This window comes from Sphingobium cloacae, from assembly GCF_002355855.1.
GTDB lineage: Bacteria > Pseudomonadota > Alphaproteobacteria > Sphingomonadales > Sphingomonadaceae > Sphingobium > Sphingobium cloacae.
On sequence record NZ_AP017658.1, the window covers coordinates 57,527 to 108,910 of the forward strand.

The window sequence follows — 51,384 nt, forward strand, 5'->3', positions numbered from 1 at the left end:
GCGATGGTGCGGGACTGGATGCCCGATCCACCCTCAAGGTTCTCAGCCGCGATGCCCGACAAGGCCGCGCCGCGCACTTGATAGCCCTGCCGCTCCCACTGGTCGCGGGCGATGCCCAGCATGGCCGATTTGCCGGTGCCGGCATAACCCACGACAATGGAGAGGTCGCGGCCGCTTGCTACATGCTCCAGTGCGGCCTGCTGCTCGCCCCCGAGCACAAGCCGTTCACTCCCGGCGGCGTCTCTCCCCCCATTGAACGACGCTGCCGGGAGACCATGCCCCTGTCGGCTCCCCAGCTCGTCACCGGCACGCTCAAGCTGCGCCTCGGTCGCGATCATCTCGCGGGAGGTGAACCGCTCCTGGTCGCGTCCGTCCTTGCCCAGCGCCACCAGCTCGGGACTGGCGCGCACCGCTGCCATCACCTGGTCGAACTGCTCCTTGCCGTCCGAATGCCGGTGAACGAACATCGCCAGGTCGCGGGTGGTGAAGGTCGATTGCTGCCGCGTGATGCCGTCCAACGCGATGCGCGGATCACCGATGATCCTGGTGCCGTTCTCGCGCGCGATGCGCCGGTGATCCTCGGCGCGCTCGGCATCCTCGCCGCGATCGAGGCGGCGCATTCCCGCCGGGCCGATCTTGTGCTGGGGCTCAAGCTCAATGCCCTGGTCGGCATAGGAGCGATGGTCGATCCGCCCCTCCAACCCCAGCTCGGCCATGCGCTCGTTCACATGGGCCGCCCAGGCTTCACGCCAGCCCTTCAGATGCTCGGCGCTGTTCCAGTCGCGGTTCTTCTTCCCGAAACCCTCCGGCCCCACCTCGCGCATCGACAACATGACATGTGCGTGCGGCTTGGGGCTGCCGTCCTTCGCATGGTCCCAATGCACGTTGAGGTCGGCGACCATTCCGCGCCGGACGAACTCCTTTTCCGCGAAATCGCGAGCGAGGCTTACGCCCTGCTTCTCGCTCATCTCGCGCGGGATCGAGAACTCCACCTCTCGCGCCAGTTGCGCGTCCTTGCGCTTCTCCCCTGCCTCCACCTCGTTCCAGAGCGCGGTGCGGTCGTTTAAACGCTCCGGCGCGCCCTGCGGCAACAGTACCTCGGAGTGAATGACGCCGGCCTTGTTGGAGAAGTCGTGCTTCCGCCCAAGTCGCTCGTCGTGAAGCTCGGATGCGGAACGATAGGCGGCGGACGCGACGGCGCTGGAGCCGTTCGCGCGGCTGATGACCTTGGCGCTGAAATGATAGATCGCCATCGCACTCAGCAATCTGCCTTGTTTAGCGCACGTCGGCAACGACGTATAAGCGCGCACTCATCATCTGCTTCGCTTCTGCTGATTGACTGCCGTGCGTTCCCGTTATGGGTTGCCTGCTCGTTACTGTTTGCTAGGCTGCGGTGAACCTGACGCGGAAGGAGAGAGCACCATGCGTAAGGTGCGTGACTATGACGCGGAGCTGAAGGCGCTGGAGAGCCGCGCCAAGGCGATCAAGGCGCGTCGCATCGAACAGCTCGGCCAGCTCGTCACCGCCACCGGCGCCGACGCGCTCGACATGGAAACGCTCGCCGGCGTGCTGCTCGATGCCGTTGCGTCGAAGGATGCGGAAGCGAAGGAGGCGTGGCGCGCGAAGGGCGCCGCCTTCTTTCAGCGGCGCGGGCGCAAAGGTAGCCGGACTGCTGGCGGCAACAGCGACGGCGGGAATGCGCAACCGGGCGCTGATCCAGCGTCTGGAAGCGGCGCAGCGTCGTAGCGATACGCGGGGCTGGGTCGTGCAACGCCGCGAACGCACCCGCCACCTGATCGAGCTGGGCGGCCTCGTCCAGAAAGCCGGCCTGATCGAACTCGCCGACGACGATCGCGCGACGATCTACGGCGCGCTGCTGGAGCTGGTCGGCCGCGCTCGCGGCGACGATGCCGGCGACACGCTCGCGCTCTGGAGGCGGCGCGGTAAACGTGCGTTCGACGCGGAAAGCGAAGCGATGGAGAAAGGCGATGGCGGCCCTGGATATTGAGGCGATCCGCTCGGAAATTCGCGCGTTGGATTTCGAGCGCGGCACACCCGCTGATGTGGCGGAATGGCGCGAAGCCGATGCCGAATCCCGCGCCAACCTCGCGATCGAGGGCATGGCGCTGAGTGCGGATGACGAGGCGCTGTTCGACATGCTGCGCGACGAAGCGGTGCCCCCTCCCCTCGCCACGCAAATCCTGCTCAGGCTCCTCGACCATCCCGACGCCGATCCGGCGCTGGCCATCACCCCACTGGAACAGGCCTGCTGATGGCAGGGCCGCTCATCGGCGGGCGTCGGCCGATCAGCTGGCGGCTCGCGATCGTCGTTGCGTTCGTCGCGGCCTATGCGACCGCGCGATGGCTGGAAGGCATCTTCGGCGTCGGGCAGATTTCCGGCACCGTGTCGTTCCTGGTCCTGGTCGGCCTGATCGGCGCGACCTGGTGGATCAACAGCCGCGCCGCCAACCGCCGGAACGACCTGCTGGGCTCGGCCCGCTTCGGCGACCGCGCCGACGTGCGCAAGCTGGAAGCGAACGGGGATCTCCTGATCGGCCGCGCCAAGGAATCCAGCAAGCTGCTCCGCTATGACGGCGCAGCGCACCTGCTGACGATCGCGCCCACCCGCTCGGGCAAGGGCGTGGGTACGATAATCCCCAACCTGCTCCTGCTTGACCGCTCGGTGGTCTGCATCGACCCCAAGGGCGAGAATGCCCGCGTCACGGCCCGTGCGAGGGCCAGCAAGGACCTTGTGTGGTGTCTGGACCCCTTCGGCGTCTCCGGGCGTCCTGCGGCCCGCTACAACCCGCTGGCGCAGCTCGATCCCGCAAGCCCGGACCTCGCGGAAGATGCGCAGACGATCGCCGACGCGCTGGTCCACGATGCGCCGGGGCAATCGGGCGAGGCGCACTGGAACGAGGAAGCCAAGGCGCTGATCGCCGGCGTGATCCTGGCCCCTGTGCATTGTAGGGACACAGATTCACGGTAGCGGTTTGATGAGCAGGGGCATGAGGCCGCTGGCGTCGAGACCGAGGTGATCGGACCAGACGTAATCGCCGGCGAGATTGATGCGATCCCATCCCAATGGTGAGAGTCGGGACAGCATAGCCGGGTCGATCTGGCTTCCTCGCTGGCGCATTTCGTCGACGGCGCGCCCCAGATAGCGGCAGTTGAAGAGGATGATCGCTGCGGTGACGAGGTTGAGCGCAGCCGCGCGGGTTTGCTGGTTCTCCAGGCCACGGTCGCGGAAGCGACCGAGCCGATGGAAGGCGACCGCCCGCGCCAGGCTGTTGCGCGCCTCGCCTTTGTTCAATTCGGCGGTGACAGTGCGGCGTAGCGCTGGATCGTCGAACCAACGCACCGTGAACAGCGTGCGCTCGATCCGCCCGACCTCGCGCAACGCCGCGGCGAGGCTGTTCTGCTGGCGGTAGGCGGACAGCTTCTTGAGGATCAGCGAGGGCGTAACGGTGCGGTTACGCATCGCGCCAATGACACGTTCAATATCGGGCCAGTGGCTGGCGATCAGGTCCCGGTTGAGCCTGTGACCGAACAGTGGCGCAAGCCTGCCATAACGCTTCGAGGGCTCGAAAGCGTAGAGGCGCCGGTCGGACAGGCGGGGAATGCGCGGCTCGAAATCGAGTCCGAGGAGATGCATCGTCGCGAACACGATGTCGGAAACGCCGCCTCCATCGACGTGCAGCGCGGTCAGATCGGCGTTGCTGTCATGGCCGAGGATGCCGTCGAGCGCATGGATGGCTTCTCCTGCCGTGCCGGCGATCACGGTTTGGTGCAGGGGCGCGTAGCGATCGGTGATGGTGGTGTAGATCTTGACCACCGGGTCGCGACCATAGTGAGCATTGACCGCTCCGCCGGCTTCGCCCGGCCCGCCCAGGTAGAAGGCCTGGCCATCTGCGGACGCCCGGTGCCCTGACCCAAACCAGGCGGCGATCGGCTCGGCGTGGATGGCGTCGGTCAGACAGGCGAGCGCCGCCCGAAAGGTTTCCTCGCGCATGTGCCATGTCTGCATGCGCAGCAGCGCGCGGCGTGACCCTGCGCCGCATACCTCGGCCATGCGCGACAACCCAAGATTGGTCGCTTCGGCAATCAGGGTAGCGAGGAAAGCCCGCTCGTCTCCAGGCGGCAGCCCGGTCGAGACGTGCCCGAAGTGCCGGGTGAAGCCGGTCCATCGTTCGACCTGCGACAGCAGGTCGGTGATACGCGTGGCAGGCAGCATACCGTAGCAGGCAAGCGTCAGATGCCGTCCTTCGTCGTCCTTGGCATCATCGTCCTTCGGTTCCTTGGGAAAGCGCAATCGCTCGCCAGCGAACAGGGCAGCATCGCGTCCGGCCAGATTGTGGGCGACGTTGCGCAAGGCGCTGTCGAGCTGCGCGGCGCGCTGATCGAGCCATGCGTCTGGATCACCGAGCGAGAACGCCGGCTGCAGCGCCGCGCCGCTTGATGGCGCGAGCAGCACGTCCAGCGACCTGTGCAGCCGTGACCGCGGCACCCAGATATCACCCGATGCCAGTGCATTGGCGAGCGCCCCGTAGGTCGCCATCTCCCAGTGCGTCCGGTCGATCTTGCCGGCAACCACGACATGGCGGTGCCAGCGCCGCTCGATATGGCCGAGCGGCACGTCGGCAGGGAGCGGCTTGCGCCAGTCGCCATCAAGATCCGACAAGACCATCATGGCGTTGCGCAATGCCGCAGTGCCGGCCCTGCCGTGGAAATCGAGCGTTTGCAGAAATTGAGGCCCTGTTCGCTTGAAGGTTCGGTACTCGGCTGCGATCTCGCTCAGCACATCGTCCCTGTGAGGTGCCGCGGTACGACGAATGATCGCGGCATCGGCATCGAGCATGTCGAGAGGCATGATATCCCTGAGGGCTGCGGCGATATCTTCGCCGGCGCGTGCTGCCCGGCTCACTGTTTCCAGTACAGCGGCGATGCGCATCAGACGGTCGCGGCCTTCGCGTCCTGAAATTGCGACCCTTTGCTCCAGGCGTTTGCGGGCACGAAGATGAGCGCGTCCCATCAAGGCGGCGAACATGGCGATCGCCGCGTCGGTAAGCGTGGCCTCCAGATCGCGCAGCGTAGCAAGCAGGATGACCCGCCTGCGGGAGGTGCGCATCTGTTGGAAAGCCTGGGCGGTATAGCGCACACCTTCGCGGGCGAACTGCGTCAGGCGTGGCTCGTGCACGGGATCGACCGTGATACGAGAGATACCAGTCCTATGAATCAACGCGACCTTCTCTAGAATTTCGGCGAGCGAGGCTGACGCGACGCGGGGCTCCGGTTCGCGCAGCCAGGACAAGCGGCTCTGTCGATCATGCACCTTCTCATCGACCAGCGCATCGAGACGCTGACGCATGTCTGCATCGAGATTATTGTCGACGGCGGCGATCAGATCGGCTTCCGCCCGAAGCATCGCCTCGGCCGTCATCCGCTCGACTACGCTGACGCCAGGAATGACGATGCGCCGCGTGCGCAGCTCGTCGAGCAGTCGATCGAGCAGAATGCGCCCGTCCACGATGGCCATGGCTTCGGTTTCCAACCAGTTCATCATGATGCCGCGCGCTGGCCGGCTCAGATCGGTGAATCCGAAGCGCGCCTTGATGGCGGCAAGCTGATCGTAGCGGGTCGGCGCTCGCCGCGCGAAGTCGGCGACGGCGCCTGCATCCACCCCGACCTGCTCGGCGATGTGGTCGAGCATGATCGCAGGCAACAGCTCGCCTGCACGTAGATGCCGCCCCGGGTAGCGCAGGCAGCAGAGTTGCAGGGCGTAGCTTAACTGGGTTGCCGGAGTGCGTGCGGTGCCGATCGCAGCAAGGTCCTCGGCATCGAGGCCATGGTGCCGCACTACCGCCGCTTCGCTGTCGGGCAAAGCAAGCAATGCAGCGCGCTGCCGCTCGGTCATCGGGATGCGGGCAGGCATGTTTCATCCTCCAAAAACCTCTTGCCTTTTGGCACCTTAATGAAAGAGGATTATGAAAGGCGGAAGGCTGCGGAAATGCGTGCATGCTGTTCCCGCCTCAGGATACGACCGTTTGTGAAAGATACTGGATGACACGCGAACCCTATCTGATCGGCTATGCCCGCGTGTCGAAGGGCGACGACCAGTCGAACGCCGCGCAGCGGCGCGCGCTCGATGCAGCCGGCTGCAAGCGCGTGTACGAGGAGACCGCCAGCGGCGGGCGGTGGGACCGGCCCAAGCTCCTGGAGATGATCGGCCAGTTGCGCGACGGCGATGTCGTCGTCGTCTGGAAGCTTGACCGACTGTCGCGCAGCCTGAAGGACATGCTGCACATCATGGAGCGGATCGAGCTGGCAGGCGCAGGCTTCCGCTCGCTAACCGAGGCGATCGACACCACCACTGCGGCAGGGCGGATGATGATGCAGATGGTCGGAAGCTTCGCCGAGTTCGAGCGCGCGATGATCCGTGAGCGCACCAGCGCCGGCTTGGCTCAGGCGCGAGCAGAAGGACGGATCGGCGGGCGTCGGCGCAAGCTCGGCGACAAGCAGCGTCGCGAAATCGCCGAGTCCGTCACTTCCGGCCGCAAGTCCGGTGCCGAGATGGCACGGCTCTACGGCGTCAGCGAACCCACAGTCTCGCGCATCGTCGCCGCGCACCGCCAGCAATTGGGGCAACAGCAGAGGGAACAGGCATGAAGCGTGGTCACGATCTGTCCGGCGTTATGAAATTCGCCACCTCGCCGGCCTGGGCCGATCATCTTCGCGATGCGCTCGGCGATCATTTCGGGCTGGCGATGGAGGAGTTCGACTTCGAAGCGGATGAGCTGGCGGACATCGTCGGCGATCATTGGGCGGGCGTGTTGTGGGGATGCGCGTTCGAGGATCTGCTGACGCGCACCATCCAACCCGGGGACCGGAACATCGTTGATGACTATATCCGGCGCCGGGGCTGGAACGAGAGCGGCCCGACCAAAATCTACCTGCGTGCCCTTCGATCGTCGGTGATGAGCCTCCACGAGGTGAGCGAGGTCGAGCCCGGCAGTGGCTTCCTCGTGCGTGACCTGATCCGGGGCGGCGAACCCCTTAGAGTATCGGAGCGCAGCGCCTCGCAGACGCTGAAGCAATGGGACAGGATCGGTGCCCGCGTCGTGCAGGTCGGAGGCAAGCACCTCCTGTCGGGCGGCGTGTTGTCATTCACGATGGAGGCGGCCGAGGCGCTCGTCGCCGATCTGCGGCGTTCGAAAGGCAAGCGTAGCCCAAACACCGCATTGAAGCTGAACCCCGACGATTTGGCCGCACTTCCGGCACTCATCAGCACCGCATGGCTGTTCGATGTCGTTCCCAAGACCATGGGACCGGCGTCCATCCCCACGCTGCTCAACAGTGATGGCGAGGAGGTGGTGTTCCACCGCGTGCGCTTTCCCTTTGCACGCGGCGTGACCCAGGCGCTGGTCGGCGAGCGGCTCGACACTGTCCCTACGCTTCAGCGGGAAACCACGCACTTCTGGAACTGGCTGGGCGAAAAACCGGACGGAAAGGCGAGAAGCACTGGCCGTATGGCGTGGGGTGTGACGATGGCGAACGGCACCCCGGTGCTCGGCAATGTCGAATTGAAAGGCCGGGCTCTGGTTCTCGCCGTCACCTCGGCCGAGCGGGCGAAACGCGGTACCGCGCTCATCACCGATGCGCTCGCCGGGTTGGTCGGCTCGCCGCTGACCACGATCGAGACGATCGAACAGGCCATGGCCGCGCGGGCCGAGGGACTGACAACATCCGAACCGGCACCGGCCATTGCGCCAGAGGTGGCAACCCCGCTCGTTCATGCCATGCTCGACCGCCAGTACCGCGCGACGCTCGATGAACCCGTTGGAATGCTTGGGGACATCAGCCCACGTGCGGCCGTTCGAACGGCCGCAGGCCGTTATCGAGTAGCTGGGTGGCTCAAGCATCTCGAAAACCGTAGCAGCGCTCACCCCGAACCGAACGACCCGATGGCAACCTACGATTTCACCTGGATGTGGCGCGAACTCGGCATCGAAGACCTGCGGAAATAGTCCCCTTCCACTGACGCTGACGCCTACCGTGAATCTGTGTCCGATTAATGCATAAGGGCCGGCATGGAGCTCCTCGAATATGCTTGATCTTCCTATCCTCGAGCCAGTCGGCGAGATCGCTGGCGATGTAGCTCGGGCCATTGTCGAAAGAGCAGCCGCGGCCGGTGCTGGACGCGCGCCTGATCGCAGCCCGAGGCTTTGAGCGCTGCCTCGAGCGTCTCGGTGACATCGCCAGCCGTCATGGTGGTGCAGAGCTTCCAGGCGATGATGTAGCGTATCCGTCATCCCAGACCCACGTGGCGGAAACGTGCCGGTCAAGCGTCTTAAGAGGGGGCGTTGCGCCCGGCGATCTTGGGGAAGTGCCAGGGCATGAGGGAATCGAGGTCCTTGTTGCTATGACCGTTGGCAAGCTTGGTGAGGGTGGCGGTGAGCCAGGCGAGCGGATCGACGTCCGAGAGTTTGCACGTTTCGAGAAGGCTGGCGAGCACCGCCCAATTGTCTGCCCCGGCATCGCTGCCGGCGAACAACGAGTTGCGGCGCGACAGGGCAATCGGGCGGATGCTTCTTTCGACCGTGTTGGTATCGAGCTCGACGCGGCCGTCGAGCAGGCAATAGGTGAGCTGCTGCCAGTGGTTGAGCATATAGTTGATCGCTTCGGCCATCTTGCCCTTGGCGCTGAACCGGCCGAGGTTCTTCGAGAGATAGTCGCGCAGGTTATCGAACAGCGGCTTCAGTATCAGCTGCCGCCCTTCGAACCGCGCCTCGGGCGAGGTGTCCCTGAGCGTCGCCTCGATCTTGTAGATCGCCGAGAAGCGACGGAGCACCTCGTCGGCAACGGGCTCCTTTTCGCGGAAATCGTAGAACTTGCGCCGCGCGTGAAGCAGGCAGAATGCGAGGGTGACGCCATTGCGGCGCTTGATCTCATTGTAGCCGGCATAGCCGTCCACCTGGAGCACCCCGGCGAAGTCGCCGAGATGGTCGATCGGATGCATGCCGCCGCGGCCGGCGGCGTACATGTAGACGACGGCGGGCGGCGCGAGTCCGCCCCATGGCCGATCGTCGCGGGCATAGGCCCACAGCTGGCCGCTCTTGGTCTTGCCGGTCCCGGGCGCCAGCACGGGCATGCGCGTCTCGTCGGCGAACAGCTTCACCGAACTTCGCAGCTCGGCGAGCAGATGCTGCCTGAGCGGAGTCAGCCACCATCCGACGCGCCCGACCCAGTCGGCGAGCGTTGCCCGGTCGAGATCGATCCCCTGGCGGGCGTAGATCTGGGCTTGCCGGTAAAGCGGAAGGTGATCGGCGTAGCGCGCGACGATGACCTGGGCGACGAGCGCGTCGGTGGGCAGGCCCTGATCGACGATGAAGCTTGGCGCCGGCGCCTGGGTGACGCCGCCCTCGTCGCAGCCGCGGCAGCCATAGCGCGGACGGCGGGTGACCAGCACGCGGAAGATGGTGGGCACGACGTCGAGGCGCTCGGTGACGTCCTCGCCGATGACATGAAGATCGTTGCCGCAGCAGGCACACTGCTTGTCTTCGATGTCGACGACCTGCTCGATACGCTCGAGATGGGCGGGCAGCGCTCCACGGTTGTTGCGGCGGCGGCGCTTTGTCTCGCCGGTCGCGTCAGCCTGGTCGATCAGCGCTTCGAGCCCGGCCTCGGCGCGCGACAAGGCAGCTTCGAGCTCTTCGAGCACGAGCTGGTACTGGTCGGGATCGAGCCGCTCGGCGCTCTGGCCGAAACGGTGGCGCTTGAACTGGTCGAGAATGTCGTTGAGGCGCTTGACCTCATCGCGGGCGGCCGCGAGCGCGTCCTCCATCTCGGCGGCCTTCGCCTCGGCGATGACGGCGGCGTGTTCGGCCGCTTTCGCGGTGGCGAGCGCGATGATCTCGCGCGCCTCAGCTTGGGCCGCAGCGCGGGCGAGCGCCTCGTTCTCGGCGTTGATGCGAACGATCTGCTGGTCGCGTTCGGCCGCCTCGGCGGTCAGCTTCGCGATGGTCGCGAGCAGCGCAACTGGGTCTTTGCAGGAGGCCGTCAGCGGGTCCATGGCAGGCATCGAATCACATGCGTAACGACGCGTCCAGCGCAGTTGACTCGGCCTGTCGCGACTATCTCACGCATCAGCGAAACCCTCGATTTTAGGCGGATTTACGCGCCTTGGCGCGCGGTGCCGACGCCAGTCCATGCCCGAGGTGAGTGCTGCCATCTGCGCCGCCGTGATCGAAAAACTGCCATCGACCGCCGGCGGCCAGGCGAATCCTTCGGCGGCCTCGGCGCGCTTGGTCATCAGCCAGATGCCGGTGCCGTCGAACCACAGAATCTTCAGCCTGTCCTTCCTCTTGGAACGAAAAATATAGGCGACTCCGCGCCACGGATCCTGGCTCAACTCGTGCTGGACCTTGGCCACCAGCGTGTCGATGCCGCAGCGGAAATCGATCGGCTTGGTGTAGATCAGCACCTTGGCGTCGCTGCCCGGCCCGATCATCGCGCCCTCAGCAGCGCTGCGATTACCGAGGCGACCAGCGTCGAACTTGCGCCGTGGGCGACCATCACTGGCACGCCGCGCACTTCCATTGCGACCTGCACCACCGCGTCCGGCAGCAGCCGCGCGTTCGCGGCCTCCGGTTCGAGCAGCACCGCCGGCACCGATGTCGGCTCGATGACCGCCGGCAGGAACATCGCCCTGTCCTCGCGCGCCGCGTCCTCCGCCATCTCGCGCAACTCGCGGCGCCAGGCATATATCTGGGCCGGAAGGACATCGAAACACGCGGCCACCTCCGCCATGCTGCACGCCGGATCGAGCGACAGCTCCACCACCGCGCGCTTCTCTTCCAGCGTCCAGCGCCGTCGGCGCCCGTTCTCCACGCCGCCACTGCCGTCGATCTCTTGCTCCACAGTCACCCCGCCGAATCAAATTACGCGATATGCACGCGGGACACTCAAAGCTCATGGCCATCTACGCCACGTGGGTCTGGGATGACGGATACGATGTAGCGGGAAAAGTCGTCGAGCACGGTCGACAGGTACATCCAGCCCCAGCCGATCACCTTCAGATAGGTGAAGTCCGTCTGCCAGAGCTGATTGGGCGCAGTTGTCTTGGTGTGGAACGTGTCCGCGGCCTTGACGACGATGAAGGCAGGGCTGGTGATTAGGTCATGTGCTTTGAGCAAGCGGTAGACTGACGCTTCGGAGACGAAATAGCCCTGCTCGTCGGTGAAGCGGACGGCCAGCTCGCGCGGGGAGAGCTCGGGCGCGTCGATGCGCATGCGAATATCGTCCGGAATGCGGTTCCACACCCGCCCCGGACGCGAGGGGCGGTCCTCCAGCGCCCCCGGCCCATCGCTCGCATGGAGCTCGCACCACTGGTAGAAGGTCGCCCGTGGGATGCCGATCTGCGCCAATCCGAGCAAACTCTCGCGGAGAGGCATCATGACCGGACGATCGATAGAATGTACCATGCACCCTGTTCAAGTCGGGTCATGGCGGGCGGCTACCGATCACGATCGGCCACAGCAAGCCGTCCCCGCGCTAAGTTGACAGTGCCTGCCTGGCGGCTGCCCACACCCGCCTGTGCTTGGTCCGCAGGCAACGTGTGCCCGCCGAACTCGCAAAGTAATGAAAATGACCCGATACAGCGCAAATGCCGCCCTGCTCGGCAGCATGCGTGTCACCAGAGACGCAAATGACTCCACCCGCGCACTGGTTTCATAAGACGCTGTTACACTTATCCGAACGCGGTGTGCAAGTTGGTCCTGACTTCCACGACGTACAATCAATTCACCCGGATCATTATGGCTAGCGCGCCTACTTCCTGAGCTCAGAGAGTAAAGACCGACAGAGCGCTCGACCGTCGCGACCTGCGTCGTAAATCAGGCTCTGTTGCAAAAATCGTGAAGCTTGAGCATGCTTGGCGGAGATTGGACGGACGGAACGATGACGGATTTCAAGTGGCGCCATTTCCAGGGTGATGTGATCCTGTGGGCGGTGCGCTGGTATTGTCGCTATCCGATCAGCTATCGCGACCTTGAGGAAATGCTGGCGGAACGCGGCATTTCGGTCGACCATACGACGATCTATCGCTGGGTCCAGTGCTACGCCCCGGAGATGGAGAAGCGGCTGCGCTGGTTCTGGCGGCGTGGCTTTGATCCGAGCTGGCGCCTGGATGAAACCTACGTCAAGGTGCGGGGCAAGTGGACCTACCTGTACCGGGCAGTCGACAAGCGGGGCGACACGATCGATTTCTACCTGTCGCCGACCCGCAGCGCCAAGGCAGCGAAGCGGTTCCTGGGCAAGGCCCTGCGAGGCCTGAAGCACTGGGAAAAGCCTGCCACGCTCAATACCGACAAAGCGCCGAGCTATGGTGCAGCGATCACCGAATTGAAGCGCGAAGGAAAGCTGGACCGGGAGACGGCCCACCGGCAGGTGAAGTATCTCAATAACGTGATCGAGGCCGATCACGGAAAGCTCAAGATACTGATCAAGCCGGTGCGCGGTTTCAAATCGATCCCCACGGCCTATGCCACGATCAAGGGATTCGAAGTCATGCGAGCCCTGCGCAAAGGACAGGCTCGCCCCTGGTGCCTGCAGCCCGGCATCAGGGGCGAGGTGCGCCTTGTGGAGAGAGCTTTTGGCATTGGGCCCTCGGCGCTGACGGAGGCCATGGGCATGCTCAACCACCATTTCGCAGCAGCCGCCTGATCGGCGCAGAGCGACAGCCTACCTCTGACTGCCGCCAATCTTTGCAACAGAGCCAGACTGAGGACGAGTTGCATGATCGCTTCCCTGGCGTGCACCGCTACCTGTTCGATCATGTGAAGCCAGAGCGCGATGAAAACGACAGGGAGCAGTACCGCCTCAATTGGTGGCGCTTCGCAGAACCTCGACCGAGGCTTCGTGCAGCCATCAGCGGTCTCCGGCGCTACATCGTCACCAGCGAAACAGCTACGGAGAGGTTCTTCAAGTTTATTCCCAGTGCGGGCCGTCTCGTGGATGGCTCAGTTATAGCGATTGCGTCCGACGACCCCTATGTTCTCGGCGTGGTCTCGAGCACAGCGCACACCGTGTGGGCGCTTCGTGCGGGCGGGCGGATGGGGTCGGGCGACGATCCGCGTTATCAAAATGAAACCTGTTTTGATCCGTTTCCCTTTCCGCCGAGCGTGCCGGAACTGGAGCAGAGGATTCGGATTGCAGCGCGCAAATTGGACAGGTTGCGCCGGAAGGTTCTAGCGCGCCATTCGGATCTGACCCTGACAGCACTTTATACCACGCTCGCCCGTATGCGAGATGCCAAGGGTGGAGTTCTTGATCCCAAATACCGGTCCATCGCCGAACGCGGCGAAGTCTCGCTCATCCGCCATTATCACCAACAGATAGATGAGGCTGTCGCTGAAGCATACGGTTGGCCGCGCGACTTGGAACATGAGGAAATGCTGGTCAGGCTTGTTGCTTTGAATGACGAGCGAGCCGAGGAGGAGCGTGCGGGGCAGATCCGGTGGGTTCGGCCCTCTTTCCAGGCGAAATCCCTCCGAAAGAAGCCGGCCCAAGTCGTCCTGCAACTTCGCAGAGGCACCAAGGCAAAGAAGGTGGAGCGGGATTGGCCAAGCGCCCTTCCAGAACAAGTGGTTGCCGTCGCAAGCGTCGTGGCGCGGTCCGCCAAACCATTGGCGCCCAAAGATGTTGCCCGTGCATTCAAAGGGAAACGCGCCTCTACAGTCGCGCCAGTGCTTGATGCGCTTGCAGGAATGGGGATGGTACGAAAGCTTGAGGACGGCCGCTATGCGGCCTGAGAAGCTGCGCTTCGGCAAATGGCCAACGTCTCCATTTGCCGCTCTTATCTTCATAAACGGTAGGCACTGACTGCCAGGGGGGAACATCACCGTGTCGAGTTTCCGCTTCCTGCATGCTGCGGACATCCATTTGGACAGTCCATTGCATGGCCTATCGCGGTACGATGGACTTCCCGTCGAGGAGATCCGGTCGGCCACGCGATCCGCGTTTGACAACCTCATCCAATGCGCGATCGACGAGGCGGTGGACTTTGTCGTCATCGCCGGCGATCTATTCGATGGCGACTGGCGCGATATGGGGACGGGACTCTACTTTGCCCGGGCCATGGGCCGTCTCGATCAGGCCGGCATTCCAGCGTTCATTATTGCCGGCAACCACGACGCCGCCTCGGCGATCTCGCGGACGTTGACTTGGCCGCCAAACGTTCGCCAATTCGGACCGAGGCGTCCCGAAACCCACAGGCTGCCGAACCTCGCTGTGGCGCTGCACGGCCAGAGCTTTTCCACGCCGGCCGTCACCGACAACCTCGTCCTCTCCTATCCGGCCGCAGAAGCGAACTCGTTCAACATCGGCGTACTCCACACCGCCTTGGCGGGGCGGCCGGGGCACGCCAAATACGCGCCCTGTGGCGTCGAAGATTTACGCGGGAAGGGCTACGACTACTGGGCACTCGGCCATGTGCACGAGTTCGAAATCGTCAACGACAACCCCTATGTCGTCTTTCCAGGCAACGTGCAGGGCCGCACTATACGCGAGGCGGGCGCAAAGGGTGCAGTCATCGTGACGGTGGTGGATGGCGAGGTTTCGTCCATTGATCGCATCGATCTGGACGTTGTGCGCTGGATCCGCCTCGACATCGATTGCGCCGGCTCATCGCCGGGCGGCCTCCCGGACCTGATCCGCGCCGAACTGACGCGCATCCACGGCGCCGATGGCTCCGGTCGGCCAATGATCGTCCGCGTGAGCCTGAGGGGCGAGCTCGCAGGCGCAGGCGCGCTCATCGACAAGGCTGGGGCCATTCGGGACGACGTGCGCGCCATCGCCACGTCGATCTCGCCAGACCTTCATGTCGAGAAGGTGAAGGTACTGGTGTCGGAGCCGACCACGGAACAACACGCCGTGCTCGGCGAGGATCTCGATGAATTGATCGGCGAGGGCTCCTCGGACCTCGGACTAGCGGCGGCGATTGAGGCGGATCTGGAGCGCTTCATGGTTCTGGCGAAGAGCGCGCTCGGTGAGTCGGAGGACGGTGAATTGCGTCTGTTAGCGGCACAGGGCGACTGGGCAGGAATCCTCGGCACCGCGTCAACGGCGTTGCGGTCGCGCCTGACGCCGGAAGCCTGACAATGCGTTTCTCCCGCCTTTCCCTCGAACGTTACGGCCGCTTCGCGGACTGCGAGCTAAACTTTCGGTCCGGCGACCCCGACCTCCACATCATCTATGGGGCGAACGAAGCCGGCAAGACGACCTCGCTGGCGGCGGTGTCAGACCTCCTTTTCGGATTCCCCCAGCGGTCGCCGTACAACTTCATGTTCGATTACATCCTCCTCAGGGTCGGTGCGGTACTGGAGGACGGTAGTCGGACGTTCGCGTGCCGCCGGAAAAAGGGTACGGCCGGCACGCTGCTTGACACGAATGACGCAGCGATCGACGAGGCTCCCCTTGCCTCGATGCTGAAAGGGCAGACCCGCGAAACCTTCAGCCTCTCCTTCAGTCTCGACCAGGATGCCCTGCGCTCGGGAGGCAAGGCAATGGTAGAAGCCAAGAACGACCTCGGCCGCACGTTGTTCGCCGCGGGTTCTGGCCTCACCGGCGTCGCCGACGAGCTCAAGAAGCTCGAAGGCGAGGCCGATGCCATCTGGGCGCCTACGACGTCCCAGCGACGCAGCTTTACCTTCGCGCACCGCCAGCTCGCCGAAGCCACCAAGACGATCCGAGACGCAGCTCTCAAGCCCAAGTCCTGGTCTGACGCACGGAACGCGATGCTGGAGGCACAGGCCGCACTCAATCTGGCTCGAGACGCCCGCGACGTGGTCCAAACGGAGCTGAGGGCTGCAGACCGCGTAAGGCGGCTCGCCCCGCTCGTACGGCTGCGCGACGAGCAGACCGAGACCCTGCTCGGCTACGAAACCATCGTTGATCTCAGTGTGCAACGCGAGGACGAGGCGGAACGCGTGATCCGCGAGGCCGAGGAGGCCCAGCGCCAGAGGTCGACCGCAGAGCAGCTAAAGGCTGACGCGGAAAACCGTCGGGACAAAATCGAGGCCGATCCGACCCTTTTGGAAAAGGCGGACGAGATCGACCAGCTCATCGCGGACGGGGGCGCCGTCGCGAAGGCCGCGCAGGATCTAGTCCGGCGCGAGGCGGAGCTCGTCGTCGCGGAGGCGCTGACTCGCCGTTTGAGGGCCGAAGCGGGACCCAACGCGGACGCCACACCTTCACGCGCTTTGGCGGCAAAGTTGCGCGACCTCTCCCGGACTCACGGCGAGAACGCCGCCGCGAGAAGGCAGATCGCCGAGAGCCGGAACGATCTCGACGACCGAAGGAAGCGCGCGCAGGACCGGCTCGATGGTGCATCGGCCGCCGCGGCTTCCGAGGCGCTCATTGATGCGGTCGACGCCGCACGCGCGCTCGGATCGGATGCCGACGCTCGTTGCGAAGGAGCCGGCCTTAGGGTCGAAGCGTTGGCATCGTCGCTGCCCGCCCTGCTCACCCGCCTTTCGCCGTGGACGGGCGGAATCGACGAGCTGCTGGTGCTACCCGAGGTGGGCGACGAGGAGATCGAGTCCGCACGTAGCGAACTGGCCGAAATTCTCGGCCAAGTTCGCCGTGAAGAGGAGCAGCTCCGGCACTGGACCGAAGAGGCCGAGAAGGTTGCGCTGGAGATTGGCCAACTCGCGACCGGCACCGTCGTGTCCGAGGACGAGATCGCATCGGTCCGTTTGAGCCGCCAGGACTGCTGGCAACCCATCCGTGAGAATGTCCTTGCGGGGACCCCACTCGGGTCTCCAGAAGCGGCCGTAGCCGACTACGAGACAAGCGTGTCCCGTGTGGACGAGAAGATGGTCCTCCGTTTTTCGCTGGCCGAGGAGTCGAGCCGCCTCTCCGTGCTCGAGCGGTCCAAGGCGTCGCACGATCTTCAGGCCAAACAAGCGCAGGGCCGGATTGAAGATGCCCGCAAGCGTTATGGAGAAGCAGCGGAGGCATGGGCGGCGCGATTGACCGCGGCCGGCCTGCCAGCCCTCGAGCCCACCCGTTTCCTAACCTGGCGGTCGGCGCGGGACGCGGCGGTCGAGGCCCATCGCGATGGCTTGACGTTGCGGGCCGATCTCGCTTCCATTGTCGGACGGCGTGACCGGTGCCGGGCCGCGCTGGCGCAGGCGTTGGAGGTTGCGGACGCCGGCGGACCGTTAACGCCGGTACTCGCGGCAGCCGAGCGGAAGCGGGCTGAATACGAGGATTTTACGCAACAGCGCCGTCTTGCCGCAGAACAGTTGGACCAGATCGCCGCGGAGGCCTCCGCCCTCGACCGGCGGCACCAGCGCCTCGACGATGAGGACGCGTCGAACGTCACCTCCTGGCGAGAAGTAATGGACGAAGCCGGTCTGCAGCTGGACATCGTCACTTGCGGTGCGGTTCTGGAACTACTCGATGATCTTCGTGGCGCCATCGCGGCAGAGGCAGACCTGCGCAGGAGGGTCGAGACGATCCGCAGGGACGCCAGCAATCACATGGAGCGGGTAGAGAAGTTGTCCGATGGCTCCAACGTTCCCGCGGGCGACACGGCGACGCGGCTTGGCGCTCTAAGGAATTGCCTCACGGCGGCCAGGTCGGCCGCCACGCTGATCGATTCGCTGGATGAGGAAGCGCGCCGCCGCGCGGATCAGTTCGAGGAGGCTTCGGCGAAGCTCGCCACGGCCGACGCGGCGCTGGCCCCCGCGCTCGCTGAAACCAAATCGACGGATCGCGCGGAATTATCGGAAGCGATCGAACGGTCGCGCGCGAAGCGCCGGCTGACGGTGGAGCGGGCCGCCATAGAACGCAGGATCGTCGAGGAAGGGGACGGCTTCACGCTGGACGAACTCGTCGCCGCAGTCGCCGCTTCTAATCCTGACCAAATCGCGAGCCACGTCTCGTCGCTGGATGCACGGTTGGGGGAATTGAACGACGAGGTGGCCGCAGCGGCTACGGCGCATGGCCACGCCAGATCTGCTTTCACCGCCCTCGACGCGGGCGGGACAGCCGCGGTGGACGCGGCATCGGACGCGGAACAGGCGAAGGCCGAGCTTGAAGTCCTTGCCGAACAGTACATCCTGAAGCGTGCTCAGGCGCTGACGTTGAAGTGGGCGATCGAGAAATACCGCGAAAGACATCAAGATCCGTTGCTGTTGCGCGCCGGCGATTTGTTCTCGATTCTGACCGCCGGCCGCTATGCCGCGCTACGAGTGGACGCCGACGGAAGCGTCCCGCGGCTGCTGGGCCTGAGGGACGATCGACGCACAATGGTGGAGGTGGGCGCCATGAGCGAGGGCACCACCGACCAGCTCTTCCTCGCCCTTAGGCTGGCGGCGCTGGAGCAATCGGTGAAGGCTGGGGTCAACCTGCCGTTTCTCGCCGATGACTTGTTCGTGAACTTCGACGACGAGCGCGCCGAAGCGGGGTTCAGGGTGCTCGCCGAGGTGGCCTGTTCCACGCAGGTCCTGTTCTTCACGCACCATCCCCACCTTGTCGAGATTGCCAAGTCCGTTGTCGGTGACGACCTCCACTCGAAGTGCGAGCTCGCTTGACGCGATGCGGCTAGAGGACAGCGCCATGATCATCTTCGGGACCGATCCTTGGTTCCGCCGTGCGGACGTCCAGGTGATCGGCGCCCAAGCCGATGGCGTCGGGCGCGCTGACGCTAGGGTTCATCGCCCGGGTTATATAGCGCCAAAATAGGGGGGAAAATGCGCATCAACCGAGCTAAGATTGAAAACTTCAGGCTCCTCCGCGACGTGGAGATCGGTTTCGAAGAACAGACGACGCTCATCGTTGGCCGCAACAACAGCGGCAAGACGTCGATCGCCGAGCTGTTCCGGCGCTTGCTGTCCGATCGCGCCCTGAGTTTCCGCCTCGAAGATTTTTCGCTCGGGTGTCACGAATGCTTTTGGACATCGCTTGTGTCTTTCCGCGCGCAGCAAGATTCGTCCGAGACGCTCGGACAGTTGCCAGCAATCAAGCTCGTGCTCGATATCGGCTATGACGTCGATGCGGCCGATCTTGGGCCGCTTAGCGAGTGCATCATCGACTTGAATCCCGATTGCCACGAGGCCCGGCTGGAGTTCCGGTTCGCGCCGAAGGCCAATGCGCTACAGGCGTTGTTCGTTGATTTAACGGAGCCGCTCGAAGATCCGGAGGCGGACCGCGCCCGGCTCTACCGCGAACTCGGAAATCGCATTGCCTCGGCCTATGCCGGATCGCTGGAAGCGGTCGATCCGAACGACCCGACCAACCGGAAGACACTGGAACCAAAGATCCTGTCCGCGCTCGTCGGCGGCGGCTTCATCAATGCCCAGCGCGGGCTGGATGACGATACATTCCGCGAGCGCGACGTGCTCGGCAAGGTGGTCGAGGTGCTCTTCCAATCGGCATTGACGGACGAACTGGATCCAACGCGACGCAGCACCGCCGAGCAGCTCAAGGAGGCGGTCGATCAGATCCAGGGCGATCTGCATATCGGTTTTAACGCCAAGCTGACCTCACTGCTGCCCACGTTCGACCTGTTTGGATATCCTGGCCTTGTAGACCCGGGATTGGTGACAGAGACCAGCTTCGACGTCGACAAGCTGCTCGCAACCACACGCGCCTGCGCTACCGGGGCGTGAACGGCGTAACCCTGCCCGAAACCTACAATGGCCTCGGCGCGCGCAACCTCGTTTACATGCTACTACAGCTCCTGCGCTTCTTCCGCGAGTTCCAGGGAACGCCAACAGCGGCCGGCGTGCATCTAATCTTTATCGAGGAGCCCGAGGCGCATCTGCATCCCCAGATGCAGGAGGTGTTCATACGCCAGCTGGAGTACATCGCCAACGCGTTCGTCGCCCAATTGAACGCCGACCGTCCGTGGCCGGTCCAGTTCGTCGTCACCACCCACTCGCCCCACATGGCGAACGAAGCCCGCTTCGAGAGCCTCCGCTATTTTCTGTCGGTTACCGACGGCCCGGGCCTCCGGCGCTCAGTTGTGAAGGATCTCCGGCAGGGTATGGGCGGCGCGCCGGAAGAGGATCGCAATTTTCTTCATCAATATCTCACGCTATCCCGCTGCGACCTTTTCTTTGCGGACAAGGCGGTGCTGATCGAAGGAACCGCTGAACGCCTTCTCCTTCCGGCGATGATCCGCAAGACCGACGCTGCCGCGCAAGGCGAGCCGCAACTAAGCAGTCAGTACCTCACTGTCATGGAGGTCGGCGGCGCCTACGCCCATCGCTTCTTCGGCCTGCTGGCGTTCCTCGAGTTGCGCACGCTGATCATCACCGATATCGATTCCGTTGCGCCCGGGGCCAAGAACAAGCGCGTGGCGGTTCGTGTGGCCGAGGGCACATTCACCAGCAATGCCTGTATCAAAAGCTGGTACGAGCCCGACGTGAGCCCAGCCCAGCTGCTCGACAAGTCGACCGAGGAGAAGACCGACGGCGGACGACGGCTCGCCTATCAGATCCCCGAGCAGGATGGCGGTCCATGTGCTCGCAGCTTTGAGGATGCCTTCATCCTCGCCAATCCAGAACTCTTCGATCTCGGCGAGGGCGACCAGGCGACGCTCGCCTATGAGCATGCGGCCGAACAGAAAAAGTCCAGCTTTGCGCTTGAACATGCGATCGTAAACACCGAGTGGCGGACGCCGCGCTACATCGGCGAAGGGTTGCGGTGGCTTGCCCAAGGCAATCCAGCGCCGACCCTCGGGCCAGACGCGATCGCCGCCGAGTTGGTCGCCGAAGTGATTGACGCGGCTGATGGGGCCCAGGTCGATGGCTGACGAAGAGACCGCCGCCGACGCGGCCGGCCGCCTTGCACTTGAGCGTGTCTATGCGTGCTTCGATGCCGGACAAAGCTTCCGGCTCGAGGCAGGCGCGGGCGCAGGCAAGACATATTCCCTAGAAAAGGCGCTGCGCCGCCTGATCGAACTTCGCGGTACGGAACTTGTGCGTAAGCGCCAACAGATTGGTTGCATCACGTTCACGAACGTGGCGAAGGATGAGATTATCGCGCGCGTTCAGGCCCACCCGGCGGTTCGGCCGGAGACCATTCACGGATTTTGTTGGTCAGTATTGCAGGACTTTCAGCCCCAGCTCCGCGCGATCGTGCCTGACTTGCCGGGATGGGGAGAACGTCTCGCCGATGCCGGGGTGGGGGGGCTAGGCGCGAGGAAGGTCAATTACGACCTCGGCTATCCCCGGGTGACGCCAGACGAGGTGTCATTGAAGCACGAAGACGTGCTGACGCTGATGACGGAGCTGCTGGCACGGCCCAAGTTTCGCTTAGTGCTAGCGAAGCGCTATCCCGTGCTGCTGATTGACGAATATCAGGACACCGATGCGGGCTTCGTAGAGGCTCTAAAGCAGCATTTCCTAGGTACGGGTACGGGGCCTATCATTGGCCTGTTCGGCGACCATTGGCAGAAGATCTACGGTGAGGGATGCGGTGCGGTCGAGCACGCAGCACTCGAGGTGATCGACAAAAACGCCAATTTCCGATCCGCCGAACCCATCGTCGCGGTGCTCAATCGCATGCGACCCGATCTCGAACAGATCCCCAGCGACCCGGATGCGCCGGGTGAGGCTCGAATCTTTCACACGAATGCATGGCCGGGCCAGCGCCGAACGGGCCAGGGCGGTGGTCACTGGACTGGCGACACGAGCCCCGAGGCGGCACGCGCCTATCTCGATCACCTGAAGCAGCGATTGTCGGATGAGGGCTGGGACTTTGCCGTCGAACGCACCAAGATCCTGATGCTCAGCCACAGCGTGCTGGCGAAGGAACAGGGCTATCCGACCATCCAGAGCATTTATGGCCAGTTCAACGATGCCTGGCTCAAGAAAGAAGACCCCCACATCAAATTTCTGGCCGACCAGCTCGAGCCAGCATGCGCGGCCTTTCAGGCGAAGCGCTATGGCGAGATGTTTGAGAGCCTAGGCGCCGGCAGGCCGTGCATCCGTCGGCATCACGACAAGGTCGCATGGACGCAGTCTCTCGAACAGCTTATCCAATTGCGAGCGACCGGCACGATCGGCGCCGTCATCGACCTCATCAAAGGCCAGGCTCACATGCATCTGCCCGAGGCGGTGCTGGACCGCGAGCAACGCTTGGCCGACGCCGGACCCGAACCGGTCGAAGGCGAGTCTCGGAGGATCGCCCAGCTGCGAAGGCTACGGGACGTCGCCTACACCGAGCTGATGGCGGTGGATGCGTTCATCGATGGTCACACGCCCTTCGCCACCAAGCACGGCGTGAAGGGTGCGGAGTTCGAGAACGTGCTCGTCATCGTCGGCCGTGGCTGGAACAAGTATAATTTCGCGCAGATGCTGGAACGGCTCGACCCAGGCCCCCCGGCAGACAAGGTCGAATCCTTCGAGAGCAATCGCAACCTGTTCTACGTCGCGTGCTCCAGACCGAAGCGCCGATTGGCGCTGTTGTTCACCCAGATTCTAAGCGAGCTCGCGATGGCGAAGGTGACAGCTTTGTTCGGCGAGGCCAATGTGATCCCGCTTCCAGCAGATCCCGCGGGCGGGGCCGCGCCATGACCAAGGGAGAGGCACCACCGATGGTGACGATCGCTGCCTAAACGGACCACGATCTTAGCCAGATTTTCTCTTGGCTCGAAGCGGAGCCGCCGCGGGAGACAGCACCTCTCATCCCAACAACAGCATGATCGCGAAGAGACACAATGCCGGCGAGCTCATCGTCCTGAAGGCCGGCAACGACATCGCGGCTTTCGCGCTCGGCGCTTTCGATCTCATCGATATCTTTAAGACCAAGCCGCCGTTCAGACGGATCGGCATCGGCCGGACGCTGGCGCACTATTGAATCAGTCGAACTGCGGATACCGATAAGTAACCCCTTCCTATCCACTCATCACACGGGTGGGGTGATGTCGGCCCAGTAGATGACTTCTTCCAGGATATGCATGCTTTCGGGATTTTCCCAGCCCTCACGGTCGCTATCCCATCGCCCGATCACAGGGAGGTCAACCTCCCAGAGCAGCAAGCGACGGCCGTCTTTCCGGTCTTCCGGCAAAGTGCCGATCGGCTCCCAAGGGATGTGCTTGGCGGTGATCATGCAAGTTCCCTCGCTCGATTCCATTGGTCCCGCATTTAGCCCATCTTTGTGCAGGCACGAAACCCAGCTGGTTGCCAACCTGTCGGGTTTCGGCAGCCCGAGCAGCTTTTCGGTGCGCCTTCGGCTTATGACGCCAGACTTCGGTGCGTGAGCCGCCACTCGCTTGTGCGATGCTGGCACTGATTTAACATAAGATATATTATCAGTCTTTTATCGTTCTATTTCAAATACTTAGATTACTTGCTCATTCGCGGTCTCCGGCATCAACGCCCGTTGATCGTCCCCTCGATCGCCGCCAGACCCTTCATCAACGCCTCGAATTTCGGCGGCGCGGCCATGAACATCTCCGACATCGCGCCATAGTCCCGCTCAAGCTTCTCCCAAGTCGCGCCATCGGGCGACAGGCGCAGCGTTCCAACCACGGCGGTGTCATAGGAGGCCGACCTGTCCGCGAACATCAGGCTCTTGTTGTGCACGACCTGCTCGAGCAGATCGATCCGCCCCATCGCCTCGTTCGTGATGCCCGCCTGGTCGAGCATCAGCACGTCATAATAATGGCGCGACATGCCCTCGCGCAGCTTGCCGTTATGATGGAGCGCATGAAGGATCGTGACCTTTTCCCAGAAGGTCCGCGCAACGGCCAGCGTCGGCACCTCGGTCACCGGATCCGGCAGTTCCTCGGGAAAGTCTTCGGCCAGATAGGGCAAGATCGGTCGAAGCGCGAACGGTTCCGTGTCGCCGCGGGCGCCAAATTCCAGCTTGATGCGCGGCTTGATGTAACCGCTTTCATCCGCGCCGCCGTAATTCTCGCCATAGGCGAGCCCGTAACCCGAGGTGCGCGGATAGACGAAGAGCAGCGTCTGCTGGTCCTTGTCGTCGGGATCGAGCGCCAGGCTCCAGCCCTCGGCCGTGCCGAGAGCGACTTCGATTTCGCGCGCCAGGATCGGCATGGCGACCGTGGCGACATAAGCCTGTGCCGCCGCCTTGAGCGCCTTGGTCCGGCGCTCGCGCTCCTTGCCGGTAATGTCGCTGTCCATCGGCGAGGCGACTTCGCTGAGCAGCGGCGCCGCGCGGCTGATGGTGAGGTCGATATCTTCGGAGAAGCGCGCGATGATCCCATAGGCTTTCGACAGCGAGGTCCCGCCCTTGAAGGTCATGTGACCGGCGAGGTCGGGACACATGACGAGGCGGCGTAGCGTCCAGCAGACCCAGAAATCCTTCTCGATGATGATCGGCGTCAGATCCCGCCGCGCCGCCGCTTCATCGATAAAGGCGCGCCGATCCTCGGCTGGTCTGCGTGCGAACTCATCCATTGCGGGCGGCGCCGATCTTTAAGACGACGTCGCCCATCCATCCGGGCATCTCGGCCCTGGCCTGGGCGAGCATCCGCATGTCGCGATCATCGAGGCGGGCGGCGAAGTGCCGGATCTTGTCGCTATCGATATTGTCCTTCCCCAGATGCGCGAGCGCCTGCACGACCGCGTTGACCGAGTCCGGCGCATTGTCGAGCACCGGTGCGCGGCTGTGCTTGAGCGTCAGGCTGCGCCCGCCCGCTTGCCTGACCCGGGTGCGGCCGGTCGTGGCATAGCTGGCCCGGGCGGGAACCTGGGTCGATAGCCCGAGCCTGTTCGCCGCCGCCGCGCCCGACGGTGCGAGCTTGTCCCCGCTCTGCGTCGAGAGGGCCTTGGCGACATTGGCGGGATCGGGACTGAGCGCACCGAGCTTGTCATGCTGGCGCGGATAGTCATAAAGACCCCGGCCGATGCGCCGGATGTCGCCGGCGGTCACGAGGCGCGACAGCGCCATGTCGACCGACCCACGCGTCCCGAAGTCGACGAAGCTCTTGGGCGTGAACACCCAGCCGCGGCCCTTGCCGCGCACGCGCTTCATGATCCGATCGGCTACCGCAGACACTGGCTGTGCTCCTATCTGTTAGATAATAGCACGCTTTTTTCTAACAAGCTAGAAGCGCGTATCAGCGCCTAAATTCGCTATTTTCCAAGATATTTTGGCATCGCATCCAGATAGGATGCCAAGGCCACACAGGCAAGGTAGGCAAGCCGCCCGCGGGAGCGCCGGCCATCATCGTTCCCGATCCCGGTGAGGCGGTGGCCGCCCCTCGTCCGCACCTGTGGGCGGCGAAACGCCCTCCGGCTCGTTTCGGCGCTCCTGCGGCGGCCGTTCGGATTGCAGTATCTCCCGTGCGCGCGCGAGCCGCCGCGACACCGCCGGCGGCATCGCCGCCAGAAAGCCGGCGATTTCCTGCCCCAAGGCCCGATCTTCCGGTTTTCCGGTGGCGGCGAGCGCGACGGCGGCCTCGGCATAGGCGCCGCGGATCTGCTTCTGGCGCGCCAGCGCCATGACATCTTCCGGCCGGCGCTCCTGGTCGGCCGCACGCACGAAGCTTTGCGCCCGCAGTTCGTTGAGCTGCGCGAGATTGAGCCTGCGCCCCTCGGCCCCAAGCCGGGCATCGAGATGGAGCGCGGCTGACCGCACGCGCTTCTGGACATGACCGCGCGCCCGCCGGGGTGTCGCTTCCGCCGCGACACCGCGCGCGCGCAGCTCATGCGCGAAGGTCTCACGCATATGATGGAGATCCGCCTTGCGCGGATTGAAGCGGGTTCCGTCCGCCCCTTCGGTCGCCACCGTCAGATGGACGTGGGGATGATCGGTGTCGGTATGGAGCGCCAGCATATAGGCATGGTTCCCCTCGAACAGGATTCGCGCGAATGCCTGCGCCGCATCATGGAGCGTCTCGGCGTCGGTCGATCCCCCGGGCATCGACAGCACCAGCGACATCGACGTCGGCCGTTCCCGGCCATGTTCGTTCATGGCCTCGTCGAGCATCGCCCAGTCCTGAGCGATCGCCTTGAGCCGATCCGGCTCGGTGATAATCTCGCCCTCGCTCGATCGGACGGCGAGCTTCCCGTGGCGCGCCACATAGCCGAAATGCTCGGCGACATGATGAGCGCCATATTGCTTGCCGGAGACCTTCACCATCACCTCGGGCGCCTTGCGCACGATCCGCTCGAGCTTGGCGCGCGCCTCGGCCTGGCCCATCGACATCGGCCGGGCGGCCCCGCCCCCGCTTCCGCCCGGTTTGATCCGAACATAGGCGCCGCGCAGGGTCCGCTTGCCGCCTGCCGGCGGCCGCCAGGCCTCCATCAGGCTGGGAAGCGGGAGAACCCCCTCCTCCTCACGCATCGGCCATGTCCCAGTAGCGAAGATCGCCCTTGAGCGCGGCCCCGAGACCGGCGAGCGCATCGACGATCTCGGACCTAAAGCTTGCGACCCTGGCCGCTTCCCGCGCGACGTCGAGGCCGGATTCGACCATCACCGAGGCGTTGAGCGCGCGGGTCGCCTGGTTGAGGTTGATCCCGATCCGATTGAGCTCGCGCCACGCCTGCGCGACGGCCGCCCGCTCCTCGCGCGGCAAGGGCGCGTTTGCGCGCAAGCGCCGCGCCAGCAACGTGGTGATCCAGTCGGTACGCTTCATCCCCAGCACATCCGCCGCGCGGTCGAGCGCGGCGATCTCTTCCGGGATCAGCCGAACCTCGACCCGGCAGGTTGCGCGCTGGCGGGCGCGCGGCGCCTGATGCCCCTCCCCCGCCTCCATGGCCAAGGCGTCACCGATCAAGCGGCGCAGCAGCGCCGAGCGGCCGCCCGATACCGCCGCGAGCGCGGCGAAACGCTGGGCGACATCATCGTCGAGCCGAAAGGTGAGGACGGGCATGTCCCCAACGCTATTGTCATACATCCCCGGCGCCAAGCCTATCCGGCCCTTACCTTTACTCAACTCATCTTATAGTCTGCTTGGGCAGACTATTGTTCTTCGGCCAGCGAACCCCTCTCGAACACCGATCGTCCGCAGCAAGGGGCGGCGCCTTCGGCGCTGCCCCCGCCCATCGACACGAAAAGGGCCGCACCCCGAAGGGTACGGCCCAAACCATCGTGCAAGATAAACTACGAACGCGGAGGAGGCGGGTCAGTTGTTGGCAAGGCCTCGCTTCTCTCGCCGGTCGGACCGATCGACGAGGCAGCGACTTCACGCTCGCGGCCTGTCATCGGTCGTGCAATTCTCCGCAAAAGTGGGCTTTGAAAATTCCCTAGTTGGTGGCCCCTTCATCTCATTCTGCCGGGGCTAGCCCCGGCAGAATGAGATGAGCCGACATTGTCCTCATCTCCTTTGCAGACGCGGAGACGGGGCCGATGATCCGACTTGGAGAATTGATGATGATCCTCGAACTACATCGGCAGGGCGTATCGATATCCGCCATTGCCCGACGCACTGGTCGCGATCCCAAGACCATCCGAAAATATATCGAACGGGGCATCGAGGCCCCGGTTTACGGCCCTCGCATGCTGGGTCGACCGAACAAACTGGCACCCTATCTGGAATTTTTGCGTGAGCGAGTGACGGCCTTTCCCGATCTGACTGCGGCGCGCCTGACGCGGGAAATCCGTGAGCTGGGATATATGGGCGCCTATACCGCGGTAAAGCGGTTCCTGGCAGCGATCCGGCCGGAAAACGGCCCCAAGCCCTTTGAGGTTCGGTTCGAGACGCCGCCTGGCGTGCAGGCACAGGTCGACTTTGCCCGGTTCGTCGTCGAATTTACCGATGAGCCCGGCGTCAGCCGGATCGTCTGGCTGTTCAGCCTGGTGCTGGGACATTCGCGCTTCCTGTTTGCGCGCTACGTCATGCATCAGGATCTCCAAAGCCTGTTGCGCTGTCATATGCAGGCCTTTGAAGCGCTCGGCGGCGTCCCGATCGAGATCCTCTACGATCGCATGAAAACCGCTGTGACCGGGGAAGATGATCAGGGCCACATCATCTACAATCGATCATTGCTGGCTCTGGCCGGGCATTATCGCTTCGTGCCGCGCGCCTGCCGTCCCTATCGGGCCAAGACCAAGGGAAAGGTCGAGCGGCCATTCAGCTATATCCGCAAGGACTTCTTCCTGGGCCGGAGCTTCCGCAATCTGGACGATCTCAATGTCCAGCTGATCGACTGGCTCGATACCGTCGCCAACGTCCGTGTCCACGGCACGACGCAGCGGATTATTGCTGAAGCCTTCGCCGCCGAGCAGCCTGAGTTGCAGCTGCTCCCGGCGGGCCGCTTTGACGCTGTTCTGAAGCTGGAGCGCCGCGTCAGCCACGATGGGATGGTCTCGGTCGGCGGCAATTACTACAGCGTTCCCGATCGCACCCGGCGCGTCGTCGAAATCCAGCAGTTACCCGACAAGATCCGGATCGTAGACCTGGGCCAGGTCATTGCCGAGCACCCGGTTCTTGAGGGGCGTCGGCAGTACAGGATCGATCCTGCGCATCGGACAGGCAGCAGCGGCGCCAAGCGCCGTATCCATGGCAAAGAGGTAATCGCCATCGGTCGTGTAGGCGAGCATGTCGCCGTGCGCTCCCTGGCCATCTATCAGGCGATCGGCAGCCAACTGGCGCGGGGAGACCGGCCATGAACCATGGGGGTGCCGCATCCCGCGTCGATAATATCCGCCGCAGCCTCGTCCATCTCAAAATGCCACGCGCCCTGGAGATGCTCGACGCCACCCTGCGCGGCATAGAGCAGGGCAAAATCGATGGCATCGAGGCCATCGACATATTGCTGAACGAAGAACTGTCGCTCCGGGAGAACCGCAGGATCAAGGCAGCCCTGCGCATGGCAAGGCTGCCGATCATCAAGACGCTGGACGGATATGACTTCTCCTTCCAGCCATCGCTCGACAGGAACCGCATCCTGGCGCTCGCTGGCCTGGACTTCATCAACCGGGCCGAGGTGGTGCATCTGCTGGGCCCGCCCGGTACCGGGAAAAGCCATATCGCCACGGCCCTTGCCGTCGAGGCCGTGAAGGCGGGCAAGAGCGTCTACTTCATCCCGCTCGCCGATCTGATCGCTTCACTGACCAAGGCTGAACGCGAGGGCACGTTGCGCGAGAAGATCCGCTTCCTATGCCGATCCTCCCTGCTCGTCGTCGACGAGATCGGGTATCTTCCCGTCACGCCCGGCGGCGGCAATCTCTTCTTCCAGCTCGTCAACGCCCGATACGAAAAGGGTGCCATGATCCTGACATCCAACCGCGGCTTCGCCGAATGGGGTGATGTCTTTGGCGATCCGGTGGTGGCCACCGCGCTGCTCGACCGCCTTCTTCACCACGCTGTGGTCATCCAGATCGAGGGCTCCAGCTATCGCATGCGACAGCACGCCGACCTCCTGCCCGAGCATGCGCGCATGGCACCGTCCATCAACCCGCCGCCCTTGCCGAAACGGCGCGGCCGCCCGCCAGCAAAGGAAAAGCCCGATCTCCATCACGGCTGATCACCGACACAAACCCTCCCGCCAAACTAGGGAATTTTAGATGCCCACTTTTGCGGAATCTTCGGTGCCCGTTGACAGCGGCCATCCTCGAAAATCACCGTGACCAAAGGCGCCAGCGGGAGCCACGCAGGGAAGCCGTCGACCAAGACCGGTAGTCTAGGAGATCGGATCGGCGCGGAGGGTTTGTCCGTGAGGCCCGATCGAACCGGATCGCGGTCGGTGGGGGCCAATGGCTGTGCCACAGGCGCCCGCGGAGGGACCGGCGCCGGGTGCGTCTGCTTGAGTTCGGCGATGAAGCGCGATCCTGCGGCGAGCGTTGCGCCGGCGTCGCCCCAGCTGGCGACATAGGCCTCGACCTCGGCAGGGTAGTCCCTCGCCGTCCGGTGCAGATCATAGAGAAGGCGAATAGGCGCAAACGGCAGGGCCGCCTTGAGATAGGCCGGCATGTCGCCATAGGCGGCATAGAGCGAGACGAACTGCTTGGATCGGCCGAGTGCCGCCGCGATCTCGACCTGGTTCATCCCGCCCTTCAGCATCCGGGCGATCGCATGGGCGAGCTCGACCGACGACAGATTGGCGCGCTGGTCGTTCTCGACGATCTGGTCGGCCAGCAGTTGCACTCCCTCGCCGACCGGCACGACGATCGCGGGGATCGTGGCAAGGCCCGCCAGCTGCGATGCGCGGAAGCGGCGCTCGCCCAGACGTATCCGGTGCATGCCGTTCGCGTCGGGCGGCGTAACCGTGATCGGCTGCAGCACGCCGCGCGACGCGATCGAGGCGGCCAGCTCGGCGAGCGCGTCATCGTCGAAGCTGCGCCGGGGATTGCCGGGGTCGGGCAGGATGCGCGCAAGTTCGATATCCTCGACCCGGCGCGCCCGTTCATGGTCGCCGACAAGAAGTCCGAACTCCTCGATGCGCTCGTCGAACTTGCCCATCAGGCGGCCGCGACCTCCTGGCTTGTCATGCGCCCCTCGATCTCGGCGAGCACCGCGCGGATCTCCTCGGCCGCCGCCTTGGCGCCGCTGCCGGTCTCCTGCCATACCGGACGATGATTTTCCGCGGCATGCTTGTAGGTCGGCCGCGCCTTGATGAAGGCCGGGAACATGAGCTTCTCGCCGACCGCATGCGCCAGCTTCACCGCATTCTCCATCTCGCGCCGGTCGAACGGATTGACCATCGAGGGGAGGAGCCCGAGGAAAGCGATCTTGCGGCCGGCGCGCGCGGCCTCGGCCTTGCGCAGCGCGGTCAGCAGCATCTTGGCGCATTCGACCGAATCCTCGGCAACCTGCACCGGCGCGATCACGGCATCGGCGACCGCCATCGCGCTCAAGGTGAGCTCGTCCCACTTGGGACCGGTATCGATAACGCAATAGTCGAAATGCGGGCGGAGCGCCGGGAAGCGGCCGATGAAGTCGCGCACATCCTGCGCCGCCTTGACCATCTGGAGACGGGGATCGGCACCGAGCACGGTTAGCCCGGCCTGCCCGTCGGCGCACAGGGCAGCGGCAGGATCGAACAGGTCGGCGGAAAATCCGCCTTGCCGCTCGGCGCCCAGGCGCCGCGTCGAGCTGCCCTGCGGGTCGAGATCGACGAAGGCGACGCGGCGCTCAGGCGGTTCAGCAAGATACCAGGCGAGATGACTGGCGAGGAAGGTCTTGCCGACCCCGCCCTTGAGCAGGCTGACGACGATCGTCTTCATGACCGCGGCACCTCAGCAATAGTCGTCAGGACCATCGCGCAGGTTGCGCTCATAATGATCGCGCGAGGACCAGTCGCCGCCACCCCCAATGCCGGGACCGGCATAGCGGAACAGATAGACGGTGAGGGCGAAGCAGCCGAACGCGAAGAGAAACGCGTGATCGGGATGCGCGGCGAAATATGCGGCCATGATAAGTCTCCTTGGAGCCAGTGAACGGGCAAGCGAACGGCGCCACTGGCGCCGGCCACGCGCAATCGCGCGACATCTCGGACCCGCGCCCTCCCCTCCCGCATTTGCGGATGCGGCGTCCGTTGCCCGCATAGTCTGCTCAAGCAGACTATGCGGGCCATCCCCCCGGTCGGGGGGATGGCTGCGCCGGATCAATATTCGTCGGCCAGCAGGATAGTGAGCACGCGCGTCGTGACCTCGGGGTTCGCGGCATCCGGCGAGCCATAGGCGAGCTCGAGATCGTAATAGTCGATCTTCCAGTAGAGGATCGCATCCTCGAACTCGAAGCGGCCGAAATCATGCTCGTCGATCGGATCGTTGTCGGGCGTGAAGCTGTCATAGTCGCGCACGATCCGGAGGATCTCCGCGCGGCGGCGAAAGCCGCGGAACAGGGCGACGTCGCCGATCAGCGCCGCAACGCCCGCAGTCATCACGATCTGGTTGCGGCCCGGGCTATGGATGGACCGGCGAAGCGCGTCATTGAGTTCGGCGACGCGGGCGATCCGCTCGGCCTGGCTCATCGCATTCGGGGAGGATTGGGACATGAGAACGCTCCTGATCTGTCCGGCCCCGCCCGCCGGGGCCTTCCGACAGGCGTGCCAAGGGCCGGCGGCAGAGCGCGGCCGCGCACCGGCAGGGTCGCAACGGCAGTGGAGAAGCCCGCAAAGCGGGCTTGCGCGGGCGCGCGCGCCGGCCAGGCAAGCCGACAGGAGGAAGGTCTTGGCGGGCGGGATCGCGAAGAGATGATCGCGGTGTCCTGATTCTCTGGCTCCGCGGAGAGCCCGGCGCTATCCTCCGCCCATCATGACGAGCAGCGCCACTCTCTTCCGCCTTGCCCCGGCCTGGACCGCGTCACTCCAGGCGATGCGGCTGCGCCAGATCCTCGTCCGATCGCAATGCCGCCGCTGCGGTGCGTTGATGCGCGAGGATGTCGATGCCCTGATCGGGCTCCATGGAGCAGGCGCCAGCCTCATCGACCGGCAGGCCCGATGCCGCATGGTCGGCTGCGACGGCGCGGCCTATTATCTCGCGGCGCGGGGCCATGACCGTCCCTGGCACATATTGCTGCACGATGAGCACCTGCGTGCGGGCCTGGCCAACTGCCCTCCAGCGCGCGGCGCGACCGGCCGGGCCATAGTTTGCGCGCAGGGTTGAGAAGTGCGAGCAGTCACGGCAGGGATCGTCACCCGAATGGGCTGAGACTTGGCACAAGGCTCAGGGCGAAGCCTAGAGCCCGGTCCGGCCGCGCCGGAGCCGCCATTCTCAGCGCATAGATGCAGAGAAATCCGACTTTCAGACGGCAACCGCCCGTCGCAGATTGCCAAGTGCAGAACACAATTTCTGCGATACCTTACGGAGCTGCTGAAGCCTCTCCGCCGCCTCGTTCTCTTCGATCACGAGCGTCGAACGATCAGCCTGCCGTGCCCGGATCGCGATCACACGAAAGATGGCGGCCCATCGACTGGTCCGTTCGACTGTCAGCTTCGCCTGGCCATGGGCGAGCATCGTGCGCAGCCCTTCCTGGTGCCGAAATTCCGCCAGCAGGCTCGCGACACCCTTTCCCTCCACGGAAAAGGGGCCGCCCTCATTGACGAGTGCAGCAAGGTCATCGAGCCGTTGCCCGACCAAATGCCGTAGCTTCACCGACTGTCCTCGTCCCGGCTGAGCGCTCAGATGCAGCAAAGTCTCGGTAACGGCCACCTCCACCGCGGCGAAGCATTGCAGACAGGCACCGCGCCAGGCGTTCACCTCCTGGGTGACGCGCGCCCACAGGGCATCATCGCCGGCATTCGCTATCGCAGCCTCAATCGTCATTATCGCAGCATAGTCGCGGCATCTGAACAATCGGTTCTCGTCTTCGGCGCAAGCCGCGAGCGAAGCGCGGGGAATAACCGGGAGCCGAGCGGCTCCCGGTCGAGCCGTCAGGCAAAGGGATCGAATTCGGTGACGATGGCGACGCTGCCGTCGGCGTCTTCGGCGGTGATAACCCCGTAATGCTGCCCGATCGCGATGACGAAGGTGACCATCATGAGGCTGCGCGAGAGGCTGAAGGCGTGGCGGCGAGCGATTGCGATGTCGGTGAACATGTCGAGGCTCCTTTGCGCGCCGGCGGGTTCGTCCCGCTCGACAGGCGCCCGATGTGTCCGGCCGGTGGCCGCGATCACTTTTTTGGCTGGAGGCCCAAAAAGCCGTAGCGAAGCGACCGGACCCCTTGCGGGTTGATCGCAAAAGGTCACCGGGTGGACCAAGGATCGCGCCGATTGAGAGCGGGCGAACCCGCCGGCCAGGAGGCCAGGTCCCCGCCGATGTCGCGCCCCACCCCTTGCCCTGCCTGCCGCTCCATCCAACGGGTCCGGATGACAGGCCGCCGCTTGTCGGTTAGCCCCGCCGGATGCTGTTCCCGCTCCTGCTTGCCGCCGCCGTGGTCCCCAATGATCAGACCTTCGCCTGCACACCGACGCGCGTCTGGGATGGCGATGGCCCGATCTGGTGCCGCGAGGGCGCCCATGTGCGGCTCGCCGGCATTGCCGCGCGCGAGATCGACAACAGCTGCCGCCCCGGCCAGCCCTGTCCGAGAGCAAGTGGCCCGGCCGCCCGCGATGCGTTGGTGCGCCTGCTTGGCGGACCGCGCGGCCAGACATCCACCGGGCATATTCGCGTGGCTGGCCCCACCATGCGCTGCGTCTCGACCGGCGAAGCCAAGGGCAACCGGACCGGCGCCTGGTGCAACGCGCCCGGCATCGGCGATCTCAGCTGCGCGATGATTGCGACCGGCACCGTGCTGCGCTGGGAGCGCTATGCCAAGGGGCGATGCCGATCCCGCTGATCCGCTTGGGACCATGCCGCGCCTGAACAGGATAAGAGGCCCGGCGGCGATGCCGCCGGGCCGCCCTGTCCGAGCTCAGAAGGGGATTTCATCGTCTTCGGGCTCGTTGCCGCCGCCGCTATTCTCGTTGGACTTGGCGCGGGTGAGGAAGGTCACCTCGTCGGCGATGATCTCGACGCCGTAGCGTTCGATATTCTCGCTGTCGGTCCAGCGGGTGTAGTGGATACGGCCCCGGACCATGACCTTCATACCCTTGTCGACATATTGCTCGACCGTCTTGCCGACGCCGTTGAAGCAGGTGATCCGGTGCCATTCGGTGTCCTCGAGGCGGCGATTGTTGTCGTCGCGCAGGATCTTGCCGTTGCTGTCGCGCTTCGGGCGCGAGGTGGCGAGGCTGAAATGGGTAATGCGGGTGCCGCCCTGGGTGGTGCGGGTTTCCGGCGTGCCACCGACATTGCCGGCGAGGATGACGAGGTTCTGCATGGCCTGAGTTCCTTCGATGTGGGTCCAAGGGACCGTCCCTTCGACTGATCCCCGGCCAAGGCGGACAGGACGGCCCATCCACCGGCAGCGCAGCGCCGGGGAACCCCGAGACAAGGGGTGGTGCGGGCAGCCGTGGCACACGGCAACTCGGCCCGATGGCTTGCGGGTTGGATGGGCCGGACGGCCGGCTTAGGGGTCAGATGAGGAGAAGGACGGTGCGTCGCTTGGGCCATGACCGGAGCCCACCCAGCGAAACCGCCGATATTGCCGGCTTTGCCGAGCACGCCGGTCCGGCATCTCGCGGACCTTACGCCCGTGCCTTATCTGCCCGTCCCTTGAGCCGCAGGACGGGATTGTAGATCCTTCGCATGGCCACTCGCGGGCTCGACACGACGTCCGTTGCACGATCACGCGGAGGGGGAAGAGGAGGTACGCAAGGTGGCGGCGCCTGGCGTGGCTGGCCTCAGGCAGGCCGCCACGGCATCGAGGAGCTGCCCGGTCTCGCAAAGCACGGCGCCGATGTCGCAGGCATAGCCACCTGCCACCAGCGCGTCGATCCGATGCACGGCATAGGCCGGGCCGAGGCTCTTGATGAAATCGGCCAGCGGACGACCGGGCGCCGGCAGGCCTAGCTGCCGCGCCTCGTCGAGGGCGCGGACAAGGTCATGACGGATATCGCGGGCCAGCGCATCGTCCGTCCAGCCATGACCCAAAAGATGCGCCTTCAAACCCAGTTCGCAGGAGATCGCGAGCAAGTGCAGTGCCGGCGCAAGCGCAATAGGCGCGCCAATCTGCGCGCCGCGATGAAATTCGCGCGCTCGATCGAGAAACACGGCTGCAAGCACCGGATCGCCGGGCGCCGCCAATCTTTCGATCGCGCGCCAGCGGCGCGGCGTCAGCTGGCGGAGCCAGGAGGGACCGGCCTGGTTGCGAAGATGCCGTAAGTAAGCGCCATCGGCTTCGTCCACATCGCGGCCTGTCGACCATAAGGACAGCAGCTTCGCCTTCCAGTGGCGGCCATGCGCGGCGCGGAAGGCAAGGAGCGCGCACGCACTGGCGCGATCGGGCATGAACATGATGCGGAACCTCCGAAGGGAACAAGGGACGCATCCGCCCCGCCCCCTCCCCTCCGGCACCGGAATCCGCGAGATTGAGAAAAGCCGGCCGCCGAAGCGGCCGGCACGGCGGTCAGCCGCGAGATAAAGCCGCCGGCGGCGTTCCGAGCGGTCCGCGGCGATCGACGACATGGATGCCGCGCGCCTTGGCCTCGACCACCAGCCTTTCGGTGACGCCGTTGCCCTGGAAGGCAATGACGTAGCGCGGCTTGACCGAGAGCATCTGCTCGTTGCGCCGGAAGCCGGCACGATCGCCAAGCTTGCGATCAAGGCCGAACCGCAGCTGCTGGATGCCGTTCTGCTCGGCCCAGGATGCTGCAAGACGCTCGATGCCCTTCATGTCGCCGCCATGGACGAGATACATGTCGCCCACACGTTCGCGCACGGCCTTGAGGGTCCGCAGCAGATTGTCGGCAAACTGCTTGGCCTCGTCGTCGCTGGCGAAGCGAAGGCGCCCGCCGGCGAAGACCACGGGCGTGCCATGGACCATATTGGCATCGCGCACCCGCTCGCGCCGCGCCTGCAAATAGGCCCGGCCATCGACGATCGCAGCGGTCGTGCCGAGCGAGATGCGGTTGCCGGTCGCGGGCACCCAGGAGCGGCCGGTCTCATGCAGATAGTGGCGCGCCGCGGTGTCGCGCATCCCCTCATAGGCCTGGGCGGACTGCTCGACCTTGCGGGCGAGATCGATCTTGTCCTCGAGATCAGCGGTCGCGATCTCCGATCCGTCCTGCTCGGCGAGCAGGAGCCGGATCTCGTCGGTCAGGCGGTCGATCAGCTGATGCTTCTTGGCGGCCGCGCGGTGGAAGAGATTGACGAAGCCCCAGCCCAGATCCTCGATGTCGCGTTCGAGCGCGGTGAAGGGGAAGAGCGCGAAGAGATCGCTCCAGATGGCGCTGACGGTCTGTTCGAGCGCTTCGGCCGGCGGCGGCGCTTCCATCGAGCGTTGGTCGCCCATCAGGTCGAGATGGCCGAGTTCGAGTGCTTGGAGCACTGCTGAAAGGGAGCTGGTCATGAGGGATTGCCTTTCCGTGTCGCAGGGCCGGCGGCCTTCCCGCCGGATGCGCACCCTCCGGGCCATCGAAAAAGCGGCGGCGGCACCGCCGGGCAACGCCCAAGGGGAACCCGATAAGGTCCGGGTGGTGCGGGCAGGCGCGCCTCGGCGCGCCAACACGGCCGGAGCGTTCGGGTTGCCGCCGCCAGCGCGATGGCCCATGTGCCGCATCCTCTGGCGAAAGGCGCGAAGGCGCTGTCGCGTCAGGCATTCATGACGCAGAGGACCTTAAGAAGGGCACCCGCAACCCGATCTCCCGATACGCACAGGACGGCATGAAAGCGCGTCGCATCGGAAGAGCCCGGCCGTCAGGCCTTCGACCGTGAGGCCAGATCTTGGGCCGCGTCGCGCTTGGCGGCTGCCGCCTTGCGTTCCGAATAGCGGTCCACGAGTTGATCGGCATGGCGACGTGTCAGCACCGTGAAGCGCACCAGCTCCTCCATGACGTCGACGATCCGGTCATAATAGCTTGAGGCACTGAGACGGCCGTCCTCGTCGAACTCCTTGAACGCCATAGCAATGCTCGACTGGTTGGGGATGGTGAACATGCGCATCCACCGCCCGAGCAGCCGCAACGTGTTGACCGCGTTGAACGACTGCGATCCGCCCGAAACCTGCATGACGGCCAGGGTCCGGCCCTGGGTCGGACGCATGCCGCCGAATTCGAGCGGCAAATGGTCGATCTGCGCTTTCATGATGCCGGTGATCTGGCCGTGCCGTTCGGGACTGCACCAGACCATGCCCTCGGACCAAAGCGCATGCTCGCGAAGCTCATGCACCGCCGGGTGATCATCGTCCTTGATCTGGTCGGGGAGCGGGAGATCGGCCGGATCGAAGATCCGCACTTCGGCGCCGAAGAGGATGAGCAGCCGGGCCGCTTCCTCGACCGCGAAGCGACTGAACGACCGCTCGCGCAGCGAGCCGTAGAGGAGGAGGATGCGAGGTTTCGGCTCAAGCGCGCCGAGCCCGGCGGCGAGATCGGGCCGGATCATTGCACGGTCCAGCGCGGGCATGTGATCGGGTTCGGGAAGGATACGAAGACGCGACATCAGGCAATCCATTTGTACAAAAGGGCGGCGCTCGCCGGGCATAGCGATCGGAACTCGGCCGATTGCGCGATGACGGCAGGAACGTCGGTCCGTTCGGCTGTTTCATAGCCGTGACGGCGAAAGAAAGGCTCGGCGGTCGTGGTGAGCAGGTACAGGCTAGTCGCGCCCTCATCAGCTGCAGCGCGTTCGACTGCCGTGAGAATGGCACCGCCCAATCCGCATCCGCGCCGATCGGCCTTCACGACCAGCGAGCGCAGCAGGCGGTCGGAGCCGTCGCCTTCGATCCCGCCATAGCCGACAAGGCCAACATCATCCTCGAACCGAAAGAAGCGGCGTCCCGCCTCGGCGAGATCACTGGCAGGCAGACCCGCCGCGCTCAGCTCCGCCATCAGGTCGGAAAGCGACCTGGAATCCAGCAGTGTAGCGATCATGCAGGAACGCGTTGCTCGTACCAGGGCCGCGTCTTCTTGACGATGCTGACGACAGACAGCATTACCGGCACCTCGACCAGCACGCCCACCACGGTCGCGAGCGCGGCCCCGGAATTGAGGCCGAACAGGCTGATCGCGGCTGCAACCGCGAGCTCGAAGAAATTGGACGCGCCGATCAGCGCGGCCGGAGCGGCGACGCACCAGGCCACGCCGAAGCGCCGGCTGAGCCAATAGGCCAGGCCCGCATTGAAGTAGACCTGGATGAGGATGGGAATGGCAATCAGTGCGATGACCAGCGGATGAGCCAGGATCGCCGGGCCCTGGAAGCCGAACAGGAGGACGAGCGTCGTCAGCAGCGCAACCAGCGACACCGGCCCAAGCGTTGCCAGCAGCCGATCGAGCGCCGGCTGCCCGCCTGACGATAGCAACGCCCGACGAATGATCTGCGCGACGATGACGGGCACGACGATATAGAGCAGGACCGAGATGAGCAGCGTGTCCCAGGGCACTGTGATCGAGGCGACCCCGAGCAGCAGTCCGACCAGCGGTGCGAAGGCGAAGACCATGATCACGTCGTTGAGCGCCACCTGGCTCAGCGTATAGGTCGGCTCGCCGTCGCACAGGTTCGACCAGACGAACACCATCGCCGTGCAGGGGGCGGCGGCGAGCAGGATGAGCCCGGCGATATAGGCGTTGATCTCGCCCTGCGGCAGCAGCGGCCGGAAGAGCCATCCCAGGAACAGCGTGCCGAGCAGCGCCATTGAAAAGGGCTTCACCGCCCAGTTGATGAAGAGGGTGACGCCGACGCCCTTCCAGTGTTGGCGAACCGACCCCAACGCGCCGAGGTCGATCTTGAGCAGCATGGGGACGATCATCAGCCAGATCAGCACAGCCACGACCAGGTTCACGCGCGCGATCTCAGCCGATGCGATGGCTGCGAACAGATTCGGCAGCGAATAGCCGAGCGCGATGCCGACAGCGATGCAGAGCGCCACCCAGACGCTCAAATAGCGTTCGAAGCTGTTGATCGCCGGCTTGGGTCGTGCCGCAACGGTCGCGTTCACGCCCCGATCCTCTTGCCGGCGGCGTCGATGACCTGCTCGCCATCTTCCTTGGTGAAAGCCCCGCGCTGGGCGGACGGGAGAAGATCGAGCACCTCTTCCGATGGACGGCAGAGTTTCACGCCGAGCGGCGACACAACGATTGGCCGGTTGATGAGGATCGGATGTTCGATCATCGCATCAATGAGCTGGTCATCGCTGAGCGTCGGATCGGCAAGACCCAGCTCGGCGAAGGGCGTGCCCTTCTCGCGGAGCAACTGGCGTGCGCTGATGCCCATGCGGGCGATGAGCGAAACCAGGCGCGGGCGGTTGGGCGGCGTCTTGAGATATTCGATCACATGCGGCTCGATCCCGGCGTTGCGGATCATCGCCAGCGTGTTGCGCGACGTCCCACACTCGGGATTGTGATAGATGACGATATCGATTGCGGCATTGCTCATGCGCTGGGTGCCTTTTCGCTTGGGAGGTCGGCGCGGCCCTGTTCCTTGCCGATCCGGTTCAGCCGGTTCTGTAGACTCATCTTGTCGAGGCCTTCGAACGGCAGGTTGGTGAACAGCGAGATGCGATTGAACAGCATCCTGTAAGTATCGAAGAAGGCCGCGTGCTGCACCGTTTCGCTGTCCTCGATAGCGGCCGGATCGGGCACCCCCCAATTGGCGGTCAGCGGCTGCCCCGGCCAAACCGGGCAAAGCTCATTGGCGGCATTGTCGCAAACGGTGAACACGAAATCCAAGGACGGCGCATCGGGGCCGGAAAACTCTTCCCAGCTCTTCGAGCGGAACCGGCTTGCGTCGTAGTTCAGCTTCTCCAAGAGATGAATGGTGAACGGATGGACCTCGCCCTTGGGCTGGCTGCCGGCGCTGAACGATTTGAAACGGCCTAGCCCCTCACGGCTGAGGATCGCCTCGGCCATGATGGAACGGGCGGAATTGCCCGTGCAAAGAAACAGTACGTTCAACAGGCGATCCGTCATGTTGATGTCCTTTCAGGCAGCACGACAGGCAAGCAGTTCATCCGCAAGTGGATGGCAGAGCTCGGCCCGGCCACCACAGCAGTCCTTGACGAGGAACAGCATCACGGAGCGTAGCGCATCGAGATCGGCGCGGTAGTTGATGATCCGGCTGCGCCGCTCGGATGTGACCAGGCCGGCACGCGCCAGGGTCGCCAAATGCACCGACATCGTGTTCTGCGGGACATCCAGCGCCTTGGCGACCTCGCCGGCGGGAAGGCCTTCGGGTTCGTGACGCACCAGAAGGCGGAAGGCGTCGAGGCGCGTGGCTTGGGCAAGCGCGCCCAACGCGACGATGACAGATTCGTTATCCATATATCCACGATAGCGGATATATGGATATATTGCAATCGGCGACATGGCGAGATCAAGCAGCCGCCTGCTCGTCCAGATCATCCTCGCAAGCGAGATCGGTTGCCCGCAGCAGAAACCCGGCGGCTTCCTCGGCTCGCGCAGCCGCCGTCAGCAATGCGCGATTATCCTTGCGCAAAATGGCGAGCCAGGATCCGATATAAGCCGCGTGGTCGTCGAGATGGGTGGTTGGGAGACCCACATCGGCGCCAACCAGCGCTGCTGTCAGTTCGGCGACCAACTCCTCGAACGCATATGCCTGATCGCCGAAGCGCTTCCCGAACGATCGGGCAAGCCGGGCTGGATGGCCTGTCCAGTGGCCGGCCTCATGCGCAATGGTGGCTGCCCAGGCGGCGCGCGTGTCGAATTGCTCGACCGGCGGCATGGTGATGACGTCCGCGCGCAGATCATAATAAGCACGATCGCCGCCGCATCGCAGCCGCGCGGGCAGCCGATCGACGAAGCGCTCCGCCCGCGGACCGAGCCGGTCGCCCGGCGGGACGAGGGAGAGGGCTTCGGGATAGAAATCGCCCGGCAGTGTATCGATCTGATCGGCATTGAAGACCGCATAGGACCGCATGACCCGGCGCTGCTCATCGACGAGCTCACCCGGACGTTCGTAGGAATCGACCTTCTTCGAATAGGCTTTGTAGAAGATCGCAAATTGCGACTGCTCACCGGCACGGACCTGCCCGCCGAGGCTTTGTGCTTGCCGATAGGTCATCCAGTAGCGGGACCGATAGCCGCACTGCTCGGCGGCCAGCCATAGCCAAAAGGTGTTCATGCCGCGATAGGGCTCGCCATTGGCGCGCAGCGGGCGCCCTTGCGCGGCGCATGATCGCCAGGGCCGTACCCAGGGACGCACACCGGCCTCGAGCCGGTCGATGATGGCGCGCGTGATGGTCTCGGCCGGCGAGGGCCGGCCCGATGATTGGGTCATGGTGGATACTCCGCGAAAGAGCGGCTGTCTCAGCGCCGCCGATGAAGGGCGGCGGGCGACACGAAAGCGCCGCCCGCCGTTAGGCGTTCGCCTCAGGCGGCCTGTTCGAAGTCGCCAGCATCGCCATCGGGGGCGATCTCCCCTGCCCCGCCGTCGCTGTCGTCTTCATCGCTGAGGAAAGCGGAATAGCTCCGGAAGCTTTCGGGCTTTTCGATCGCGCCGAACCGCATCTCGTCGGGCAGCCAGGAGAGCGCCTTTTCCCGGACTTCGGCCTCGACGATGCCCTGCCCCGAACAGAGCGCAGCGCAGGCATTGGCAAGGTCACCCTTCTTGGCGTCCTTGTATCGGCCGCGCAGCACCGGCCCGCCGATCTCGTCGAGCGCTTCGAGCATGACGTCCTTCTTCACCCGCCCGAAAAAGTTCTGGGCATCGGGCCGCCACCATTGCGCGACATCAATGTCGAGCAGCCGTCCGAGATGATCGTGGAAGCCGTTGCGGCGCCCGCCATCGTCGACGTTGAGTGTCGGCTCCAGCGTCTGCGCCATGACATGGGCGAGCCAATCGGCGCGCGCCTGTTCATCCAGTTGCCGGAAGGCATCGAAGCGGGACGACAGCGTGTTCCCGCCTGCCCAGCTCACATCGAGCGCCTGGCGCTGTTCGGTCAGGACATTGCTCGCCGCGCTACCTTCATCGCGGAAGCTGACGATCGGGAAGCTCGCGGCGGCGGCCTGCAACGTCGCGTGGTCCCGGACATAGCTGCTGGCGAACACCGTCCGGTGCGCCATCAGGAATATCGTGAGATCGAGCGCGAACCCGGCATCCGAGGCGACATGGGCTGCCAGGATCTGCCGGCGCTGGGTCGCGAGTTCGTCAACCAGCGTCGCGCTGAGCCGGGAGGCCGCGACCTTGCCGGACGGTGCTTCGGGTTCTGCATCCTCGCCCGCCTGCCGGATGGCGCGCTCGCTGAACATGCGGCTGTGCACCCGCGGACTGCCATCGGGCGCCAGATAGATGAAGGTGCCCAGCTGGTCCTTGATCGCATCATCGACCATCGTGCGCGACGCCTCGATCGTATCGAGTTCCCGCTCGATGTCGGCGAGACGCGCCGAAGCCGCCTCGGCCTCGGGCGTGCCGTCCTCGAGTTCGGTCTCAAGTTCGCGGATGAGCGCGTCGCCCTCATCCGAGAGACTATCGACGCGCTCCTGCTCGTCCCCGCTCAATTCGCGCAGCGGCGGATGATATTCGTGGAGCTGGCACTCCGTATCATAGGGCACATGCGTCGCGAGAACCGGCGTCACGAACGCCAGCTTCTGTTCGGCAGCGAGCGCTTCCGCGGCCGCTTCAAGCTTCTGGGCGGCCAGCTGCTCGATGAGCTCCACGTCGATCCAGCTCTCGTCCACATCTTCACCGAACAGGTCGCGCTCGATCCGGCCGCCCGCGCCGACATAGGCCTCGCGGCCGACGAACCGTGCCTTGGCGTCGGTCGCCTTGACCGTTCCGTTGAGGAGCGCACGGCGGATATTGTCGGGATTGTCGCCATAATAGGACCGGCTCATGCTCTCGAACACGCGCGCCTGGCGATCGACGTCGGGCGTGACGGCATAAGCCTGGGCGACCCCCAGCGTGATCTCGCCCGCCGCCAGCGCCGCGAATACGAGAGGAGCCAGTTCGGCAAGCCGTACCCGCTGCTCAACGAAGCGGGTCGTGACGCCGAAACGTTTCGCCACATCCTCGGCACTCGCGCCCTTGTCGAGGAAGTGCTTGAAAGCCGAGCACTCATCCGCCGGGTTCATCGCGACGCGGTGGAAATTCTCGGCAAGGCTCGCTTCGGCCGATCCAGCATCATCCTCGAGCACCAGCACCTGAACCTCATGGTCCCCGGCAAGCCGACCTGAATCGATCAGCCGCTGGAGCGCCCGCAAGCGGCGGCCACCCGCCTTGACGGTGAAATGTCCTGCCTTCTTGAGCGGCGTGACCACGAGATTCTGCAACAGGCCATGCGCGGCGATATTGTCGGCGAGGCTGTCGAGGTCGGCATCGCGATTGGATTTGCGGACATTGTCCTTCGAGAGCGAGAGGTTCTTGACCTTCACGGACTGGATCATCGGTTGTCTCCTTCGAGGGTTGCGCCGACCTCGTCGGCCGGCTTGAGCCACTCAGGCCCACCCGGCCGAAGGCCCCCTCCCCTCTCTTCGGTCGCTTGGCGCGGCCGCGGGTCAGTCCGTGATCCTGGCGAGGATCTCGAGGGCGCGGCTCGGGGGAACGAACAGCCGCGTGCGGTGCTGGATGATCTCGGTGAAGCAGCCCGCCGCCTTGAGATGCGGCAGCGCCTCGGGCTTCCAGTCCAGCAATTCGAGGCGTTGATCGCCGGCGACCAAGGCGCGCTTCAGCCGCAGCGCTCCGATCGGCATGATCTCGCCCGAGGTGCGGACGTGCTCGACCCGCGCGCCGAGGTCGATCTCGACATGGGCCGCGATGCCGAATGCGCTGGCAATCCGCTCAACCAGCGGCGCCGGAATAAGACGCCCGAGAAGCGACTGGCCGTCATCGCTCGTCAGCCGCCAGACCTGGACATGATCGTCGGGCAGCTTGCCCCACACCGGAAGCAGCAGGCCAGTGACCAGATAGATGATCTGCGTGCGCGTCTGCGCCGCCATTGCGTCGCATTCGGCCTGCCAGGCTTCGTCGAAGCTCGCCCGGTCCACGTCGGTCCAATGGGTTTCGGCGAAGAGGTCCTGCCGGTGCCGTTCGGTGCGCGTCGGCCGCACCAGCTCATAGCGGCGCACGGTCCGCCCCTCTTCGTCCGTCAGCGAGAAGGTCGGCCGGCAAATGGCGGCCTTGCCGGAACGCGGGTTGATCAACCCGCGCGCTTCCGGGTCGGCCAGAAGCCAATGCGCTCGCTCCAGGGTCAGCGGCCGATATCGCTCCTCGGTTTCGATACGCAGGATCTCGGTTTCGGCGCCGCTCACGGGATCGCGCCGGATCACCGTCCGGTCGAGGATCGAAATACGGTCGGCCGCGATCGTTTCGACGCCAAGATCGAGGGTGCCGGCCTCGCGTGCCTTTTCCACCCGTGCTTCGATCAAGCCGAGATATTCGTCGAAGATCGCGTTCTGCAGGTCGATGCGCAGCGCCAGGATGCGGTTCAACCACCGCTGGATCGTGGGCAAGGTCTCGGTGAGCCCCCCGCCCTCCCCGGCCAGGTTCAAACCGGTGAGCGCCTGGAACTGATCGAAGTGGACCGATTGGAGTTTTGCCTGGAACAGCAGGCGAAACCACTGGTCGAGCGATTCCCGCGCGAAGTCGGACTCCAGATTGTCGCGGGGGTCGAAAAGTCCCTGCCCGCCGGTCTGGCGTTGGCCACGGGTCAGCGCGCCCAGGCTGTCGAGGCGCCGGGCGATGGTCGAGATGAACCGCCGTTCGCCACGGCAATCGGTGGAAACGGGCCGAAACAAGGGCGGGCAGGCTTGGTGGGTGCGGTGCGTGCGGCCCAGCCCCTGGATCGCCGCGTCCGCGCGCCAACCGGGCTCGAGGAGATAGTGAATGCGGCGGCTCTGATTGGGCGCGTCGAGGCTGGCGTGGTAACTCCGCCCCGTGCCGCCGGCGTCGGAGAAGATCAGGATGCGCTTTTCGCCGCGCATGAAGATGTCGGTCTCCGCGAGGTTCGTGCGCGCGCTGCGCCGTTCGATCCGCTGACGGCCGTCGGCATCGACGACGATCCGCCGGCTGCGGCCCGTCACCTCGGCCACAGCCTCCGTCCCGAAATGCCCGATTATGTGATCGAGCGCCGAGCCGACGACCGGCAGCGCACAGAGTTGCTCGAGGAGCTGGTCGCGCATGGCCATCGCTTCCCGGCACAGCACGGGCTGCCCGGCCTCGTCGATCATCGGTTCCGAGCGCACCGTGCCGCTATCGTCGGTATAGGTGCGCATCTGGCGCACGGGAAAGGCCGCGGTCAGATAATCGACCAGGAATTCGCGCGGGGACAGCTCGATATCGAGCCAGGCGCGCTCCTCGGGGGACAGGTCGGCAAGGGCACGATCGAGCATCGCTTCCGAGGTCGACACGAGCTGGACGACGGCGCAGTCGCCGCGCGCGAGATCGGCGGCGATCGCCGGGATCAGCGAGGGCAGCTTCATCGACAGCAGGATCTGGCCGAAGAAGCGTTGCTTGGTCGATTCGAAGATCGACAATGCCGCGGCCTTCGCGCCGCTATTATAGGTGGCACCGCTGAAGCCGTCGGTGACGCGCGTGGCGGCGAGCGCGGCCTGCAGATTGTTGTGAATGATCGCCCAGGCATCGGCATAGGCATTGTAGACGGCGATCTGTTCTTCGCTGAGCCGATGCTCGAGGATGTCATATTCGACGCCGGCGAAGCTGAGCGCCCGCGCGGCATAGAGGCCCTGCGCTTTGAGGTCGCGGGCGATCAACTCCATCGCCGCGATGCCGCCTCGGCGCAGGGATTCCACGAAGGCCCGCCGGTCGGCGAAGGCCGTCTGCGGTCCCCACAATCCGAGGCGTGTCGCATAGGCAAGATTGTTGACATCCGAGGCGCCCGTCGCCGAGGCGTAGAGAATCCGGGCGCGCGGAGCGAGATTTTGCAGGCGGACGCCGGCAATGCCCTGCTCGGACCCTTTCGTGGCGCCGAACCGGCCCTCGCCGCCGGCCACCCCGGCCATTTCATGCGCCTCGTCGAAAACGATGACGCCGCTGAAATCCTCACCCATCCATTCGATCAGCTGGCGCAGCCGCGTGCCCCTGTCGCCGCGGTTGGAGCGCAGGGTGGCATAGGTCAGGAAGAGGATCCCATCGCCCAGCGCGATCGGGGTGCCGAGCTTCCACTGGTTGAGATGCTGGATGTCGAGCGGCAAGCCGCCAAGCGCCGACCAGTCCCGGCGAGCGTCTTCGACCAGCGTCTCGCTCTTGGATATCCAGAGGTGGCGGCGGTTGCCACGCAACCACTGGTCGAGGATGACGCCTGCCACCTGCCGCCCCTTGCCGGCGCCCGTGCCATCGCCAAGGAAAAAGCCGGTCCGATAGGCGTTACCGGCCTCTGCCGGCGACAGCGAAAGACCCTCCTCGCTGGATATGAACCGCCCGGGAAGATCGCGCTCGAACGCCGCGCCAGCGTAGATCAGCGTTTCGAGCTGCGCGTCCGAGAGCAGGCCGTCGTCCAGGATCCTGGCCGGCAGCACGGGTTCATAAGCGACCGGGGGTGCGGCAATCGATCCCATTGCCTGCGATTCGACCAGCGCGCTTGGGTGCTCACGAGCATCGGCAATCAGCAGACGGCTCGGCCGATAGGGCAGGTAAATCCCTTGCGGTTCGCCCGCGGGTGCGGGCGCGTCGAGACGGTGATAGGCGACCGCGCGGGTCGTGGGCAGGGTCACCGCCGCACGCGAGCAGACGGGGCGGGTCCGCCGCGTGAGGCCCCGGAACAATCCGCTGGGGCGGGAGATCGGCTGCGGCTGCGGCGCGCATGGGGTCGCCATCGCATCGATGGCCGCAAGCGCAGCGCCGAGCGTCGTGCAGGTCTGGCGCGGGACCGAGCCCCCTGCCCCGTCCTTTTCGAGGAGTATGAGCTGGACTGCCTGGCCGGTGCCGTGCTTGGCATAGGCATCGGGCGGCAGGTCGAGATGCAGCCGGGCATGCGCGCCCGCAGTGGCGTGCAGCCAATCCGCGTCCTCCGTCTCGATGCGGTCGGGGAGAATAACGGCGCAGCGCCCGCCTGGAGCAAGCCGCAACAGCGCGGAGCGCAAATGGCGAAGCGCGGCATGGCGATCGCGCGCGCGCCCCTGGCTTCGCGAGAAGGGCGGATTGAGGAGCACGACGCTCGGCACCAGTTGCGGATCGAGCATATCGTCGATCAGTTCGCCATCATGCGTGCTCAGCCTGCCTTCGGGAAAGGCGTGACGCAGCAAACGCGTGCGCCAGGCATCGATATCATTGAGAAGGAGGCGCGCGCCGGCGAGATGGGCGTGTACGGCCAGGAGGCCGGTCCCGGCCGAGGGCTCGAGCACGATATCGTGTGCCGTGATCGCGGCTGCCTTGGCGGCAAGGAAGCCGATCGGCGCCGGTGTCGAGAATTGCTGGAACGCGATCTGCGTTTCGCTACGCACGCTTTGCGTGGGAAGCGCCGCCGTCATAGCGATCAGCTGGGCGAGCCGCGCATTCGCATCTGCCGGGAGCGTCGCGTTCTTCAGATGGAGGACCTGCGCGAGTTCGAGCACATCGTAGGCGTCGCGCAATGACCACAGGCCATCGGCGCTCGAGCCACCGAAAGCGGAGGTCATTTCGGCAAGGAGGTCGTTACGTGCAACCGGACATCCTTCGGACAGCCGGTCGGCTATGCCTTGAGCAGCGGTACGGGCGGGATCATCGAGCGGCAGCGTGAGCGCGAGGGGGTGTGTGGCCATGGGGCATCTCCAGGTCTGACACCTGGCATCAGCGCCAGGTCATCAGCCGGAAGGCTCCCTCCCCTTTCAGGCCGCCTCGGCGGCCCGGCGGACACGCCAAGCATCATTCCAGTCCGCGTGCCGTTCCGGCAGCCGGAGCACCAGTTCGCGTCCATTGGCTGTGAGATGGGGGCGGGCTTTTTTGAGCATGGCGGCAGCGGCGGCACCGCGATCGCCATAGACGATGATACGCTTGACCCGTTCGGGGATGGCGACAAGCCCAAGGCGTTCGACCCCGCCCAGCGCCCAGGTGGGCGTTCCGAACCAGGCCATTGCTGAAAGGGCGTCCTCGATGCCTTCGGCAAGGCCAAGCTCCTCGCCGGCCGGCGCCAGACGAATGGCCGCGTCGCCGAGAAGGCCAAGGGCAATCTTCGGCTTTGGCATGGGTTTGTGCAGGATGTCGGCGAGATCGAGGCAGGTCCGCTGGACGGCGACAACCCCCAGATCATTCTCGACCGCGGCGATCATCGCCGGAAAGAACCGGCGGCGCTCACCGGCCCCGACGATGGTGCGCGGGTTGTAGCGCAGGCAACGCGGATAGGGAGGCGGCAGACCGCGCGCCGCCAGATAATCGGCCGCTGGAGATCCGGCGATGGGCTGGCTCGCCTTCCATAGGCGAAGTGCAAGAGCGCGATGGTCCGCGGCCGCCTTCGGGCGCGGCATTGTGAGCGGCTCCGCATCGTGAAGTTTGCGCCGGCGCAAAGCAGCCAGAACATCGCGCGTGTCGCAGCCGGCAAAGCAGTGGAACAGGATCGCCCGCTCGCCCAGGCGTACCGACAGGCTGGGACCATGATCGTTATGTGCCGGGCACCGGCATTCGCCGCGCGTACCGCGCCAGATCCCACCCAGGGCTTCGACAATGGCTTTGGCGCGATGGGGAGCAGCTATGGGCATCGACTAATCCTCGGAAGTGGTGGAGCGCCGCTGCTGATTGCGCCCTCCCCTCCCCGATATTTCACCCCGGCATGCCTTTGGGTGCCAGGATCCCGAATTCCTCGACGATGCGATCGGTTGTGTAGTGCGTCGCGCCGTCGCGTTCATAGGAGTTGTCCTTGAGCCGTCCGGCTATGCGCACGAGATCCCCGACTTGAGCCCGGTCGGCGATATGTTTTCGCTGGCCTTCGCTGAAGACGCTCACGCGGTTCCAGTGGCTGTCTTCCTGCCATTCGTTATCGTCACCCTTGCGGCGATAATTCGCGCAGACCGACAGCAGGGTGACTTTCGGCCGCGCGTCGATTTCCCCGATCCGGCCGATGATCTCGAACTTGGCGAAGTTGATCATGCACCCTCCATGCGCAAGGTCATTTGGCCGGCAGCCTATCGTAGGCGGCTAACTTCGCGTATCCCTCCAGGCGGGGGGATTGAACGATTGCATCAGGCGCGACGCCGATCTCTTTCTCAAAATAAAAAGAATCAAAACGCCGCTGCTCGCAGCGGAAGCTTTTCCGATTCAAAAGGATTCAGATTCAGGAGGCCGAAAGCACAGCATTTCTGCGGGTTTGAGCAAGCTTATCCTGACCGGACGGGGGATTTTGCCTGCCCTTCCGGGGGCGCTTCCCTGACCGATCGGGGGATGCAACCTGACCTGCTGGGGCCTTCCTGACCGTATGGGGGACAGCTTCCTGCTGGAGTGATTCGCTCGCCATAGCGTTCGTCAGGGACTTTCTTCGGCGTCCGCGCTGCCGTTTGCGCGGGTCCGGGCGCTTGGAAACGCGACTCGCCGCACTTCCTCATGGTTTGCTGCTTCGGAGCGAAGTTCCATCCTGACCTCTTGGGGGCCGAATCCGGTGTCTATCCTGCCCTGACTTGACGCGTAAGGACAGGTCAGGCAGATTTTCTCCCACGCTGGACGAATCGGCGCAGACTTCATGGCATGGATGACGAGCAAGCCCTAGATCACGCTGTAACGCCCTCCCCCACCGGCGATGACGCTTCTCCGGGACGGGCGATGCGGGTGGCTGCCGCCCTGCAGGCAAAGGGCGGTGACGAGTTCGCCAAGCCCGGCAGCATCGTCGAGGTCAAGTTCGTCAAAGGCCAGTCGCTTAGCCTGACTGCTTCGCGTTTGCTTGCGCTGATGATTTTGACCGCGGGCGGTGATGCCTGGGAGGACCGCCCGCACAAGATGCGAAAGGCGGACATTCGCCGCGGCCACAAGGGCAATGAGCGCATCTCGGATATGCTTGAGGAATTGCACCGCACGCTTTTCGCGGTCGACGACAAGTCCTGGCGCGGCAAGAAGGCGACGCTGCGCTTTTCGCTTATCTCGTCGTCGCGCGAAGAAGCGGAAGACGAAGAGGGCGCGGACGCTGGGTGGATCGAGTGGGAGTTCACGCCCGAAGCCCGAAAGCTGATCCAGGAATCGGAGACCTATGCGGTCCTGAACCGCCAGGCGGTGCTCGGCTTCCGATCAACCTATGCGCTCAAGCTGTACGAGATCGGGGCGCTGAGGCTGCATAGGCGCCAGTCGCTCTGGAAGGGCGACATGACGGCGCTGCGTGCGCTGCTCGGCATCGCGCCGGACGTCTACAAGGATTTCGCGCAGCTGCGCCGCAAAGTTCTCGAAAAGGCGAAGGCCGAAATCGACCAGCTCGCCCATTTTCGCGTGGAGTGGCGGGAGATCCGCCAGGGCAGAACTGTCACCGAAATCGAATTCCGCTTTGAGCCCAAGGATGCTCCGGCCCAAATCGCGACCGTGGATGAGATCGGTCGGCACTCTGCGGGCAGAAAGGCGCGGCGCGAGGACGAGGTGGAGACCGTTGCCGTCGAGGCTGTCACACAGGCGGCGGTGGCGGCCTTGGTGTCAAAGGATAAGGCTGGGGCAGGGGAGGTCACCTTCCCGAACGGCACGATCCGCTTTGGCTCGGACACGCTCGCGGCCATCGGCCGTTCGGCTGGCGGCGGTTGGGACATCGATCTCATTGCCGATGCCTATCGCGCGCAGATGGGCGAAAGGCTGGCGAAGCTCAAGGGCGCCAAGCTGATCGCATCCTGGACCGGCTTCTGCGAGAGTTTCCTGGCACGACGCGGGCGCCCCTGAGCCGAAATTGCACCGGTGCAATTTCGGGGTGAACTGCCCCCAAGGGGTCAGGTTGCGAGGGGGCGCAAAAGGTCTGCGGCGCAGATTGGGCAAGTTTCGCCCTTCGGGCTGGGCCGACTTGCGAAAATCAGCCTTCGATTGACCTAAAAGTGCAAATTGAGCTATGCCCCCTCTAGTTTCGCAAGGGGGCCTCTC

General features: G+C 64.7%; 47 protein-coding genes and 4 pseudogenes (1 of these 51 running past the window's edge). 19 read left to right on the forward strand and 32 right to left on the reverse strand.

Annotated features, from left to right (window positions below):
* Positions 1-1,253, reverse strand: partial view of a Ti-type conjugative transfer relaxase TraA gene (gene traA, locus SCLO_RS21665; protein ID WP_061939930.1) — the 5' portion only. Its footprint begins 1,663 nt before the window's first position; only the first 1,253 of its 2,916 coding nucleotides appear in the window; the start codon lies at positions 1,251-1,253; its stop codon lies off the left edge, out of view.
* Between the two features lie 169 nt (positions 1,254-1,422).
* Between traA and SCLO_RS21670 the strand changes: the two genes are divergently transcribed.
* The 4 genes and pseudogenes from SCLO_RS21670 to SCLO_RS21685 form a co-directional block, all read left to right on the forward strand.
* A complete protein-coding gene (locus SCLO_RS21670) occupies positions 1,423-1,746 on the forward strand; it encodes a conjugal transfer protein TraD (protein ID WP_061939928.1) in 324 nt (107 codons plus the stop codon).
* A 19-nt stretch (positions 1,747-1,765) separates the two neighbouring features.
* The gene (locus SCLO_RS21675) at positions 1,766-2,008 is read left to right on the forward strand and encodes a conjugal transfer protein TraD (protein WP_061939955.1); all 243 of its coding nucleotides are present in this window, start codon (positions 1,766-1,768) and stop codon (positions 2,006-2,008) included.
* Positions 1,989-2,273 carry a hypothetical protein gene (locus tag SCLO_RS21680; protein ID WP_061939926.1) on the forward strand — a complete coding sequence of 95 codons (285 nt, stop codon included), beginning with the start codon at positions 1,989-1,991 and terminating at the stop codon, positions 2,271-2,273. The genes SCLO_RS21675 and SCLO_RS21680 overlap by 20 nt, the downstream gene beginning before the upstream one ends.
* A pseudogene (locus SCLO_RS21685) lies at positions 2,273-2,953 on the forward strand (type IV secretory system conjugative DNA transfer family protein); the annotation flags it as partial. The gene SCLO_RS21680 and the pseudogene SCLO_RS21685, both read left to right, overlap by 1 nt.
* 27 nt (positions 2,954-2,980) lie before the next feature.
* Here SCLO_RS21685 and SCLO_RS21690 read toward each other — a convergent pair.
* On the reverse strand, positions 2,981-5,932 hold the full coding sequence (locus SCLO_RS21690; protein WP_231923465.1) for a Tn3 family transposase: 2,952 nt from the start codon (positions 5,930-5,932) through the stop codon (positions 2,981-2,983).
* Positions 5,933-6,060: 128 nt separating this feature from the next.
* On the opposite strand from SCLO_RS21690, the gene SCLO_RS21695 reads away from it, so the two are divergent.
* Entirely contained in the window at positions 6,061-6,666 is a 606-nt protein-coding gene (locus SCLO_RS21695) for a recombinase family protein (protein ID WP_061939924.1), read from the forward strand.
* On the forward strand, positions 6,663-8,024 hold the full coding sequence (locus tag SCLO_RS21700) for a hypothetical protein (protein WP_061939921.1): 1,362 nt from the start codon (positions 6,663-6,665) through the stop codon (positions 8,022-8,024). Before SCLO_RS21695 ends, SCLO_RS21700 begins: the two co-directional genes overlap by 4 nt.
* Here SCLO_RS21700 and SCLO_RS21705 read toward each other — a convergent pair.
* From SCLO_RS21705 to SCLO_RS21725, 5 genes and pseudogenes are all read right to left on the reverse strand, one after another.
* Positions 8,020-8,299, reverse strand: a pseudogene (locus tag SCLO_RS21705) (DDE-type integrase/transposase/recombinase); the annotation flags it as partial. The gene SCLO_RS21700 and the pseudogene SCLO_RS21705 overlap by 5 nt on opposite strands.
* A 48-nt stretch (positions 8,300-8,347) precedes the next feature.
* Positions 8,348-9,841, reverse strand: a complete 1,494-nt coding sequence (gene tnpC / locus SCLO_RS21710; RefSeq protein WP_066522435.1) for an IS66 family transposase — start codon at positions 9,839-9,841, stop codon at positions 8,348-8,350.
* Between the two features lie 294 nt (positions 9,842-10,135).
* Entirely contained in the window at positions 10,136-10,507 is a 372-nt protein-coding gene (gene tnpB, locus SCLO_RS21715) for an IS66 family insertion sequence element accessory protein TnpB (RefSeq protein ID WP_062346440.1), read from the reverse strand.
* A complete protein-coding gene (locus tag SCLO_RS21720) occupies positions 10,504-10,923 on the reverse strand; it encodes a transposase (RefSeq protein WP_082734689.1) in 420 nt (139 codons plus the stop codon). The genes tnpB and SCLO_RS21720 overlap by 4 nt, the downstream gene beginning before the upstream one ends.
* Before the next feature lie 80 nt (positions 10,924-11,003).
* Positions 11,004-11,423: pseudogene (locus SCLO_RS21725) on the reverse strand (DDE-type integrase/transposase/recombinase); the annotation flags it as partial.
* Between the two features lie 532 nt (positions 11,424-11,955).
* Between SCLO_RS21725 and SCLO_RS21730 the strand changes: the two are divergent.
* The 7 genes and pseudogenes from SCLO_RS21730 (at position 11,956) to SCLO_RS23525 (ending at position 22,869) form a co-directional block, all read left to right on the forward strand.
* Positions 11,956-12,720: an IS6-like element IS6100 family transposase gene (locus tag SCLO_RS21730; protein WP_001389365.1), complete on the forward strand. Its 765-nt coding sequence runs from the start codon at positions 11,956-11,958 to the stop codon at positions 12,718-12,720.
* 68 nt (positions 12,721-12,788) lie between these two features.
* A complete protein-coding gene (locus tag SCLO_RS21735; RefSeq protein ID WP_231923467.1) occupies positions 12,789-13,808 on the forward strand; it encodes a type IIL restriction-modification enzyme MmeI in 1,020 nt (339 codons plus the stop codon).
* A gap of 91 nt (positions 13,809-13,899) precedes the next feature.
* Complete coding sequence (locus tag SCLO_RS21740) at positions 13,900-15,153, forward strand: metallophosphoesterase family protein (RefSeq protein WP_007683419.1); 1,254 nt, start codon at positions 13,900-13,902, stop codon at positions 15,151-15,153.
* A gap of 2 nt (positions 15,154-15,155) precedes the next feature.
* Entirely contained in the window at positions 15,156-18,596 is a 3,441-nt protein-coding gene (locus SCLO_RS21745; protein ID WP_056383892.1) for an ATP-binding protein, read from the forward strand.
* A gap of 159 nt (positions 18,597-18,755) precedes the next feature.
* Positions 18,756-20,821 (forward strand): annotated as a pseudogene (locus SCLO_RS21750) (ATP-dependent nuclease).
* The gene (locus tag SCLO_RS21755) at positions 20,814-22,586 is read left to right on the forward strand and encodes a UvrD-helicase domain-containing protein (protein ID WP_014072624.1); all 1,773 of its coding nucleotides are present in this window, start codon (positions 20,814-20,816) and stop codon (positions 22,584-22,586) included. The pseudogene SCLO_RS21750 and the gene SCLO_RS21755 overlap by 8 nt, the downstream one beginning before the upstream one ends.
* Positions 22,587-22,710: 124 nt before the next feature.
* Positions 22,711-22,869, forward strand: a complete 159-nt coding sequence (locus SCLO_RS23525) for a hypothetical protein (protein ID WP_007683426.1) — start codon at positions 22,711-22,713, stop codon at positions 22,867-22,869.
* Between the two features lie 48 nt (positions 22,870-22,917).
* On the opposite strand, the gene SCLO_RS21760 is transcribed toward SCLO_RS23525, so the two are convergent.
* The 5 genes from SCLO_RS21760 to SCLO_RS21780 form a co-directional block, all read right to left on the reverse strand.
* Positions 22,918-23,121 carry a hypothetical protein gene (locus SCLO_RS21760; RefSeq protein ID WP_007683427.1) on the reverse strand — a complete coding sequence of 68 codons (204 nt, stop codon included), beginning with the start codon at positions 23,119-23,121 and terminating at the stop codon, positions 22,918-22,920.
* 263 nt (positions 23,122-23,384) lie between these two features.
* Complete coding sequence (locus SCLO_RS21765) at positions 23,385-24,434, reverse strand: nucleotidyl transferase AbiEii/AbiGii toxin family protein (protein ID WP_007688041.1); 1,050 nt, start codon at positions 24,432-24,434, stop codon at positions 23,385-23,387.
* Positions 24,427-25,035: a DUF6088 family protein gene (locus SCLO_RS21770; RefSeq protein WP_007688042.1), complete on the reverse strand. Its 609-nt coding sequence runs from the start codon at positions 25,033-25,035 to the stop codon at positions 24,427-24,429. Before SCLO_RS21770 ends, SCLO_RS21765 begins: the two co-directional genes overlap by 8 nt.
* Positions 25,036-25,203: 168 nt before the next feature.
* On the reverse strand, positions 25,204-26,325 hold the full coding sequence (locus SCLO_RS21775; RefSeq protein WP_007688043.1) for a relaxase/mobilization nuclease domain-containing protein: 1,122 nt from the start codon (positions 26,323-26,325) through the stop codon (positions 25,204-25,206).
* Positions 26,318-26,854, reverse strand: coding sequence for a plasmid mobilization protein (locus SCLO_RS21780; protein ID WP_031295761.1), 537 nt, complete (start codon positions 26,852-26,854; stop codon positions 26,318-26,320). Before SCLO_RS21780 ends, SCLO_RS21775 begins: the two co-directional genes overlap by 8 nt.
* 476 nt (positions 26,855-27,330) lie before the next feature.
* Here SCLO_RS21780 and istA point away from each other — a divergent pair, with 476 nt between their 5' ends.
* Positions 27,331-28,593 carry an IS21 family transposase gene (istA, locus tag SCLO_RS21785; protein ID WP_096362064.1) on the forward strand — a complete coding sequence of 421 codons (1,263 nt, stop codon included), beginning with the start codon at positions 27,331-27,333 and terminating at the stop codon, positions 28,591-28,593.
* Positions 28,590-29,450: an IS21-like element helper ATPase IstB gene (gene istB, locus SCLO_RS21790; protein WP_066522470.1), complete on the forward strand. Its 861-nt coding sequence runs from the start codon at positions 28,590-28,592 to the stop codon at positions 29,448-29,450. The genes istA and istB overlap by 4 nt, the downstream gene beginning before the upstream one ends.
* Positions 29,451-29,476: 26 nt before the next feature.
* On the opposite strand, the gene SCLO_RS21795 is transcribed toward istB, so the two are convergent.
* The 4 genes from SCLO_RS21795 to SCLO_RS21805 form a co-directional block, all read right to left on the reverse strand.
* Complete coding sequence (locus SCLO_RS21795) at positions 29,477-30,385, reverse strand: ParB/RepB/Spo0J family partition protein (RefSeq protein WP_096362263.1); 909 nt, start codon at positions 30,383-30,385, stop codon at positions 29,477-29,479.
* Positions 30,385-31,149 (reverse strand): ParA family protein, encoded by a 765-nt coding sequence (locus tag SCLO_RS21800; RefSeq protein ID WP_007688046.1) that lies wholly within the window; start codon positions 31,147-31,149, stop codon positions 30,385-30,387. Before SCLO_RS21800 ends, SCLO_RS21795 begins: the two co-directional genes overlap by 1 nt.
* Positions 31,150-31,161: 12 nt before the next feature.
* Complete coding sequence (locus SCLO_RS23530; RefSeq protein ID WP_007688055.1) at positions 31,162-31,338, reverse strand: hypothetical protein; 177 nt, start codon at positions 31,336-31,338, stop codon at positions 31,162-31,164.
* Between the two features lie 191 nt (positions 31,339-31,529).
* Entirely contained in the window at positions 31,530-31,922 is a 393-nt protein-coding gene (locus SCLO_RS21805; RefSeq protein ID WP_007688057.1) for a DUF3768 domain-containing protein, read from the reverse strand.
* Positions 31,923-32,181: 259 nt separating this feature from the next.
* On the opposite strand from SCLO_RS21805, the gene SCLO_RS23620 reads away from it, so the two are divergent.
* Positions 32,182-32,532 carry a hypothetical protein gene (locus tag SCLO_RS23620; protein WP_066564291.1) on the forward strand — a complete coding sequence of 117 codons (351 nt, stop codon included), beginning with the start codon at positions 32,182-32,184 and terminating at the stop codon, positions 32,530-32,532.
* A gap of 138 nt (positions 32,533-32,670) precedes the next feature.
* Here the strand turns inward: SCLO_RS23620 and SCLO_RS21815 are convergent, their stop codons facing one another.
* Positions 32,671-33,192, reverse strand: coding sequence for a hypothetical protein (locus SCLO_RS21815; protein ID WP_031295760.1), 522 nt, complete (start codon positions 33,190-33,192; stop codon positions 32,671-32,673).
* 107 nt (positions 33,193-33,299) lie between these two features.
* Positions 33,300-33,464, reverse strand: a complete 165-nt coding sequence (locus SCLO_RS21820) for a hypothetical protein (protein ID WP_007688065.1) — start codon at positions 33,462-33,464, stop codon at positions 33,300-33,302.
* A 305-nt stretch (positions 33,465-33,769) separates the two neighbouring features.
* On the opposite strand from SCLO_RS21820, the gene SCLO_RS21825 reads away from it, so the two are divergent.
* Positions 33,770-34,204 carry a thermonuclease family protein gene (locus SCLO_RS21825; RefSeq protein ID WP_007688066.1) on the forward strand — a complete coding sequence of 145 codons (435 nt, stop codon included), beginning with the start codon at positions 33,770-33,772 and terminating at the stop codon, positions 34,202-34,204.
* A 75-nt stretch (positions 34,205-34,279) separates the two neighbouring features.
* On the opposite strand, the gene SCLO_RS21830 is transcribed toward SCLO_RS21825, so the two are convergent.
* From SCLO_RS21830 to SCLO_RS21895, 14 genes are all read right to left on the reverse strand, one after another.
* The gene (locus SCLO_RS21830; protein ID WP_007688067.1) at positions 34,280-34,687 is read right to left on the reverse strand and encodes a single-stranded DNA-binding protein; all 408 of its coding nucleotides are present in this window, start codon (positions 34,685-34,687) and stop codon (positions 34,280-34,282) included.
* Between the two features lie 407 nt (positions 34,688-35,094).
* Positions 35,095-35,763 (reverse strand): hypothetical protein, encoded by a 669-nt coding sequence (locus tag SCLO_RS21835; RefSeq protein WP_007688068.1) that lies wholly within the window; start codon positions 35,761-35,763, stop codon positions 35,095-35,097.
* 112 nt (positions 35,764-35,875) lie between these two features.
* Positions 35,876-36,817, reverse strand: coding sequence for a DUF2493 domain-containing protein (locus tag SCLO_RS21840; protein ID WP_007688069.1), 942 nt, complete (start codon positions 36,815-36,817; stop codon positions 35,876-35,878).
* Between the two features lie 347 nt (positions 36,818-37,164).
* The gene (gene arsH / locus SCLO_RS21845; RefSeq protein WP_007688070.1) at positions 37,165-37,905 is read right to left on the reverse strand and encodes an arsenical resistance protein ArsH; all 741 of its coding nucleotides are present in this window, start codon (positions 37,903-37,905) and stop codon (positions 37,165-37,167) included.
* Positions 37,905-38,336: an arsenic resistance N-acetyltransferase ArsN2 gene (arsN2, locus tag SCLO_RS21850; protein WP_007688071.1), complete on the reverse strand. Its 432-nt coding sequence runs from the start codon at positions 38,334-38,336 to the stop codon at positions 37,905-37,907. The genes arsH and arsN2 overlap by 1 nt, the downstream gene beginning before the upstream one ends.
* A complete protein-coding gene (gene arsB / locus SCLO_RS21855; protein ID WP_007688072.1) occupies positions 38,333-39,400 on the reverse strand; it encodes an ACR3 family arsenite efflux transporter in 1,068 nt (355 codons plus the stop codon). Before arsB ends, arsN2 begins: the two co-directional genes overlap by 4 nt.
* Entirely contained in the window at positions 39,397-39,837 is a 441-nt protein-coding gene (arsC, locus tag SCLO_RS21860) for an arsenate reductase (glutaredoxin) (RefSeq protein WP_007688073.1), read from the reverse strand. Before arsC ends, arsB begins: the two co-directional genes overlap by 4 nt.
* Positions 39,834-40,370: an arsenate reductase ArsC gene (locus SCLO_RS21865; RefSeq protein ID WP_007688074.1), complete on the reverse strand. Its 537-nt coding sequence runs from the start codon at positions 40,368-40,370 to the stop codon at positions 39,834-39,836. Before SCLO_RS21865 ends, arsC begins: the two co-directional genes overlap by 4 nt.
* A gap of 12 nt (positions 40,371-40,382) precedes the next feature.
* Positions 40,383-40,721 carry an ArsR/SmtB family transcription factor gene (locus SCLO_RS21870; protein WP_013849891.1) on the reverse strand — a complete coding sequence of 113 codons (339 nt, stop codon included), beginning with the start codon at positions 40,719-40,721 and terminating at the stop codon, positions 40,383-40,385.
* Between the two features lie 52 nt (positions 40,722-40,773).
* The gene (locus SCLO_RS21875; RefSeq protein WP_007688077.1) at positions 40,774-41,697 is read right to left on the reverse strand and encodes an ArdC family protein; all 924 of its coding nucleotides are present in this window, start codon (positions 41,695-41,697) and stop codon (positions 40,774-40,776) included.
* Between the two features lie 92 nt (positions 41,698-41,789).
* Positions 41,790-43,802 carry a ParB/RepB/Spo0J family partition protein gene (locus SCLO_RS21880; RefSeq protein ID WP_007688079.1) on the reverse strand — a complete coding sequence of 671 codons (2,013 nt, stop codon included), beginning with the start codon at positions 43,800-43,802 and terminating at the stop codon, positions 41,790-41,792.
* 111 nt (positions 43,803-43,913) lie between these two features.
* Positions 43,914-48,113, reverse strand: a complete 4,200-nt coding sequence (locus SCLO_RS21885; protein WP_013041753.1) for a strawberry notch-like NTP hydrolase domain-containing protein — start codon at positions 48,111-48,113, stop codon at positions 43,914-43,916.
* 66 nt (positions 48,114-48,179) lie between these two features.
* On the reverse strand, positions 48,180-49,046 hold the full coding sequence (locus SCLO_RS21890; RefSeq protein ID WP_007688081.1) for a DUF7146 domain-containing protein: 867 nt from the start codon (positions 49,044-49,046) through the stop codon (positions 48,180-48,182).
* A 61-nt stretch (positions 49,047-49,107) separates the two neighbouring features.
* Complete coding sequence (locus tag SCLO_RS21895; RefSeq protein WP_007688082.1) at positions 49,108-49,434, reverse strand: single-stranded DNA-binding protein; 327 nt, start codon at positions 49,432-49,434, stop codon at positions 49,108-49,110.
* A gap of 79 nt (positions 49,435-49,513) precedes the next feature.
* On the opposite strand from SCLO_RS21895, the gene SCLO_RS21900 reads away from it, so the two are divergent.
* Complete coding sequence (locus SCLO_RS21900) at positions 49,514-49,714, forward strand: hypothetical protein (protein WP_013041755.1); 201 nt, start codon at positions 49,514-49,516, stop codon at positions 49,712-49,714.
* Positions 49,715-50,100: 386 nt separating this feature from the next.
* Entirely contained in the window at positions 50,101-51,189 is a 1,089-nt protein-coding gene (locus tag SCLO_RS21905; RefSeq protein WP_007688083.1) for a replication initiation protein, read from the forward strand.
* Positions 51,190-51,384 lie beyond the last annotated feature (195 nt).

Excerpts from the sequence above, each read along its gene's own strand:
- SCLO_RS21670 (WP_061939928.1), top strand. The coding sequence starts at position 1,423 with ATGCGTAAGGTGCGTGACTATGACGCGGAGCTGAAGGCGCTGGAGAGC.
- SCLO_RS21680 (WP_061939926.1), top strand. The coding sequence starts at position 1,989 with ATGGCGGCCCTGGATATTGAGGCGATCCGCTCGGAAATTCGCGCGTTG.
- SCLO_RS21690 (WP_231923465.1), bottom strand. The coding sequence starts at position 5,932 with ATGCCTGCCCGCATCCCGATGACCGAGCGGCAGCGCGCTGCATTGCTT.
- SCLO_RS21695 (WP_061939924.1), top strand. The coding sequence starts at position 6,061 with ATGACACGCGAACCCTATCTGATCGGCTATGCCCGCGTGTCGAAGGGC.
- SCLO_RS21700 (WP_061939921.1), top strand. The coding sequence starts at position 6,663 with ATGAAGCGTGGTCACGATCTGTCCGGCGTTATGAAATTCGCCACCTCG.
- tnpC (WP_066522435.1), bottom strand. The coding sequence starts at position 9,841 with ATGGAGGACGCGCTCGCGGCCGCCCGCGATGAGGTCAAGCGCCTCAAC.
- tnpB (WP_062346440.1), bottom strand. The coding sequence starts at position 10,507 with ATGATCGGGCCGGGCAGCGACGCCAAGGTGCTGATCTACACCAAGCCG.
- SCLO_RS21730 (WP_001389365.1), top strand. The coding sequence starts at position 11,956 with ATGACGGATTTCAAGTGGCGCCATTTCCAGGGTGATGTGATCCTGTGG.
- SCLO_RS21745 (WP_056383892.1), top strand. The coding sequence starts at position 15,156 with ATGCGTTTCTCCCGCCTTTCCCTCGAACGTTACGGCCGCTTCGCGGAC.
- SCLO_RS21755 (WP_014072624.1), top strand. The coding sequence starts at position 20,814 with ATGGCTGACGAAGAGACCGCCGCCGACGCGGCCGGCCGCCTTGCACTT.
- SCLO_RS23525 (WP_007683426.1), top strand. The coding sequence starts at position 22,711 with ATGATCGCGAAGAGACACAATGCCGGCGAGCTCATCGTCCTGAAGGCC.
- SCLO_RS21760 (WP_007683427.1), bottom strand. The coding sequence starts at position 23,121 with ATGATCACCGCCAAGCACATCCCTTGGGAGCCGATCGGCACTTTGCCG.
- SCLO_RS21765 (WP_007688041.1), bottom strand. The coding sequence starts at position 24,434 with ATGGATGAGTTCGCACGCAGACCAGCCGAGGATCGGCGCGCCTTTATC.
- SCLO_RS21775 (WP_007688043.1), bottom strand. The coding sequence starts at position 26,325 with ATGCGTGAGGAGGAGGGGGTTCTCCCGCTTCCCAGCCTGATGGAGGCC.
- SCLO_RS21780 (WP_031295761.1), bottom strand. The coding sequence starts at position 26,854 with ATGCCCGTCCTCACCTTTCGGCTCGACGATGATGTCGCCCAGCGTTTC.
- istA (WP_096362064.1), top strand. The coding sequence starts at position 27,331 with ATGATCCGACTTGGAGAATTGATGATGATCCTCGAACTACATCGGCAG.
- istB (WP_066522470.1), top strand. The coding sequence starts at position 28,590 with ATGAACCATGGGGGTGCCGCATCCCGCGTCGATAATATCCGCCGCAGC.
- SCLO_RS21795 (WP_096362263.1), bottom strand. The coding sequence starts at position 30,385 with ATGGGCAAGTTCGACGAGCGCATCGAGGAGTTCGGACTTCTTGTCGGC.
- SCLO_RS21800 (WP_007688046.1), bottom strand. The coding sequence starts at position 31,149 with ATGAAGACGATCGTCGTCAGCCTGCTCAAGGGCGGGGTCGGCAAGACC.
- SCLO_RS23530 (WP_007688055.1), bottom strand. The coding sequence starts at position 31,338 with ATGGCCGCATATTTCGCCGCGCATCCCGATCACGCGTTTCTCTTCGCG.
- SCLO_RS21805 (WP_007688057.1), bottom strand. The coding sequence starts at position 31,922 with ATGTCCCAATCCTCCCCGAATGCGATGAGCCAGGCCGAGCGGATCGCC.
- SCLO_RS23620 (WP_066564291.1), top strand. The coding sequence starts at position 32,182 with ATGACGAGCAGCGCCACTCTCTTCCGCCTTGCCCCGGCCTGGACCGCG.
- SCLO_RS21815 (WP_031295760.1), bottom strand. The coding sequence starts at position 33,192 with ATGACGATTGAGGCTGCGATAGCGAATGCCGGCGATGATGCCCTGTGG.
- SCLO_RS21820 (WP_007688065.1), bottom strand. The coding sequence starts at position 33,464 with ATGTTCACCGACATCGCAATCGCTCGCCGCCACGCCTTCAGCCTCTCG.
- SCLO_RS21825 (WP_007688066.1), top strand. The coding sequence starts at position 33,770 with ATGCTGTTCCCGCTCCTGCTTGCCGCCGCCGTGGTCCCCAATGATCAG.
- SCLO_RS21830 (WP_007688067.1), bottom strand. The coding sequence starts at position 34,687 with ATGCAGAACCTCGTCATCCTCGCCGGCAATGTCGGTGGCACGCCGGAA.
- SCLO_RS21835 (WP_007688068.1), bottom strand. The coding sequence starts at position 35,763 with ATGTTCATGCCCGATCGCGCCAGTGCGTGCGCGCTCCTTGCCTTCCGC.
- SCLO_RS21840 (WP_007688069.1), bottom strand. The coding sequence starts at position 36,817 with ATGACCAGCTCCCTTTCAGCAGTGCTCCAAGCACTCGAACTCGGCCAT.
- arsH (WP_007688070.1), bottom strand. The coding sequence starts at position 37,905 with ATGTCGCGTCTTCGTATCCTTCCCGAACCCGATCACATGCCCGCGCTG.
- arsN2 (WP_007688071.1), bottom strand. The coding sequence starts at position 38,336 with ATGATCGCTACACTGCTGGATTCCAGGTCGCTTTCCGACCTGATGGCG.
- arsC (WP_007688073.1), bottom strand. The coding sequence starts at position 39,837 with ATGAGCAATGCCGCAATCGATATCGTCATCTATCACAATCCCGAGTGT.
- SCLO_RS21865 (WP_007688074.1), bottom strand. The coding sequence starts at position 40,370 with ATGACGGATCGCCTGTTGAACGTACTGTTTCTTTGCACGGGCAATTCC.
- SCLO_RS21870 (WP_013849891.1), bottom strand. The coding sequence starts at position 40,721 with ATGGATAACGAATCTGTCATCGTCGCGTTGGGCGCGCTTGCCCAAGCC.
- SCLO_RS21875 (WP_007688077.1), bottom strand. The coding sequence starts at position 41,697 with ATGACCCAATCATCGGGCCGGCCCTCGCCGGCCGAGACCATCACGCGC.
- SCLO_RS21880 (WP_007688079.1), bottom strand. The coding sequence starts at position 43,802 with ATGATCCAGTCCGTGAAGGTCAAGAACCTCTCGCTCTCGAAGGACAAT.
- SCLO_RS21885 (WP_013041753.1), bottom strand. The coding sequence starts at position 48,113 with ATGGCCACACACCCCCTCGCGCTCACGCTGCCGCTCGATGATCCCGCC.
- SCLO_RS21890 (WP_007688081.1), bottom strand. The coding sequence starts at position 49,046 with ATGCCCATAGCTGCTCCCCATCGCGCCAAAGCCATTGTCGAAGCCCTG.
- SCLO_RS21895 (WP_007688082.1), bottom strand. The coding sequence starts at position 49,434 with ATGATCAACTTCGCCAAGTTCGAGATCATCGGCCGGATCGGGGAAATC.
- SCLO_RS21905 (WP_007688083.1), top strand. The coding sequence starts at position 50,101 with ATGCGGGTGGCTGCCGCCCTGCAGGCAAAGGGCGGTGACGAGTTCGCC.